50 protein-coding genes, 4 tRNA genes and 1 pseudogene (2 of these 55 running past the window's edge) are annotated in these 56076 nt (G+C 68.3%); 43 read left to right on the forward strand and 12 right to left on the reverse strand.

Annotated elements, in window-relative coordinates:
* From Q5923_RS00245 to Q5923_RS00260, 4 genes are all read left to right on the forward strand, one after another.
* A protein-coding gene (locus tag Q5923_RS00245; RefSeq protein ID WP_072499951.1) for an ABC transporter ATP-binding protein crosses the window boundary here: on the forward strand, window positions 1–78 show its 3' portion. It extends 1767 nt beyond the left edge of the window; the window shows 78 of its 1845 coding nt (coding positions 1768–1845); the start codon falls outside the window, past its left edge; its stop codon occupies window positions 76–78.
* Window positions 79–229: 151 nt separating this feature from the next.
* A complete protein-coding gene (locus tag Q5923_RS00250) occupies window positions 230–1708 on the forward strand; it encodes an NAD(P)/FAD-dependent oxidoreductase (protein WP_072499950.1) in 1479 nt (492 codons plus the stop codon).
* Entirely contained in the window at window positions 1701–2987 is a 1287-nt protein-coding gene (locus Q5923_RS00255; RefSeq protein ID WP_072499949.1) for an NAD(P)/FAD-dependent oxidoreductase, read from the forward strand. Before Q5923_RS00250 ends, Q5923_RS00255 begins: the two co-directional genes overlap by 8 nt.
* A 4-nt stretch (window positions 2988–2991) precedes the next feature.
* Window positions 2992–3351 carry a DUF1667 domain-containing protein gene (locus tag Q5923_RS00260; protein ID WP_072499948.1) on the forward strand — a complete coding sequence of 120 codons (360 nt, stop codon included), beginning with the start codon at window positions 2992–2994 and terminating at the stop codon, window positions 3349–3351.
* Window positions 3352–3374: 23 nt separating this feature from the next.
* Here the strand turns inward: Q5923_RS00260 and Q5923_RS00265 are convergent, their stop codons facing one another.
* Window positions 3375–3692 carry an MGMT family protein gene (locus Q5923_RS00265; RefSeq protein WP_072499947.1) on the reverse strand — a complete coding sequence of 106 codons (318 nt, stop codon included), beginning with the start codon at window positions 3690–3692 and terminating at the stop codon, window positions 3375–3377.
* Window positions 3693–3836: 144 nt separating this feature from the next.
* On the opposite strand from Q5923_RS00265, the gene Q5923_RS00270 reads away from it, so the two are divergent.
* From Q5923_RS00270 to Q5923_RS00285, 4 genes are all read left to right on the forward strand, one after another.
* A complete protein-coding gene (locus Q5923_RS00270) occupies window positions 3837–4001 on the forward strand; it encodes a hypothetical protein (RefSeq protein ID WP_159430798.1) in 165 nt (54 codons plus the stop codon).
* A gap of 262 nt (window positions 4002–4263) precedes the next feature.
* A complete protein-coding gene (locus Q5923_RS00275) occupies window positions 4264–5085 on the forward strand; it encodes a DNA/RNA non-specific endonuclease (RefSeq protein ID WP_072499946.1) in 822 nt (273 codons plus the stop codon).
* A 268-nt stretch (window positions 5086–5353) separates the two neighbouring features.
* Window positions 5354–5866 (forward strand): abortive phage infection protein, encoded by a 513-nt coding sequence (locus Q5923_RS00280; protein WP_072500468.1) that lies wholly within the window; start codon window positions 5354–5356, stop codon window positions 5864–5866.
* Complete coding sequence (locus Q5923_RS00285; protein ID WP_072499945.1) at window positions 5863–6708, forward strand: nucleotidyl transferase AbiEii/AbiGii toxin family protein; 846 nt, start codon at window positions 5863–5865, stop codon at window positions 6706–6708. Before Q5923_RS00280 ends, Q5923_RS00285 begins: the two co-directional genes overlap by 4 nt.
* A gap of 190 nt (window positions 6709–6898) precedes the next feature.
* On the opposite strand, the gene Q5923_RS00290 is transcribed toward Q5923_RS00285, so the two are convergent.
* Window positions 6899–6975, reverse strand: a tRNA-Pro gene (locus tag Q5923_RS00290).
* A 278-nt stretch (window positions 6976–7253) separates the two neighbouring features.
* On the opposite strand from Q5923_RS00290, the gene Q5923_RS00295 reads away from it, so the two are divergent.
* The 6 genes from Q5923_RS00295 (at window position 7254) to Q5923_RS00320 (ending at window position 13162) form a co-directional block, all read left to right on the forward strand.
* Window positions 7254–7328: transfer RNA gene (locus Q5923_RS00295), tRNA-Val, on the forward strand.
* A 42-nt stretch (window positions 7329–7370) separates the two neighbouring features.
* Window positions 7371–7446: transfer RNA gene (locus tag Q5923_RS00300), tRNA-Ile, on the forward strand.
* Between the two features lie 336 nt (window positions 7447–7782).
* Window positions 7783–10092, forward strand: coding sequence for a primosomal protein N' (priA, locus tag Q5923_RS00305; protein ID WP_303131352.1), 2310 nt, complete (start codon window positions 7783–7785; stop codon window positions 10090–10092).
* A 110-nt stretch (window positions 10093–10202) separates the two neighbouring features.
* Complete coding sequence (gene def / locus Q5923_RS00310) at window positions 10203–10748, forward strand: peptide deformylase (protein ID WP_303131354.1); 546 nt, start codon at window positions 10203–10205, stop codon at window positions 10746–10748.
* A gap of 18 nt (window positions 10749–10766) precedes the next feature.
* The gene (fmt, locus tag Q5923_RS00315) at window positions 10767–11681 is read left to right on the forward strand and encodes a methionyl-tRNA formyltransferase (RefSeq protein ID WP_303131356.1); all 915 of its coding nucleotides are present in this window, start codon (window positions 10767–10769) and stop codon (window positions 11679–11681) included.
* Window positions 11682–11683: 2 nt separating this feature from the next.
* A complete protein-coding gene (locus Q5923_RS00320) occupies window positions 11684–13162 on the forward strand; it encodes a transcription antitermination factor NusB (protein WP_303131357.1) in 1479 nt (492 codons plus the stop codon).
* Window positions 13163–13294: 132 nt separating this feature from the next.
* Here Q5923_RS00320 and Q5923_RS00325 read toward each other — a convergent pair whose 3' ends face one another.
* Window positions 13295–13480, reverse strand: a complete 186-nt coding sequence (locus Q5923_RS00325; protein WP_009279328.1) for an FmdB family zinc ribbon protein — start codon at window positions 13478–13480, stop codon at window positions 13295–13297.
* Window positions 13481–13629: 149 nt separating this feature from the next.
* On the opposite strand from Q5923_RS00325, the gene Q5923_RS00330 reads away from it, so the two are divergent.
* Window positions 13630–14973 carry a thiamine diphosphokinase gene (locus Q5923_RS00330; RefSeq protein ID WP_303131359.1) on the forward strand — a complete coding sequence of 448 codons (1344 nt, stop codon included), beginning with the start codon at window positions 13630–13632 and terminating at the stop codon, window positions 14971–14973.
* Window positions 14974–15088: 115 nt separating this feature from the next.
* Here Q5923_RS00330 and rpmB read toward each other — a convergent pair whose 3' ends face one another.
* Complete coding sequence (gene rpmB, locus Q5923_RS00335; protein WP_009279326.1) at window positions 15089–15289, reverse strand: 50S ribosomal protein L28; 201 nt, start codon at window positions 15287–15289, stop codon at window positions 15089–15091.
* 354 nt (window positions 15290–15643) lie between these two features.
* Here rpmB and Q5923_RS00340 point away from each other — a divergent pair, with 354 nt between their 5' ends.
* The 19 genes and pseudogenes from Q5923_RS00340 (at window position 15644) to ffh (ending at window position 34799) form a co-directional block, all read left to right on the forward strand.
* On the forward strand, window positions 15644–15991 hold the full coding sequence (locus Q5923_RS00340) for an Asp23/Gls24 family envelope stress response protein (RefSeq protein ID WP_009279325.1): 348 nt from the start codon (window positions 15644–15646) through the stop codon (window positions 15989–15991).
* Between the two features lie 41 nt (window positions 15992–16032).
* Complete coding sequence (locus tag Q5923_RS00345) at window positions 16033–17706, forward strand: DAK2 domain-containing protein (protein WP_303131362.1); 1674 nt, start codon at window positions 16033–16035, stop codon at window positions 17704–17706.
* 3 nt (window positions 17707–17709) lie between these two features.
* Window positions 17710–19884 carry an ATP-dependent DNA helicase RecG gene (locus tag Q5923_RS00350; protein WP_303131363.1) on the forward strand — a complete coding sequence of 725 codons (2175 nt, stop codon included), beginning with the start codon at window positions 17710–17712 and terminating at the stop codon, window positions 19882–19884.
* The gene (locus Q5923_RS00355; protein ID WP_303131364.1) at window positions 19881–20474 is read left to right on the forward strand and encodes an RsmD family RNA methyltransferase; all 594 of its coding nucleotides are present in this window, start codon (window positions 19881–19883) and stop codon (window positions 20472–20474) included. The genes Q5923_RS00350 and Q5923_RS00355 overlap by 4 nt, the downstream gene beginning before the upstream one ends.
* Window position 20475: 1 nt before the next feature.
* The gene (coaD, locus tag Q5923_RS00360; RefSeq protein WP_009279321.1) at window positions 20476–20985 is read left to right on the forward strand and encodes a pantetheine-phosphate adenylyltransferase; all 510 of its coding nucleotides are present in this window, start codon (window positions 20476–20478) and stop codon (window positions 20983–20985) included.
* A gap of 169 nt (window positions 20986–21154) precedes the next feature.
* A complete protein-coding gene (locus tag Q5923_RS00365; protein ID WP_009279320.1) occupies window positions 21155–21652 on the forward strand; it encodes a hypothetical protein in 498 nt (165 codons plus the stop codon).
* Window positions 21653–21656: 4 nt separating this feature from the next.
* Window positions 21657–22205, forward strand: coding sequence for a DUF177 domain-containing protein (locus Q5923_RS00370; protein ID WP_303131366.1), 549 nt, complete (start codon window positions 21657–21659; stop codon window positions 22203–22205).
* A gap of 173 nt (window positions 22206–22378) precedes the next feature.
* Window positions 22379–23338, forward strand: a pseudogene (locus Q5923_RS00375) (substrate-binding domain-containing protein).
* A 97-nt stretch (window positions 23339–23435) separates the two neighbouring features.
* Window positions 23436–24281, forward strand: a complete 846-nt coding sequence (locus tag Q5923_RS00380) for a PstC family ABC transporter permease (protein ID WP_303131367.1) — start codon at window positions 23436–23438, stop codon at window positions 24279–24281.
* On the forward strand, window positions 24281–25132 hold the full coding sequence (locus Q5923_RS00385; RefSeq protein ID WP_303131369.1) for a PstA family ABC transporter permease: 852 nt from the start codon (window positions 24281–24283) through the stop codon (window positions 25130–25132). Before Q5923_RS00380 ends, Q5923_RS00385 begins: the two co-directional genes overlap by 1 nt.
* A complete protein-coding gene (locus Q5923_RS00390; RefSeq protein ID WP_303131371.1) occupies window positions 25117–25869 on the forward strand; it encodes a phosphate ABC transporter ATP-binding protein in 753 nt (250 codons plus the stop codon). The genes Q5923_RS00385 and Q5923_RS00390 overlap by 16 nt, the downstream gene beginning before the upstream one ends.
* A 10-nt stretch (window positions 25870–25879) precedes the next feature.
* Entirely contained in the window at window positions 25880–26347 is a 468-nt protein-coding gene (locus Q5923_RS00395; protein ID WP_303131373.1) for an ATPase P, read from the forward strand.
* Between the two features lie 229 nt (window positions 26348–26576).
* The gene (gene rpmF, locus Q5923_RS00400; RefSeq protein WP_009279317.1) at window positions 26577–26756 is read left to right on the forward strand and encodes a 50S ribosomal protein L32; all 180 of its coding nucleotides are present in this window, start codon (window positions 26577–26579) and stop codon (window positions 26754–26756) included.
* A gap of 98 nt (window positions 26757–26854) precedes the next feature.
* The gene (gene plsX, locus Q5923_RS00405) at window positions 26855–27847 is read left to right on the forward strand and encodes a phosphate acyltransferase PlsX (protein ID WP_009279316.1); all 993 of its coding nucleotides are present in this window, start codon (window positions 26855–26857) and stop codon (window positions 27845–27847) included.
* A gap of 62 nt (window positions 27848–27909) precedes the next feature.
* The gene (locus tag Q5923_RS00410) at window positions 27910–28152 is read left to right on the forward strand and encodes a phosphopantetheine-binding protein (protein ID WP_303131377.1); all 243 of its coding nucleotides are present in this window, start codon (window positions 27910–27912) and stop codon (window positions 28150–28152) included.
* A 14-nt stretch (window positions 28153–28166) separates the two neighbouring features.
* A complete protein-coding gene (rnc, locus tag Q5923_RS00415) occupies window positions 28167–28883 on the forward strand; it encodes a ribonuclease III (RefSeq protein ID WP_009279314.1) in 717 nt (238 codons plus the stop codon).
* A 31-nt stretch (window positions 28884–28914) separates the two neighbouring features.
* Window positions 28915–32454 carry a chromosome segregation protein SMC gene (gene smc / locus Q5923_RS00420; RefSeq protein WP_303131378.1) on the forward strand — a complete coding sequence of 1180 codons (3540 nt, stop codon included), beginning with the start codon at window positions 28915–28917 and terminating at the stop codon, window positions 32452–32454.
* Entirely contained in the window at window positions 32454–33359 is a 906-nt protein-coding gene (ftsY, locus tag Q5923_RS00425; RefSeq protein WP_009279312.1) for a signal recognition particle-docking protein FtsY, read from the forward strand. Before smc ends, ftsY begins: the two co-directional genes overlap by 1 nt.
* 3 nt (window positions 33360–33362) lie before the next feature.
* Window positions 33363–34799: a signal recognition particle protein gene (gene ffh, locus Q5923_RS00430; RefSeq protein WP_303131381.1), complete on the forward strand. Its 1437-nt coding sequence runs from the start codon at window positions 33363–33365 to the stop codon at window positions 34797–34799.
* A 125-nt stretch (window positions 34800–34924) separates the two neighbouring features.
* Here the strand turns inward: ffh and Q5923_RS00435 are convergent, their stop codons facing one another.
* Entirely contained in the window at window positions 34925–36475 is a 1551-nt protein-coding gene (locus tag Q5923_RS00435; protein ID WP_303131382.1) for a L,D-transpeptidase family protein, read from the reverse strand.
* A gap of 95 nt (window positions 36476–36570) precedes the next feature.
* Here Q5923_RS00435 and Q5923_RS00440 point away from each other — a divergent pair, with 95 nt between their 5' ends.
* Window positions 36571–37392, forward strand: coding sequence for an RNA methyltransferase (locus Q5923_RS00440; RefSeq protein ID WP_303131384.1), 822 nt, complete (start codon window positions 36571–36573; stop codon window positions 37390–37392).
* A gap of 164 nt (window positions 37393–37556) precedes the next feature.
* Here Q5923_RS00440 and ftsH read toward each other — a convergent pair whose 3' ends face one another.
* The 3 genes from ftsH to Q5923_RS00455 all read right to left on the reverse strand — a co-directional run bounded on the left by ftsH (window position 37557) and on the right by Q5923_RS00455 (window position 43054).
* On the reverse strand, window positions 37557–39452 hold the full coding sequence (ftsH, locus tag Q5923_RS00445) for an ATP-dependent zinc metalloprotease FtsH (RefSeq protein WP_303131386.1): 1896 nt from the start codon (window positions 39450–39452) through the stop codon (window positions 37557–37559).
* Window positions 39453–39677: 225 nt separating this feature from the next.
* Window positions 39678–41621 carry a fructose-1,6-bisphosphatase gene (locus Q5923_RS00450; RefSeq protein ID WP_303131387.1) on the reverse strand — a complete coding sequence of 648 codons (1944 nt, stop codon included), beginning with the start codon at window positions 41619–41621 and terminating at the stop codon, window positions 39678–39680.
* Window positions 41622–41959: 338 nt separating this feature from the next.
* Window positions 41960–43054 (reverse strand): hypothetical protein, encoded by a 1095-nt coding sequence (locus Q5923_RS00455; RefSeq protein WP_303131389.1) that lies wholly within the window; start codon window positions 43052–43054, stop codon window positions 41960–41962.
* Window positions 43055–43804: 750 nt separating this feature from the next.
* On the opposite strand from Q5923_RS00455, the gene ileS reads away from it, so the two are divergent.
* Window positions 43805–46615: an isoleucine--tRNA ligase gene (ileS, locus tag Q5923_RS00460; protein ID WP_303131392.1), complete on the forward strand. Its 2811-nt coding sequence runs from the start codon at window positions 43805–43807 to the stop codon at window positions 46613–46615.
* A gap of 10 nt (window positions 46616–46625) precedes the next feature.
* Window positions 46626–47132 (forward strand): signal peptidase II, encoded by a 507-nt coding sequence (gene lspA, locus Q5923_RS00465; RefSeq protein WP_009279304.1) that lies wholly within the window; start codon window positions 46626–46628, stop codon window positions 47130–47132.
* A 109-nt stretch (window positions 47133–47241) separates the two neighbouring features.
* On the opposite strand, the gene Q5923_RS00470 is transcribed toward lspA, so the two are convergent.
* The 4 genes from Q5923_RS00470 to Q5923_RS00485 all read right to left on the reverse strand — a co-directional run bounded on the left by Q5923_RS00470 (window position 47242) and on the right by Q5923_RS00485 (window position 50725).
* On the reverse strand, window positions 47242–48396 hold the full coding sequence (locus Q5923_RS00470) for a glycosyltransferase (RefSeq protein ID WP_009279303.1): 1155 nt from the start codon (window positions 48394–48396) through the stop codon (window positions 47242–47244).
* A 99-nt stretch (window positions 48397–48495) separates the two neighbouring features.
* Window positions 48496–49623, reverse strand: coding sequence for an ABC transporter ATP-binding protein (locus Q5923_RS00475; protein ID WP_009279302.1), 1128 nt, complete (start codon window positions 49621–49623; stop codon window positions 48496–48498).
* Window positions 49624–49632: 9 nt separating this feature from the next.
* Entirely contained in the window at window positions 49633–50469 is an 837-nt protein-coding gene (locus Q5923_RS00480) for an ABC transporter permease (RefSeq protein ID WP_009279301.1), read from the reverse strand.
* Window positions 50470–50650: 181 nt separating this feature from the next.
* A tRNA-Asn gene (locus tag Q5923_RS00485) sits at window positions 50651–50725 on the reverse strand.
* A 280-nt stretch (window positions 50726–51005) separates the two neighbouring features.
* Here Q5923_RS00485 and pyrR point away from each other — a divergent pair.
* The 6 genes from pyrR to pyrF form a co-directional block, all read left to right on the forward strand.
* The gene (gene pyrR, locus Q5923_RS00490) at window positions 51006–51578 is read left to right on the forward strand and encodes a bifunctional pyr operon transcriptional regulator/uracil phosphoribosyltransferase PyrR (RefSeq protein ID WP_009279300.1); all 573 of its coding nucleotides are present in this window, start codon (window positions 51006–51008) and stop codon (window positions 51576–51578) included.
* The gene (locus Q5923_RS00495) at window positions 51579–52514 is read left to right on the forward strand and encodes an aspartate carbamoyltransferase catalytic subunit (protein ID WP_009279299.1); all 936 of its coding nucleotides are present in this window, start codon (window positions 51579–51581) and stop codon (window positions 52512–52514) included.
* Entirely contained in the window at window positions 52498–53790 is a 1293-nt protein-coding gene (locus tag Q5923_RS00500; protein WP_009279298.1) for a dihydroorotase, read from the forward strand. The genes Q5923_RS00495 and Q5923_RS00500 overlap by 17 nt, the downstream gene beginning before the upstream one ends.
* Window positions 53791–53855: 65 nt before the next feature.
* Complete coding sequence (locus Q5923_RS00505) at window positions 53856–54653, forward strand: dihydroorotate dehydrogenase electron transfer subunit (protein ID WP_303131399.1); 798 nt, start codon at window positions 53856–53858, stop codon at window positions 54651–54653.
* Window positions 54647–55573 carry a dihydroorotate dehydrogenase gene (locus Q5923_RS00510; protein WP_062531005.1) on the forward strand — a complete coding sequence of 309 codons (927 nt, stop codon included), beginning with the start codon at window positions 54647–54649 and terminating at the stop codon, window positions 55571–55573. The genes Q5923_RS00505 and Q5923_RS00510 overlap by 7 nt, the downstream gene beginning before the upstream one ends.
* Window positions 55567–56076, forward strand: partial view of an orotidine-5'-phosphate decarboxylase gene (gene pyrF, locus Q5923_RS00515; protein ID WP_009279295.1) — the 5' portion only. 216 nt of this gene lie beyond the right edge of the window; only the first 510 of its 726 coding nucleotides appear in the window; it begins with the start codon at window positions 55567–55569; its stop codon lies off the right edge, out of view. Before Q5923_RS00510 ends, pyrF begins: the two co-directional genes overlap by 7 nt.

Here is a 56076-nt window from a genome sequence, read left to right on the forward strand (position 1 = left end):
ATGGGCACCCACGACGAGCTCCTCGCCCGCGGCGGATTCTACGCCCGCCTCTACCAGAGCCAGTTCGCGCTCTCGTAGGCCTGCGCCCAGCTGCGGACGCGACGGGAGGGGACCCTCTCGCCTGGGGCCGTCCCTCCCACGGCCGCTACCGCTGGCGGCACGCCGCCTCCCCCGCATGCCACCAGCGACATAAGATGTCAACGCATGTGCCGCGTCAGGAGGGGGAAGCATGGAGAAGCGCTGGTATGACGTCGCCGTGGTCGGCGCGGGGGTGAGCGGTTGCGCCACGGCCCGGGAGCTCTCGCGCTACGATGCGAGCGTGCTGGTCCTGGAGGCGCTGGACGACGTGTGCTGCGGCACCTCCAAGGCCAACTCCGCCATCGTGCACGCGGGCTTCGACGCCGCCGAGGGCACGCTCATGGCGCGCCTCAACGTCGAAGGCAACGCGATGTTTCCCCAGCTCTCGCGCGACCTCGACTTCCCCTTCGAGCAGGTCGGGTCTCTGGTGGTCTGCCTGGACGAGGGGGCACGGCCCGACCTCGAGGCGCTCCTCGACCGAGGTGCCGCGAACGGCGTCCCGGGACTGCGGATAGTCGAGCGTGACGAGCTGCGCCAGATGGAGCCCAACGTCTCTGACGAGGCGGTCTGCGCGCTCTGGGCCCCGACGGGCGGCATCTGCGACCCCTGGGGCCTCTGCTGCGCGCTGGCGGAGAACGCCGCCGCGAACGGCGTCGAGTTCCGCTTCGACGCCAGGGTCGCCGCCATCGACCGCGACGAGGAGGGGCTCTGGCGCCTGCGGCTCGAGGATGGCGGGGAGGTCGTTACGCGCACGGTGGTCAACGCCGCGGGCGTGCACGCCGACGAGCTGCACAACATGGTCTCGCCACGGCGCATGACCATCGTGGCGCGCCGCGGCGAGTACGAGCTCCTGGACACCACGGCAGGCGCGCACGTGCACCACACCGTGTTCGCCCTTCCCACCAAGATGGGCAAGGGCGTGCTCGTCACCCCCACCACCCACGGCAACCTCCTGGTGGGGCCTACCGCCGACGACATCGACGACAAGGACGACACGTCCACGACCCCCAGGGGAATGCGCTCGGTGGTCGAGAAGAGCGCCCTCACGGTGAAAGACGTCCCCTTCCGCGAGACCATCACCTCCTTCTCGGGCCTGAGGGCGCACCGTCCCGAGCACGAGTTCGCCATCGGGGAGGTTCATGGCGCCCCCGGCTTCGTCGACTGCGCGGGCATAGAGAGCCCGGGCCTCACGGCGAGCCCCGCCATCGGCGTCATGGTCGCCGGCATCGTCCGGGACATCCTGGGCCTCGAGCCCAAGGAGGGCTTCGTGGCGACGCGCAGGGGCTTCGTCGACCTGGACAAGGTCTCGCCGGACGAGTGGAACGCCCTCGTCGAGGGGGATTCCAGCTACGGGACCATAGTCTGCCGCTGCAGGAGGGTGAGCGAGGGGCAGATCCGCGACGCCTGCCGCCGCGTTCCGGGCGCGCGCTCCGTCGACGGGGTCAAGCGTCGCGTGACGGCCACGATGGGCCGCTGCCAGGGCGGCTTCTGCTCGCCCCGCGTCATGCAGATCATCTGCGAGGAGGTCGAGGGGATGGACATGCTGCACGTGAGCAAGTCCGGTCCCGGCTCGGAGTACGTAGTGGGGCTCGCGAAGCAGCCCGTCGAGGGAGGCGAGGCTCGTGGCTAGCGCGGAGCGCCATGACGTGGTGGTGATCGGAGGTGGCTCCGCCGGCCTCGCCGCGGCGGTCGCGGCGCACGACGCGGGAGCGGGGGACGTCCTCGTGCTCGAGCGCGAGGGGCAGCTCGGCGGCATCCTCAACCAGTGCATCCACAACGGCTTCGGCCTCCACACCTTCAAGGAGGAGCTCACTGGGCCCGAGTACGCGGCGCGCTACGTGGCGCAGGCGACCGAGCGCAAGATTACCCACCTGCTCAGGACCACCGTCCTGGACGTCTCGGCCGACAGGGTGGTGACGGCCGTCAACGCCGAGCGTGGCGTCTTCCGCATCGAGGCCGGCGCCGTCGTGCTCGCCATGGGCTGCCGCGAGAGGCCGCGCGGCGCGCTCGGCATCGCGGGGACGCGCCCTGCCGGCGTCTACACCGCCGGCTGCGCCCAGAGGCTCGTCAACATCGACGGCTACCTGCCCGGGCGCGAGGTCGTGGTGCTGGGCTCGGGCGACATCGGGCTCATCATGGCGCGCCGCCTCACCCTCGAGGGGGCGCACGTCGCCTGCGTGGCGGAGCTCATGCCCTACTCGGGAGGCCTCAAGCGCAACATCGTGCAGTGCCTGGACGACTTCGGGATCCCCCTCTACCTCTCGCACACCGTCGTGGGCGTCGAGGGAAGGGGACGCGTCAAGGCGGTGACCATAGCTCGGGTGGACGAGGCCCTTCGTCCCATCCCAGGGACCGAGAGGCGCTATGAGTGCGACACCCTGCTCCTCTCGGTTGGGCTCCTGCCCGAGAACGAGCTCAGCCGCCAGGCGGGGGTCGAGCTGAGCCCCGTGACCCGCGGGCCTGTGGTGGACGAGTCCCTCCAGACCAGCGTCCCGGGCATCTTCGCCTGCGGCAACGTCCTGCACGTCCACGACCTCGTGGACTACGTGAGCGAGGAGGCTGCCGTCGCGGGGAGGTCCGCCGCGGCGTGGGCTCTGGGAGGGGGACGGGCGGCTGCCTCAGATGCCATGCCGACCGAGCACGAGCTCGTCTGCGGGGAGGGTGTCCGCTACACCGTCCCCGCGCACCTCTCGCCCCAGAGGATGGGGGAGAGGCTCACCTTGCGCTTCCGCGTGTCCGGCGTGTACCAGGACTGCCACCTGAGCGTCTATGCCGGCGAGCGGCGCATCGTGCACCGGCGCAAGCAGGTCGTCGCCCCCGGCGAGATGCAGGAGGTCGTGCTGCGGCGCGACCAACTCCAGGGGCTGCACGGGGGAGAGAAGATCCGTGTCCTGCTCGAGGAGGCATAGGTCCATGGAGACCAGGGAACTTACCTGCATACGTTGCCCGAGGGGCTGCCAGGTTGAGGTGACGCTCGACGGCGACGAGGTCGTGGGGGTCAGGGGCAACGCCTGCCCCCGCGGTGACGAGTACGCGCGCAAGGAGGTCTGCGACCCCACCCGCGTCGTGACCACGACGGTGCCCGTGGAGGGGTCGGCAGTCGCCGCGGTGGTCTCGGTCAAGACGGCGGGCGACGTTCCCAAGGCGCGGGTGTTGGACGTCGTGCGCGCCCTCGCGGACGTGAGGCTCACGTCCCCCGTCCGCATCGGGGACGTGGTGCTGGCAGACGTCTGCGGCACGGGCGTGGACGTCGTGGCCACCAAGGACGTGTAGGCGGCGGGCGGCGGGAGCTCCCGTCACGCCTCCCAGCGGAAATGCGCGAGGTCGACCCTCCCGTCGGGGAGGAAGCCCACGCCCTCTCCCTCGAGGAGGTCCCTCTGCGCGTCCGGACCCCCGAAGGCGAAGCCCGGCGCGAGCCTGCCGTCCGCGAACACGACGCGGTGGCAGGGCACGCCTCCGGCCATACCGGGGCTCTGGTGCATGGCAAAGCCCACGTAGCGAGCGCGACGCGGCTCGCCCGTCATCGCCGCGACCTGGCCGTAGGTGGCCACGCGCCCGCGCGGCACCTGTCGCACCACGTCATAGACGCGCCCGAAGAAGCCCTTGTCCGCCATGTCCGTCCCCCTGCCTCGCGCTGGAGCCGCCATCGTGCCCGTCGTCCCGGCGGTGGAGTCCGCATGGTGTTGGAAAAGCGACAGACATCGCGCGCGCCGGGAAATAGCATGCGTCCCAGTATCGTCTATCGAAGGGAGGGGCGCATGTACAACGTGGCGCTCGTGGAGGCCCAGAGCCTCAAGGACTATCTGAACGGCAAGCTCCAGAACGGCGATGCCGGCTTCGTGGGAGACCCCTTCGCGGGGGAGTTCGTCTCCTTCGTCATCAACCCCCACTCCGGCGAGTACACCGTCGTCTCCAAGGCGTAGCTCCCGCACGGCCCCTTGCCAGCGGCCGCATGCGGCGCCTCGGGCCCGCTGCCATCCCTGCGGTGGCGGCGGGCCCCTTGCGTCGGGGAGCGTCGTCCGTGGAGCATCGTCTTCCGTGCAGACTGCCGGCAGTCTGCACGGAAGGTCGGGGCAGTCTGGCGTCAGTCTGCGGCGAGCCCATTTTGGAACGTGGTCCCTCGTGCCCCTCATGTCGCGGCCCGTCCCCTAGCCTCTTCCCAAGGAGGACGAAGGGAGGGGCGTCTTGGGAGCGCGCGTCAGGAGGGGGAGGAGAAGGGCGAGGGCCCTGAGGCTGCGTGGCGGGGCGGTCTGTCTCGCCTGCGTGCTTGCGTCGTTCTGGCTGGGGAGGTCCCTCTCGCCCGGCGGGGTCCTTTCCGGCGTCGATGCAGTCGCTCTGTTTCGGGCGATCGTCCCTGGCTACGGGTTGAGGCGCCCGCACGCGAGGGTGCGGAGCGAGTGGGACGAACGGGCGAGTCCCGACTACTATCGCGTGGTCGGTCTCGCGCTCGTGGACGTGGAGCTCGCGGACGGGGAGGTCAGCTACGCGGAGCTGGATGACCTCGGGAGGTCCGGGCAAGCTGCCGCGAGGGTGAGTTGGGACATGGTCCGGGAGGGCACCTCTCGTCCAAGGGGGGACATGCAGGCCCTCAGCCCCTCGGGATGGGGGCACAACGAGAAGGTGGACATACCGCTGGCGCGCGGGAAGGCATACCACGGCTACTTCTGGAACCGCTCCCATCTCGTCGCGAAGTCGCTGGGCGGGGCCGAGGTCGTCCAGAACATGGTGTGCGGCACGCGCATGCAGAACGTGGGGTCAAACGACGAGACGGGCGGCATGGCCTTCTGCGAGACGCTCGTGCGCGACTGGCTCGAGGCTCACCAGGAGAGGAGTGTCACCTACGTCGTCACCCCGCTCTACGAGGGCGAGGAGCTCGTTCCCCGCAGCGTGATCGTCGACCTGATGTCCAGTGACGGCTCGCTGGACCTCGAGGTGGAGGTGTACAACGCGGCGCGGGGATACCTGATCGACTACGCCACAGGCGAGTTCGAACGGGTGGGGGAGTAGGGTCCTGGCCCACAAGAGCCTGCGCGGACGCGGTCTCATGGAGGAAGGTAGGTCGTAGGATCGAATTGCTCGGTTATGTCACGCCTGATTGTGGAACACTTTTTTCCTAACGCCTAAAATGGTAAGATGTACCAAATTTATTAATATATTTTGGTATATCTTACCATAGGAGGAAGCTACGAAGAAGGATGAGCTCATATCCCTCATGCAAGGTTGCGCAGGCCGAATCACCACGAAGCAGGCCCGGGAGGCGGGCTTCTCTTCGAGTATGCTCCAGCTGCTCGTCTCGCAGGGGGTCGCGGTGCTCGAGAGTCGTGGGGTGTATGCCCTTACGGAGACGCCGCCGGATGACTTCGCCGTAATCGCGCTGAGGTGGCCGAGGGCGGTGTTTCGCTGCAGCAGCTCGCTCTACCTGCACGGTCTGGTGGACTTCGTCCCCGGTGTGTACGAGGTTGCACTCCCGCGGGGCTACAAGGAGGGACACATAACGGAGGAGTTTCCCAACTGCCTCGTCACGCACGAGAACGAGGCGCTTTACGGCCTTGGGGTGTCCTCCGGGCATTCTCCCACCGGAACTCCGCTCGCCCTCCACGACTGCGAGCGTAGCATCTGCGACCTGGTGCTCTCCCGCAGACGTGATGAGGCCGACGCGCAGCTTCTGGGCCAAGCGATGGGCTCGTACTTCTCCTTGCCAAACAAGGATCTTCCCCGGCTTGCGCGATACGCCAACGCCATGGGCATCTCGCCTGAGCTTCAGACCTACCTGGAGGTGCTCTCGTGACCATCAAGAGCGACGCGAGCCTGCGTGGCAAGGCGAAGGCACTCGCCAAGGAGCATGGACTGTCAGCCCAGGAGCTGATGCAGCGCTACTTCTTCGAGCACTTCCTGATGAGGCTCGAGAGGACTAGGTATCGCGAGCACTTCGTCATAAAGGGTGGTCTTCTGCTTTCTGCCATGTTGGGCGTGGCCCAGCGAACGACCATGGATCTCGATGCAACGGTGCGGGCAATGAAGCTTGACGCGGAGAACCTCTCAATAGCAACAGAGGAAATCTGCGCTGAAGATCTGGACGACGATGTGACCTGCAAGCTCGAGCGCGTAGAGCCCATTCGCGAGGATGACGACTACGGTGGATTGCGAGCCCACCTCATCGCCTCCTTCGGACGCATGAGGACGCCACTCAAAATAGACGTCACGACGGGTGACGTTATTACCCCGCATGAGGTTGAGTATGAGTTCCCGACTCTTTTCGAGGAGGGCACGATTCATGTGATGTCGTATCCCCTCGAGACGTGCATCGCAGAGAAGTTCGAGTCGATTGTCAAGCGTGGTGCCGCGACGACCCGCGCCCGCGATTTGTACGACCTTGCGACCCTCACGAGACTGTACGAACGGGAAATCAGGTGGGACGTCCTCGCGAACGCACTGCGTCGTACGTCCGAGCACCGAGGGACCTGGCACATGATGAGAGACTACGAGCGCGTGAGTCGCGAAATAGAGAATTCGACAGAGATTGCACGAATTTGGAAGGCATACGTGAGGCTTAACCCCTACGCCGCGGTCGTGACGGCGGAGGACTCAATGCGGTGTGTCCGTGAGATCGGCAGGATTCTGGAGCTGTAGGGACAGATTCGACAGCAAGTGGTGTTCCCCGATGCGCTCATGCATGGCGCATAAATCAGTGGACGCTCGCCGATTCGAAAATAGGTGAAAAGGGGCAGCAGATTTTGGCGCACGCCCGACGTAGAGCCACATTCCCCTTGGTACATACAAAAACAGGTCAAAGGCTTTTGACCTCTGACCTGCTATTTTCTGGTCGGGTGGACTGGATTCGAACCAGCGACCCCTTGACCCCCAGTCAAGTGCGCTACCAAGCTGCGCCACCACCCGCTATGTCTGCCACGCGGTGACCCGCGCAGCGCTTGTGCATAGTAGCACTATCCCGCGAAGCAGTTCAAGCGAGAATTTCGAATCTCCTCTCGCCTGCGGACCGATGCGGGAAGGGGTGCCTAGATTCCCAGCAGCTCCCGCTTCTTGAGGTCGAACTCCTCCTCCTTGTGCCCATCCATTGCGGTCGCAGACGCGCTGCCCGTTTGGGGAGGGGACGGACTCTGACAAATTTTTTGCTGACATCCGTCGGGGCATCTGATAAGATGCTAACGCGCTAAGGGCGATTGGCTCAGGGGTAGAGCACTTCCTTCACACGGAAGGGGTCGCTGGTTCGAATCCAGCATCGCCCACCACGAGAAACGTGGCGGCGGCTTCGGTCGCCGCCTTTTTCATAGGGGCCCATGGCGCAACGGTTAGCGCAGGGGACTCATAATCCCTGGGTTGCAGGTTCGAATCCTGCTGGGCCCACCACAAGAGCAGCAGGCCAGCGACGCATTTGCCGTTGGCCTGCTTTTTCGACCCTCCGCCTGCCCATGGATGACGCCAGCATCTCTCGCGAAGACAGCATTCTGTGCAGAATGCTGTCGATTTTGGCGTTTGGCCTGTTGAGGGGCGAGAAAGACAGCAAATCTCACAGAATGCTGTCTTCGGCGCCGCCTTCCGCGCTGTCACCGTGCTGTCTTCAGCGCCACCCTTCGCGCCCGCCGCCAGGCCCCCGCCCCCATCCGCGTTGCGGCTACAATCGACTTCCAACGCAGGCCTCGCCTGCAAGGCAACAACGACACGGCAACGGGAGGGAGGGGCGACATGCCATACGCCTACGCCTCGGTCGCGCTGGACATCCCCACGCGCGCGATAGACGGCTGCTACAGCTACGTCATCCCTCCCGAGCTCTCGACGTCCTGCGCGGTGGGCGCCACCGTCCTCGTGCCCTTCTCACATCGCGACGTGGTGGGTTACGTCATGTCGGTGTCGGACGAGCCTCCCGCGGGCGTCGCCGCGCACAAGCTCCTCGGCGTCGCGCGCGTGCTGGCAGACTCCGCCTTCGACGAGGTCTCGGCCCGACTTGCCGCCTGGATGGCACACGAGTACGGCTGCACCCTCTGCGACGCCGTCCGTCCCTTCCTCGCCCCCGGCCAGACGGTCCGCGTGCGTCGCAGGGGCTCGGACGACCCCTGGGAGCTCGTATGCGAGAAGAGCGGGCCCGTCGACGAGCGCTGGGCGTCCCTCACCCCCAAGGCCGAGGGCTGGCGCCCTCGCGCCAACGCCTCGCGCCAGCGCCAGGTCATGGAGGCCCTCGCCTCCGGTCCGCTTCGTCTGGCGGAGCTCTCGGCCACGATGCCGGGGAGCGTCGCCGCGGCGCAGGCCCTCGCCCGCCATGGCGTCGTCCAGATAGAGGAGAGGCGCCGCGTGCGCGGGACGACGGGAACCACGCTCTCGAGCGCCGTCGCCCGCCGGCCCGAGCGCCTGACCCAGGGCCAGCGGGACGCCCTCGCAGAGATTGCCCGTGCCACCGAGGCCGGCGCCGGCGACGTCGTCCTGGTGGACGGCGTGACGGGTTCCGGCAAGACCGAGGTCTACCTCGCCGCCATCGAGCGCTGCGTGGGGCAGGGGAGGGGCGCCATCGTCCTCGTGCCCGAGATCTCGCTTACCGCCCAGACCGTGGGCCGCTTCCGCTCGCGCTTCGGCGATGACGTCGCGATCCTGCACTCGAGGCTCTCTGCCGGGGAGCGCTTCGACCAATGGGACCTGGTGCGCCAGGGCAGCGTGCACGTCGTGGTGGGCGCCCGTTCCGCGCTCTTCGCGCCCGTGTCGGACCTGGGGCTCGTGATCATCGACGAGGAGCACGAGCTGTCCTACAAGCAGGAGTCGGCCCCCCGCTACCATGCCCGCGAGGTCGCGGCCCGCCTCGCCCGCCTGCGCGGCTGCCCGCTCGTCCTGGGGTCGGCCACCCCCTCGCTCGAGAGCCTCCTGCGCTGCCGCCAGGGCTCGCACGCCGGGGTGTCGTGGACGCGCGTCCCGATGCCGGAGCGTCCGGGCTCGGCTGTGCTTCCCCGCGTCCGCGTGGTGGACATGACGCAGCAGTTCGCCGGGGGCAACAAGTCGATCTTCTCGGCACCCCTGAGGGACGCCCTGGAGGGCGTGGTCCAGCGAGGGGAGAAGGCCGTCCTCCTCCTCAACCGCCGAGGCTTCGCCAACTTCCTCATGTGCCGCGACTGCGGCTGCGTGCCCGAGTGCCCGCACTGCTCCACCTCGCTCACCTACCACGAGCGCACGCACTCGCTGATGTGCCACAGCTGCGGCAGGAGCTGGCCGGTCGTCGCCTGGCCCAACCCGGCCACGACCTGCCCCAACTGCGGCAGCCGCTACCTGGCGGCCTTCGGGGTGGGCACCCAGCGCGTCGAGGACGAGCTCTCGCTGCTCCTGGGCGGGCGGGTCCAGGTGATTCGCATGGACGCGGACACCACGCGCGGGAAGGGGGACCACCAGCGGCTGCTCGAGGAGTTCGACGCCGCGGAGTGCGCGGTGCTCGTGGGCACCCAGATGATCGCGAAGGGGCTGGACTTCCCCGAGGTCACGCTGGTCGGCGTCATCAACGCGGACACCACGCTCAAGCTGCCCGACTTCCGTGCGGGCGAGCGTACCTACGACCTGCTCGAGCAGGTGAGCGGGCGCGCCGGCAGGGGGAAGGTCCCGGGGGAGGTCATCATCCAGACCTACTGGGCGAGCCATCCCGCCATCCGGGCCGTGGCGGACCACGACAGGTCCCTCTTCCTCGAGCCCGAGCTCAGGGACCGCGAGGAGGGCAACTACCCGCCCTACTCGCGGCTGGCCAACGTCGTCGTCTGGGGGAGAAGCGCCCCCGCCGTGACGGGGGCGATTGCCTCCCTGGCCCACGCCGTCCGCCAGAGGGTGGAGGGGAGGCGGGGATGGGAGGTGCTGGGTCCCACCGACTGCCTCAAGGCCCACGTGAAGGACCGCATCCGCCGGCACCTGCTCGTGAAGGCCCCCCTGGGCTCCGAGCCAGGGGAGCTCCTGCAGTCCTGCGTGCGGGGGCTGGACGTCCCCCGCGGCGTGAGCGTCGCCATCGACGTGGACGCGTACGACCTGATGTAGGGTCCCTGGCCCATGCGACGGCGGTTTGGGAGGCATGTCGCTGGGGTAGTAACATAGCCTGGACAAAGCGTGGCGCCCCCGGCGCCCCCCACATAGCAAGGAGCCATGCAATGAGTGCACTGGAAGACATCGTCCGCGCCCCCGACGGGCGGCTCAAGACAGAGTGCGCGCCCATCGAGGCCATCGACGAGCGCATCAAGAGGCTCGCGCGCCGCATGCTGGACGACATGTACGCCGCCGACGGCTGCGGCCTGGCGGCCCCTCAGCTCGGCGAGCTCGTCCAGATGGTCGTCATAGACGTCGACTACTCCGGCCCCAGCGGCAAGAACCCCTACGTGCTCATCAACCCCAAGATCGTCGTCGCCGACGGCGAGGAGCGCGAGACGGGCGAGGGCTGCCTGTCGTTCCCCGGCATCACGGTTCCCGTCAGGCGACCCAGCCACGTGGTGGTCCAGGCCCTCAACCTGGACGGGGACCTCATGCAGTACGAAGCCCGCGACAACCTCATGGCCGTCTGCCTCCAGCACGAGATCGACCACATCCACGGCGTGACCATGGTCGACCACCTGAGCGCCGGCCAGCGCATCGCCGCCATGAGGGCCTATCAGGAGGCCACGGCCGCGGGCGCCCGTCCCGGCGACGTCTCCGTAGACTAGTCGGAAGGGGAGCCGCAGATGCGCCTGGCATTCATGGGCACGCCAGACTTCGCCGTGCCCTCCCTCAGGAAGCTCGCCGCCGTCCATGAGGTCGCGCTCGTCGTGACGCGGCCCGATGCCGTGCGCGGCCGCGGGAGGGCCCTCGTGCCCTCCGCGGTGAAGTCGGCGGCCCTCGAGCTCGGGCTCGAGGTGGCCGAGGCGAGGCGCGTGACGCTGGAGCTCCTCGATCGCCTGCGCGACCTCGACCTGGACGCCGTGGCCGTCGCGGCCTTCGGCTGCATCCTGCCCGACGAGCTCCTGGGCATCGCGCGAATGGGCTGCGTCAACGTGCACGGCTCGCTCCTGCCCCGCTGGCGCGGCGCCGCGCCCATCCAGAGGGCGGTGCTCGAGGGCGACGAGCGCGCGGGCATATCCATCATGCGCATTGTCCACGAGCTCGATGCCGGCGCCTACTGCAGGCAGGCGTCGGTCGAGGTGGGCGAGAAGCCCTGCGCGACGGTCATGTCCGAGCTTGCCGAGCTGGGGGCAGACGAGCTGCTCCTGGCCCTCGCGCAGATGGAGGACGGGACGGCCCGCTGGGTCGACCAGGACGAGTCGCAGGTGAGCTATGCCCGCAAGATCGACAAGCGAGAGATGCTCCTCGACCCTGCGGACGGCCGTCTGGCAAACCGCAGGCGCGTCCAGGCGTCCCTCGACGCCGCGCCGGCCCGCATGGCGCTCCAGGGCAAGGGGGTCCGCGTGCTCGACGCGCGCGTCTCTGGCGAGGCGCTATCCCAGGGCGGCGTGCTGGTCCGCAAGGGACGCGTGTTCCTGGGCTGCTCCGACGGGGCCATCGAGCTCCTGCGGGTCAAGCCCGACGGCAAGCGCGAGATGGACGTCTCTGCCTGGGCGGCGGGACTCCAGAAGAGGGACCTTGGCTGGGAGCGCGCATAGGCATGGCGAGGGCGACCGCCGCCAGGAGGGCGGCCCTGCGCCTGCTGGGCGAATGCCGGCGTCGCTCTGCCCGCGCACGCGACCTCATGAGGGCCTCGGAGGGGCTTGACGCCCTCGAGCCCCGCGACCGGTTTCTCGCCACCCGCCTGGTGCTGGGCGTGACACGCTGCTCCGGCGGCCTTGACGGGGTCATCGACGGGCATCTCCGTCGTGGCATGAGGCTCGAGCCCCGGCTGCGTGACGCCCTGAGAGTCGCTGCCTTCGAGCTCCTCTTCCTCTCCGCCCCCGCGCAGGCGGCCGTGAGCCAGGGGGTCGAGCTGGCCCGCGAGGCGAGCCCCCGCGCCGCCGGCCTCGCCAATGCCGTCCTGCGCCGCATCGCGGAGGAGGACCGGCCCCGCCTGGCCGAGGCGCGCGACCGCCTCCACGCGGCCGCGGCCCCCGGAGGACGGCCTGTCGACGAGGGCTCCACCCCCGATTCCCTGGCAGGCGACATCTCGCTCGGTTGCTGCCTTCCCGGCTGGCTCTCCCGCGAGCTCGTCTCCTCCCTCGGCGCCTCCCGCGCCGCCGCCGTCGCGCTCGGCTCCCTCGAGCCCTCCACGCCCTGCGTGGCTGGCAACCTCGTAGTGCAGGGCGAGGGCCCCTCTCGCCTGGCCCTCGAGGCGGCAGGACTCGCCCCGGAGCCGCTCCCGTGGCCGGCCGCCTTCAGGCTCGGCCGCCCGTCAGCCCTCGCTGGCTCCGGTCTGGTGCGCACGTCCGACGTCCTTCCCGCCGACCTCGCGGCGCAGGTCGTCGCCTGGCTCGCCTGCCCCCGGGGAGGAAGGCTCCTCGAGGTCGGCCAGGGCAGGGGCACCAAGAGCCTGCTCCTGCAGTCCGCCGCCAGGGCGCTCGACGTGGGCCTTCGCATGGCCTGCGTGGAGAGCGACCCGCACAAGAGCGCCTCGTCCGCACGACGCCTGGGGTCCGTGGGGCTTGCCGGGCGTGCGAGCTGCCACGCCCTGGACGGCAGGACCCTCTCGGGAGCCGACGAGTCGCTTCCCGAAGGGCTCAGGGGAGAGTTCCGCCTTGCCTTCCTGGATGCCCCCTGCTCGGGCAGCGGCACCCTGCGCCGCCATCCCGAGGTCGCCTGGTCGCTGGGGGAGGAGGCGGCCCTGCGCGAGCTCCCGAAGCTCCAGCTCGAACTCCTTGGGGCCGTGGCCCGTCGCGTCGAGGTCGGGGGATGTCTGGTCTATTCGACCTGCTCGGAGCTGAGACAGGAGGATGAGGACGTCGTCGCGGCGTTTCTCGCCTCGGACGTCGGGCGAGAATTCAGCCTCGCTGGTCCGCTGGACGCACCCGCCACGGGCGTCCTCGCCCCCGAGCAGCTCGCCCTGGCGCGCTCCATGCTCACCCCCGAGGGCTTCCTGAGGACCTCGCGCGCGAACCGGCTCGGCTCCCCGCTCTGTGACGGTCACTTCATGGCGCGCCTGTGCAGGTTGGGATAGCGGCTTCGGTTGACGGACGCACGAGAGGAGGCCCGTCCGGACAGCTGCCAGACGGGCCTCCTCCCCGCTCTTGCTATGGTGACGCGGCCGCTACTCCGATTTTCCGTGGGAGTCGGGTGGCGACCAGGCGCGCTACTTCTTGCCCCTCTGGTCGGTGTTGTAGAAGCCGGATCCCGAGAAGACGATTCCCGAGCTGGAGAAGACCTTCTGGGCCTTGCTGCCGCACTTGGGGCAGCTGACGCTGGGGTGGGCGCTCATGGGATGCTCCACCTCGAAGCGGGTCCCGCACGAGGGACACTTGTAGTCATAGCGAGCCATGTGAATCCTCCGGAAGAGTGCGTGCACAAAAAGCGGCCTCACGGCCACGTGGGCTACTGTACCCAAGTGTGGCCGGCTCTTGCGCCGGGGCCGCCGCCGAGCGGCTGCTACCATGAATCCTGCAACCAGCGGCTGGGAGGGCTGACGCCATGCGCATAGACGGGGCGATCTTCGACCTGGACGGGACCATCCTCGACTCCGCGCCCATGTGGAGAGAGGCCGTCCTCGAGCTCCTCGAGGACGGGGGAGCGCCAGACCCAGGGCAAGTCTACGCGCAGGTCGAGTCGGTGCCCCTGGTCCAGATGTGTCGCCTTCTGCACGAGCGCTACGGAATGCGGGAGGAGCCGGAATGCATCCTTCGCGACCTGCGACGCAGGGCGCTCGAGGGGTATCGGCAGCGCGTGCGGCCCGTCGAGGGCGCGCGCGAGCTCCTGCTCGAGCTGCATGATGCGGGCATCCACCTCGCCGTGGCGAGCTCCACGAGCGCCGACCTCGTGCGCGAGGCGCTCGAGGTCCAAGGGTTGCTCGGGCTCTTCGAGCTCGTCGTCTCCGCAGAGGGGTGCGGCAAGGGCAAGGGCCATCCCGACGTGTACCTCGAGGCGGCGCAGCGCCTGGGCTGCGACGTCAGTGCCACCTGGGTCTTTGAGGACGATCCCCTCGGTCTGGGCTCCGCGCGCCGGGCGGGCTTCCCCACGGTCTGCGTCTACAGCGAGGGGGGCGGGCGCGACCGCGCGCTCTGCGAGGACGCATCCACGATCTTCTCGCATGGGTACGTGGACGTCTCGCTGGCGTTGATCCGCGACCTCGAGCCCGTGCCCCCGCGCACGCGGGGCACCCTCAGGGCGCTCGTGGTGGACGGCTCCCCCGAACCGAGCTCGCCCGGCCTCGTGGCACGTCTCGCACGGGATGCCGACTACGTGGTCGCGGCGGACAGGGGTGCCGAGGCCCTCCGTGCCGCCGGCGTCGTGCCCGACGCCTTCTGCGGCGACTTCGACTCCGTGGGGGGCTCGGCCCGGGCCTGGGCGGAGGGGGTGGCGCGGACCAGGATCGCTTTCCCCTCGCAGAAGTACTCGACCGACCTCGCCATCGCCATAGCCTGTGCCCGCAACGAGGCGGCTCGCAGGCGGGAGGCGCTCGAGCTCACGCTCTGCTGCGCGTCGGGGGGCAGGAGCGACCACGCCTTGGCCGTCGTCGGCCAGCTCGCCTCCGCCGCCGACGCGCGGCCTCGCCTCGTGGAGGACGGCTTCGAGTGCCGCGTCCTCTCGCCGACGGGCCGGCCCAGCTGGGAGCTGGGTCCTGAGGCGCAGGGGCGCACGCTCTCTGCCATCGCCCTCTCCCCGGGCTGCGTGCTGAGCGAGCGGGGGCTCAGGTGGGAGCTCGACCATCGCGCGCTTCCCCTGCTTGGGGACGAGGGGGTGTCCAACGTCGTGTGCGTGCCTGACGCGAGCGTGACCTGCCACGAGGGGGTGCTGGCCGTCTTTCTCGTCATCTAGGTCCGCGGCGGCCGTGGGGAGGGGTGCGCGACGCCCCGCGGGCAGCCGCCTGTGACGCACAAGAAAGGAGGCCCCGAGGGGCCTCCGAGGAATCGCCGGTATGTCGCGCGCCGCGCTACGCCTGGGCGACGGAGCGAGCCAGGTTGCCCTTCTTCAGGCAGCGGGTGCAGACGTTCTTCTTCTGCGGACGCCCGTCGACGACGACGGTGACGCGCTGGATGTTGGGCTTGAACTTGCGGGCGACTGTGCGGTGGGAGTGGCTGATGGAGCGACCAGCAACGGCGTGCTTACCGCAGATATCACATACCTTCGACATGTTTACGACCTCCATAGGGTGGCGCAAGGCGCCAGCAATTACCAAAAGCTGTCCAAATATAGCACAGGACCAGCGGCATGCAAGAACAAAGCGCGACAGCTTGTGTGCGTTTTGTAGCCAGACCACAAGACCTTTGGTGGCAGAGCATTCCGGGGGAGTCCGCCCCGTGTCACCGACGAAAGATACTAGCAGACGGGAGACGGGCTGCGGTGGCGTTCGCGTGGACTTTCCACGGCAGCGGCGTCGGGCTGTGGGCCGGGCGTACGGGTTGTCCTCCTGCGCCGCATGCCTCGCGTGCTAGACTTCTATGAATGAATGCGCCGGTCGAACATCGACCAAGCGAGAGGAGAAGCTATGGCAATGGTCGTCCCCGGAACCCTGAAGGTGTCCAACGACTGCATCGCCGACCTCGCGGGCTATGCCGCCCTCGAGTGCTACGGCGTGGTGGGCATGGCGGTCACCGACGAGCAGGAGGGTCCTGCCCACCTCCTTCCGACCTACCGCCTGCGCAAGGGCGTCGGCGTCTCCGCAGAGGGGGAGATCGTCAAGGTGGACCTCCACGTGGTCGTTGAGCAGGGCGTGAACATGGCGTCCGTGTCAGAAAACCTCGTGAGCGCCGTCAAGTTCATCCTCAGGCAGATTGCCGAGCTTGACAACGTCGAGGTACGCGTCCACGTCGAGGGGATGCGCACCGCCCGCTAGGCGTGCCCCACGATACGAGAGGAACCGAGGTTCTCCAGATCATGATTGCCAACACCATTCGCAGCTGCTTCCCCGTCGCCGCCAAGGTCGTCGCCGACAAGGCGGACGAGATCAACAAGCTCAACGTCTTCCCGGTCCCTGACGGCGACACGGGCACCAACATGTCCCTCACCCTGGGCACGGTGGTGAAGGAGGTCGAGTCGCTCCCCGCCAACGCCTCGGTGAACGACATCGCCAAGGCCATCACCCATGGCTCGCTCATGGGCGCCCGTGGCAACTCGGGCGTCATCACCAGCCAGATCCTGCGCGGCGTGGCCGAGGGCCTCACCGGCGCCAAGGGCCCGGACGCCACCACGGCGGACATCGCCTCGGCGCTGCGCAACGGCGTCAAGGTGGCCTTCAAGGCCGTGCGCAAGCCCGTTGAGGGCACCATCCTCACCGTGCTCAAGGACGTCTCGGCCAGGGCGGACCAGATGGAGAGGGCCAAGGCCACGCCCCAGGAGGCCCTCGACGCCATCGTGGTGGAGGCCTACGAGTCCGTCGCCCGCACCCCCGACCTCCTGCCCGTCCTCAAGGAGAACGGCGTCGTCGACTCTGGCGCCTTCGGCCTCGCGACCTTCATCGAGGCCTTCGTCAACGCCTACGAGGGCAAGGCGGGCGAGGTCTCGGACTTCGACACCAGCGTCACCCCCACGAGCGCCAAGGCGCAGGTCGCCAACGTCGTCGACATAGAGATCAACGACGACTGGGAGGGATCCGAGTTCCGCTACTGCACCGAGTTCCTCTTCCATGCCGACAGCCAGGACTTCGACGAGGAGGCCAACCTCAAGTACCTGAGCTCCATGGGCGACTGCGAGCTCCTCGTGGGCACCAACCCCGACTACAAGATCCACGTGCACACCAACAGGCCCGACCGCGTCCTGCGCCACATGCTGCACCGCGGCCAGATCTTCAACGTGTTCGTCCACAACATGGACCTCGAGGCACAGGAGCGCACCGAGGGCATCCGCGAGGACAAGGAGTCCTCGCCGCGTCACGCCGCCCCCAAGAAGGGCCTGGGCTTCGTGGCCGTCGCCGCAGGGTCCGGGCAGGCCGAGATCTTGCGCTCGCTGGGCGTCGACGTCATCGTGTCCGGCGGGCAGACCATGAACCCCTCCACGGCAGACATCCTCGAGGCCATCGAGGCCTGCAACGCCACGAGCGTCATCGTGCTTCCCAACAACGGCAACATCCGCATGGCCGCCGAGGCCGCCGTCAGCGCCTGCACGGACGTCGAGGCGGCGGTTGTCCCGACCAAGACCGTCCTCCAGGCCTTTGCCGCCATGTTCGCGGCGGACGCCGAAGAGGGACTCGAGGCCAACGTCGAGCAGATGGGAGAGGCCATCGGCACCATCCGTGACGGCGAGGTGACCACCGCGGTGCGCGACTCCGCCGCAGCGGACGGCACCCCCATCCACGCGGGCGACGTCATGGGCATCGAGGGGGGCGCCATCGAGGTCGTGGGCAGCGACGTGCGACAGGTCACCCTCGACGTCATCGCCCGCATGCAGGAAGAGGAGGAGGGGGACACCCTCACCATCCTCGCAGGCTCCGACCTCGGCGACGAGGCCTTCGAAGAGCTCGTGGCCGCCATCGAGGAGGCCCAGCCTGACCTCGAGGTCGACGCGCACCGCGGCGAGCAGCCCCTCTACCCGGTGGTCTTCTCGATAGAGTAAGCCTTGGCAGGAAGAGCAAGCGTTCCCACCTGTGCAGAGGTGGGCGAGCGCCTCTCGAGGACCTGTTCGCTCACGGACGACGCGTCGCGCCTGAGGTTCGTCTCGGGCGCGCGCCATGAGGCCCTGGCTCGCCTGGGCCTCGTCCGCGTCCGCGACGTCCTCCTACACCTGCCCCACCGCTACCTCGACTTCAGCAGGCTGACCAACATAGCCCTCGCGGACGTGGGGGATGACGCCACGGTCATCGCCACGGTGGACCGCGTTACGCTCAAACGCCCTCGGCCGCGCATGCAGGTGGTCGAGGTCTACGTGCTCGACCAGACCGGCGTCATGCGGGTCAGCTTCTTCCGCGCGCCTTGGGTGGCGGACCAGCTCAAGCCTGGCATGCAGGTGGCCCTCTCGGGCAAGGTGGTCTTCGCCTACGGATTCAAGCAGATGCGCTCCCCCTTCTTCGAGGTCATCGAGGGCCAGGGGGACGTCTCGTCCTACGCCCGCATCCTCCCCGTGCATCCGGTGGGGGAGGGCGTCTCCACCTCCTGGATGCGCAGGATCGTCTCGTCCGCGCTCGCCAGCTCGGGCGACGTGGCGGACTTCCTTCCCGTCCGATTCCGGCTCGGGCGATCCCTCATGGGCCTGGGTCGTGCATTGAGGGCCGTCCACTTCCCCCTCAGCCTCGCCGAGGCCGCCGCGGCCAGGGAGCGCCTCGCCTACGACGAGCTCCTCTGCCTGCAGCTCGCCCTCCACTCCAGACGGCAGATGGAGCTTGGGGGCGTCACTCCCTTCAGGCACGTCACGGACGGACCGAGGCTCTCGCGGCTTGTGGCCTCCCTTCCCTTCGAGCTCAGCGACGAGCAGCGCATGGCCGCCCGCCAGATACTCGACGACATGGCGGCCGGCGAGGTCATGAACCGCATCCTCCTGGGAGACGTGGGCACGGGAAAGACCGCTGTGGCGGCGCTCGCCCTCGCCGCGGCGGCAGACTCCGGCAACCAGTCCGCCGTCATGGCGCCGACCTCCGTGCTCGCGCGCCAGTACGCCCGCAAGCTCGGCCCGCTGATCGACGCGGCGGGCGTGCCTTGGGCCCTGGTCACGGGCGCCACCCCGGCAGACGAGCGGGCGCGTGCCGCCGCGCTCCTCTCGTCGGGCGAGCCCTGCGCGCTCTTCGGCACGACCGCGCTCCTCTCGGACGACCTCGAGTTCCGCCGCCTCTCGCTCGCCGTCATCGACGAGCAGCACCGCTTTGGCGTGGACCAGCGCGCCGCCCTCAGGCGCAAGGGCCCGGGCGCAGACCTCCTGGCCATGACGGCGACGCCCATACCTCGCACGCTGGCCCTCTCGCTCTATGGCGACCTCTCGATATCGCGCATCCGTCACAGGCCGGTGCCCGGGGCGGGCGTGACCACAAGGGTCATCCCGCCCGAGAGTATGGACCTCGCATACGCAGGCCTGCGCGAGGCCTGCGAGGCGGGACACCAGGCATACGTGGTCTGCCCGCTCGTGGACGACTCCGACGAGGGCGGCGAGCTCGAGGACGTCCCGGAGTCCGTGCGCTCCAACGCCAAGAGGCTCCATTCGGCCACGTCGACCCAACAGGAGCTCCAGAGGCGCGTGCTACCCGGGCTCAGGGTGGGCCTGCTCACGGGACGCCTTCCCGCGGCGGAGAAGGACCGCGTCATGGAGGAGTTCGCTGACGGGGGGATCGACGTCCTGGTCTCCACCACGGTCATCGAGGTGGGCGTCGACGTCCCCAATGCCACGGCGATGCTCGTTCTGGACGCCGACCGCTTTGGCCTGGCAACCCTCCACCAGCTCCGTGGGCGCGTGGGCAGGGGTTCCGTGGCGGGTTCCGTCTGGCTGTCCTGCGCTGCCAAGAGGGGCACGCCCGCCCGCAAGCGCCTCGCCGCCCTGGAGTCGACGGACGACGGCTTCGAGCTCGCCGAGCTCGACCTCGAGCTCAGGCACGAGGGAGAGGTGCTGGGATACCGGCAGCATGGCAGCAACGTGTCGTTGCGCGTCGCCGACCTCGCGACCGACGCCACCCTCGCAGAGTGGGCCCACGAGGACGCCCTCGCCCTCCTGGATGCGGACCCCTCGCTCTCGGGCGACGACGACAGGCCCCTCGCCCTCGAGGTGAGGGACCGATTCCCAAGCTACTTCGAGGAGATGGAGCGGGCATGAGCCGCATTCGCATAGTGGGAGGGGACTGGAGGGGCCGCTCCATCGAGGCTCCTGACGGCCGGGACGTGACGCGACCGACGACCGACCGGACCCGGGAGTCCATGGCGTCGATGCTGATGTCGGCCTGCGGGCTGGAGCTCGCGGGCCAGAGGGTGCTCGACGCCTTCGCGGGGTCGGGGGCCATCGGGCTCGAGCTCCTCTCGCGCGGGGCGCAGTCCTGCTGCTTCGTGGAACGTGACCGGCCCAGCGCCGCGCGCGTGCGTCGCAACGTCCAGTCGCTCGCAGGCGACCGCGCGGACTCTGTCGCGCGCGTGGTCTGCGGCGACGCGCTCAAGCTGGCCCGTCGCGGCGGCATCTGGGGCTCGCCCTTCTCCATCGTGGTGCTTGACCCACCCTATGCCCTGCCCGCCTCCACGGTCTCGGACATGGTGGTCGATTTGGGCTCCGGGGGCCTGCTTGTCCCGGGCTGCCTCGTGCTCTACGAGCGCTCGACGGACGCCGACGAGCTTGCGCTCCCGGGCGCTCGCCTGGTTCGCAGCAAGTCCCACGGAATCACCACGGTGACCCTCTTCCAGACGCAGGAGGCCTAGGATGGCAGACGACAGGATCCAGCACGTGGTGGTGCCCGGCACCTTCGACCCGGTGACCTACGGGCACCTTGACGTGATCCAGCGCACGTGCAGGCTCTTCCCCCAGGTGACGGTCGCCGTAGCCGCCTCTGTCAACAAGCGCGGCACGGGTCCTGCGTTCTCGCTCGACGAGCGCGTGGACATGCTGCGCTCGTCCCTGCGCGAGGTGGGCATACACGGCGTGGAGGTCAGGCCCTTCTCGGGGCTCCTCATGTCCTTCTGCCGAGAGGTCGGTGCCGGCGGCGTGGTCAAGGGCCTCAGGGCCATGACTGACTTCGAGTACGAGCTCCAGCAGGCCGACCTCAACAGCCACATGGCGCCCGACGTCGAGTCGGTCTTCGTCATGTCCAACCCTCAGTACGGCTACGTCTCCTCCTCCATCGTGCGCGAACTTGCCTCCCTGGGCTCGGACGTGAGCTTCCTCGTGCCCCCGGGGGTGGCGGAGCGCCTGAGGCTCCACTACAGGACCTAGGCGAGAGGCGCGCGGCCACCGCATGTCGTCCGCCCATGCCTTCACGCTGCCCGCAAATGGCCTTCCGGCAAACGGGCAGCTCATCCAATCTGCTAACATGTGAGCGATGCGGCCTGAATCCAAACCGAGGGGCGCACGTCAGGTCGCCAGCATGACGAAAGGAGCCCGTATGCAGCCGGGTGAGGAGATCGAGAGCCTGGTCGGCGAACTCGAGCAGATTGTGAGCGAGGGCAAGACGCCCTTCGCCGCGGGCGCCAACAAGAAGATCGTCGACGCCAACGAGGTCTACGAGATACTGGACGAGATCCGCCGCGTCTTCCCGCAGGAGTTCTCTGACGCCCGCCGCATCGTCAAGGAGGAGGCGGAGACCCTGGAGCGCGCCCAGCTGCAGGCCGACTCCATCATCGCCGACGCCCAGCAGCAGGCGATGATCCTCGCGGGCGACCAGGAGGTCGTGCGCCTCGCCCAGCAGCAGGCCGACGACATCCGCGACAAGGCGGCCCAGTACGAGCGCGACACCCGCTACAACGCGGAGGAGTACGCCGACACCGTCCTGGCCCACCTCGAGGACAACCTCAAGTCCCTCACCAACTCCGTCACGCGCGTCCGCCAGACGCTGGACGAGAACTCCGGCCCGCGCAACCAGACCAACGACGTCGCCTGGTAGCGCCATGGCAGAGATCAAGCAGATCCTGGACGAGCGCCTGGCCGAGGCGGGGGACACTCTTCCCCTCTCGGGCCACGTCGACCAGGAGGGCTACAGCCTGGGCGAGCACGAGTTCTCGCTCCCCGAGGGCATGGACTACGACCTCGTCCTCACCAACGTGGGCGAGGGAATCCTCGCCACGGGCATGGTGCACGCGCACGTGGTGGGCACCTGCGACCGCTGCCTCGACCCCGCCGAGTTCGACGTGGACGGCGAGGTGGACGAGTACTACCTCTTCAAGGACCCCGGCACCCTCCCCGAGGGCGATGACGAAGACGAGGTCGACTACTCGCTCGTCCTGCCCGACCACAGCATCGACCTGGGCGAGGCGATCAACTCCGCCCTGCTCATGGAGACCCCCTACGTCGTCCTCTGCCGCGAGGACTGCGCGGGGCTCTGCCCTGTCTGCGGGGCGAACCTCAACCACGAGGACTGCGGTCATGCCGCCCAGCTGGAGGCCTCTCGCATGGAGTCGAATCCCTTCTCCGTGCTCAAGGGTCTCGACCTTTCGTAGAATTCCCTCCCCAAGGCCCGTCGCGGAGGGTTGGCCTGTACATGAGCCCGGTCCATCCGGTTGCCCGACTGCTCGGGTGGCCGGATTCTCTTATGTGCCGCTCCGGAAACGTCGTCCTTCTGGGGTCGAGCCGGGAAACGCCCCGTTCGTCGTACGTTTTTTGGAGGTTTCACATGCAAGTGCTCAAGAAACTCGTGGCCTGCGCGCTCGCCGGCGCCCTGGTCGCAGGCGGCCTCGCGGGCTGCTCGCAGCCGGCGGGCAGCACTGCCCCCGCAGGGTCCTCGCAGGCGGGCAGCCAGGGCGAGGACTTCAAGTCCTCGATCATGTTCTGCGGTTCCACCTCGCTCTATCCCATCATGTCCTCGCTCGCCTCCTCCTTCACCGACGAGTATCCCAGCTGGGACAAGGTGAGCCCCGACTTCCCCGACCAGAACGTCTCCATCTACGTCGCGCCTGGCGGTTCGGGCGTGGGCGTCGGCGCGGTCGTCGACCACACGGCGGACTTCGGCATGGTCGCCCGCGAGGTCAAGGACTCGGAGAAGGAGAAGATCGGATCCGGCTACCAGGCGTTCGTCATCGCACGCGACGCGCTCACCGTCTCCGTGAACGCGCAGAATCCCCTCGTCTCGAAGGTTGACAGCCTGGACAGCTAGACCATCGCAAAGATCTTCTCCGGAGAGCTCTCCAGCTGGGACCAGGTCGACCCGACGCTTCCCAAGCAGGCGATCAACGTCTACATCCGCGACCTCTCGGGCGGTGCCTACGAGGTCTTCCAGAAGTCGATCATGGGCGACACCCAGATATCCTCCTCTGCCGTCCAGTCCGCCTCGATGACCGAGCTCGCGACGAACGTCGCAAATGACCCCTGGGGCATCGGCTATGTCGGCTTCGGGGCCTACAACAAGGCCGACGCAGGCGGACAGGTGGAGGTCGCGCTCAAGGTCGACGGCGTGGAGGCGAACGAGGCCAACATACTCGACGGCTCCTACAAGGTCCAGCGTCCCGTGCAGATCGTGACGGGAAGCGAGCTCACCGCCTCCGAGCAGGCGTTCGTTGACTACATCTTCTCCCAGAAGGGGTATGACGCAGTCGTGAAGAACGGCTACATCCCCGCCTTCACTCCGAAGGCATAGGCTCGGCTTGGTATCCCGGACGACACCGGGCGCCATCCTTTCGGGATGGCGCCCCCAAGCGGGTGGCCACGCCCGCCCGAGCCGCCTTCTGGACGCGATGCTGGTCCTCTTCCTGCGCGTGCTGAGCCTTGCGAGCCTGCTGCTCCTCGGCTTCGTCGTCCTCTTCCTCGTCAGGGAGGGCCTGCCGGCGCTGGGCGAGGTCGGGGTCATCCCCTTCCTGCGGGGCACGGTCTGGATGCCTGTCGACTACACGGGCAGCCAGTCCTTCGGCATCGCCAACTTCGTCGCCTCGACGGCGCTGGTCTCGCTCCTCGCCGTCGCCATGGCGGCAGTGGTCGGGATGGGTGCCGCGCTCTGCCTGGCGTTAGGTGTGACGGAGCGCGTCCGCGTGGCCATCATGCCCCTCATCGAGCTCCTGGCGGGGGTGCCTTCCGTCGTCTATGGCTTCGTGTGGCTCGTCACCCTGGTCAAGGCGCTCATCGGGCTTGGCGTGAGCGGTGGGCCTTGCGTGCTCGCCGCGTCAGTGGTGCTGGCAGTGATGCTCCTTCCCTACGTGATCCCCTCTCTCTGCGAGTCCGTGCTCGCGGTCAGCGAGGGCTCCCGGGCCGCCTCCGACGCGCTCGGCGTGTCCGTGTGGCACTTTGCGGCGACGGTCGCGCTTCCGGCGTCGTGGAGGGGGCTTCTCGCCTCGCTCACGCTCGCCCTGGGAAGGGCCATGGGGGAGACCATGGCCGTCATGATGGTGATCGGCAACGCCAACGTGGCGCCCACCCTCCTTGGCAGGGGGGAGACGATCGCGTCCCTCGTCGCGCTCGAGATGGGGACGGCCGTCCCGGGGAGCACCCACTATCACGCGCTGTATGCGGCGGGCCTTGTCCTGCTCGGCCTCCTCCTCGTGGTCGACGCCCTCGTGTGGCTCCTGCGCCGAAGGTGGAGGGGCTGATGGCACGCCGTCGTCACCTCATGGGGCGCCTCGTGCACGCCTGGGCGCTCTGCTCCCTGCTGCTCGTGCTGTCGCTCGTCGCCTTCCTCTTTGGCTTCGTGCTGTTCGAGGGGCTTCCGCACGTCAGCTGGGAGTTCCTCACGACGGCCCCGTCCGGGGCGGTGCTGGGGGAGGAGGGGGGAATCCTCCCCGCGATCGTGGGAAGCCTCTGGTTCACCGGGGTCGCGGTCGTTCTGGGGGGCACGTTCGCCGTCGCCGTCGCCCTCTTCGTCACCTATCTGTGCCCCGTCCGGCTCGCCCGTGTGACTCGGGCCGTCCTGGGGGTCGCCTCTGGGATTCCCTCGATCGTGCTCGGGCTCTTCGCGTACAGCCTGTTCGTCCGCGACCTCGACTGGGGTCGCTGCATCCTCTCCTCTGGGGTCGCCCTCGCCATCATGATCCTCCCCTTCGTGGAGGTCAGGGTGGAGAAGGCCCTGCGGGAGCTTCCCGCCCCGCTCGTATCCTCGTCGCTCGCGCTCGGGTGCTCGCTGCCCTACACGATCAGGAGGGTGGTGCTGCCCGCGGTGCGCGGCCAGGTGGTGGGCGCGCTCGTGCTCGGGGCCTGCTACGCCATGGGCGCCACGGCACCGCTCATGTTCACCGGCGCCGTGGCCTTCGCCCGGCTCCCGCACTCGGTCATGGACCCCGCGATGGCCCTGCCGATGCACCTCTACCTGCTGGTCGCACAGGGAACCACGTCCCTGGGCCTGGCATATGGGACTGCCTTGGTCATGATGGCGATCATACTCGTGGGGAACGTCGCCGTCACCGCCTACGCGAGAAGGAGCGTCAGAAGATGGAAGTCGTCCTAGTCACCCGGGGCCTCTCGGTGGCCTATGGCAGCCGCCGCGCGCTCGAGGACGTCTCGCTCGAGTTTCTCGACCGCAGCGTCACCGCCGTGGTCGGTCCGTCGGGCGGCGGCAAGACGACCCTGCTCCACACCCTTGACGGCCTGCTCCTCCAGGAGTCGCCCGAGGCGCGCGTCGAGGGGAAGGTGCTCCTGGACGGGAGGGACGTCACGACGCTCCCCACCGAGGAGCTCCGACGCCAGGTGGGGCTCGTCTTCCAGGCGCCGACGCCCTTTCCCTTCTCGATCTGGCGAAACCTCTGCTACGTCCCGCGCTACCACGGCGTGGGGGACAAGGCCCGGCTCGCGCGCATCTGCGAGGAGAAGCTTCGCCTGGTGGGGCTCTGGGACGAGGTCTCCGACGACCTCGGGCGCAGCGCCCTCTCCCTCTCGGGCGGGCAGCAGCAGAGGCTCTGCATCGCACGGGCGTTGACGGCGGAGCCCAGGGTGCTCCTCCTGGACGAGCCCTGCTCCGCCCTCGACCCCCATGCGACCGAGCAGGTGGAGATGGCCATCTCCAGTTTGGCGGAGCGCTATGCCATCGTCTTGGTCACGCACAACCTCGCCCAGGCGCGCAGGCTTGCCCAGCGCGTCGTGGTCATCTGCGGGGGAAGGGTCGCAGACGCCGGCGAGGCGGGCCGCGTGTTCCGGCGCCCAGCCACGGGTGCTGCGGCGGATTTCCTGAGCAGCGAACGAGCCTAGGAGGACGGACGTGATCTGCATTGACATTCCGGGAAGGGAAGAGCTCAGGATTGATCGCCTGGCTCTCGACTTCAACGGCACCATCGCCGCAGACGGCGTGCTCGTCGAGGGCGTGGCCGAGCGCATCGCGCTCCTCAGCGACCTCGTCGACGTCATCGTGCTGACGGCCGACACCTACGGGAGCGCCGCCGCTGCCTGCGAGGGCCTGCCGCTCAGACTCCTGACCTTCCCCTCGGATTCCGCCGGCCTCAGCAAGGAGGAGATCGTACGCTCCCTCGGCGGCGGGGTCTGCTGCGTTGGCAACGGCTACAACGACATCGGGATGTTCGACCTAGCCGCGCTCCGAATCGCCGTGGTGGGGGAGGAGGGCACGTGCGTCGCCCTGCTCGGGCATGCGGACGTGCTGGTGCCCGGGCCCTGCGAGGCGCTTGACCTCCTTCTGCGTCCCAGCCGGCTGAGGGCGACGCTCAGGGCATAGCCTGTCGTCCCCCCTGATGGGTGTTGGGTGGGGCGCGGTCATCCCCAATGCACTCCGGCTTTTGCTACCATGTCGGACGCACCGTGGCGTCTAGAGGCAATTTGCCGTGGAAATGGTGCGCTCTCCTTCACAAGGGGGCGTCTGGTGCTATATTTGTCCTTGTGTGTTTGCAGGTCAGACCGCTCCGGGCAACCGCGCGGGCATGATGTGAGTCTAAGAGAGGTTCAAGATGGCAGTTCCCAAGCAGAAAAAGGGTCGTGGCGCCACGCACACTCGTCGTTCGGCCAACAGCAAGCTCGCCGCTCCGGCACGCTCCGTTTGCCCCCAGTGCGGCGCTCCTAAGCTTCCGCATCACGTGTGCCCCAACTGTGGCTACTATAAGGACCGCGAGGTCGTCGTCACCGAGTAGCCCTCCTGACAGACGAGGCCTGGGGAGGCCGGCCCCAACCGGGGTCGGCCTCCCTCTTTAGACGTACACGCCGCGCAGCGGCACGGGGGAGGCAGGACATGACCACCATCTGCGTTGACGCCATGGGGGGAGACGAGGAGCCCAGGGTCGTCCTCGAGGGCATAGGGAAGGCGCTTGAGGCCGACGGGGACCTGAGCGTCCTCGTCGTGGGCGACGAGGACGTGGTGGTTCCCTTCGCTGCGTCCCACGAGCGGGTGCGCGCGCTCGTCTCGACCGAGGTCATAGGCATGGACGAGCATCCCGCGGACGCGGTGCGCGCCAAGAGGGACTCGAGCATCGTGCGGGGCTGCGCCAGCGTGAGGGCAGGGGAGGCGGACGGCTTCTTCTCCGCCGGGTCCACCGGCGCCATCTTCGCCGCGGCGACGCTCCACATCGGACGCGTCAAGGGCATCAAGCGGCCGTCCATCGCCAGCTCGCTTCCAGGCATGACGGGACGCGAGACCGTCCTCACTGACATGGGCGCCAACGCCGACGCGCGCCCCGACATGCTGGTGCAGTTCGCCCAGATGGGGCGCGCCTACGCGCGCGTCGCGCTGGGCGTGGCGGAGCCCACGGTCGCGCTCCTCTCCAACGGCTCCGAGGACACCAAGGGGTCCGAGGCGGTCCTGGCGGCGCACAAGGCCCTCGCCGAGGCCGGCCCGGACTGGTTCCGTGGCAACTGCGAGGGCACCGACGTGCTCGCCGGCCGCTACGACGTGATCGTCACCGACGGCTTCACCGGCAACGTGGCACTCAAGAGCCTCGAGGGCACCGCCAAGTTCATACTCTCGGAGGTCAAGCGCTCGGTGGCGAGCTCGGGCCGCTCCAAGCTCGGGGCGCTCCTGCTCAAGCCCGCGCTGAAGGCCGTGGCGGCGAGCCTCTCGGGAGACGAGAAGGGCGGCGCGGTCCTGCTGGGGGTCAAGGCGCCGGTGCTCATCGGCCACGGCGCCACCTCCGCCGACGCCGTGATGAACGGCACCCTGGCCTGCGCGCGGGCCGTGCGGGCAGGGCTTGTGGACAATGTCGCCCGCCTGGTCCAGCAGGGCCAGTAGCAGGGTACAATCGACGGAGATGCAGCCGGTGGCGATGGCGCCACCTTGGTCGAGGAGGATCCATGGAGCGTTCCGACATACTGGCGAAGGTCGTCTCCCTCGCGGCGGACGAGCTCGAGGCGGACGCCGCGGGCCTGGACGAGTCAACCGAGTTCAAGAGCCTGGGGGCGGATTCCTTCGACCTGCTCGAGCTCGTCACCGCCTTCGAGGACGAGTTCGGCTCCACCCTCGACGACGACTCCCTGCAGAAGATCCAGACCCTGGGCGACGCCGTCGACGCCATCGCCAGCGCCCTGGGCGCCTAGGGAGGCACGCTCACTTGAAGTCCCACAAGCAGGTGGCCCGCCTCGAGGAGATAGTGGGCCACCACTTCGCTGACCAGAACCTCGCCACCTCGGCGATCACGCATCCCTCCGCGGTGGAGAACAAGCCCGTGTCGGCCTCGTACGAGCGGCTCGAGTTCCTGGGTGACTCCATACTCGGCGCCATCGTCGCCACCGACCTCTTCGAGCGCTTCCCCCGTATGGACGAGGGTGAGCTCACGCGCCTCAAGATCTCGCTCGTGTCGGGCAAGATGCTGAGCGCCGTCGCCGACGAGCTCGGCATAGGGGAGGTCATCGTCTTCGGCGAGTCCGAGCGCGGGACCGGCGCCCGGGGGCTGCACTCCGCCCTCGAGAACGTCTACGAGTCCATAGTCGGGGCCCTCTACCTCGACGCCGGCTACGACGCGACGCACGAGTTCGTCTCCCGCACGCTGGCTCCGCACATGTCGCCGGAGCTTGCGGAGAGGCCCCTCTCGCCCAAGTCGAGGCTCCAGGAGGTGACCCAGCGCGACCTCCGCTGCGCCCCCGAGTACAAGCTCGCCGGAGAGCGCGGTCCCGCGCACAGCCCCACCTTCACCTCGGTCGTCCTCGTGGACGGCGTGCGCATGGGCAGGGGAGAGGGAAGCTCCAAGAAGGAGTCCGAGTCGGCCGCGGCGCTGGATGCCCTCCAGCGCATGGGGCAGCTGCCCGCCTCGGGCGGCGAGAAGAACTAGCGGCCCTGCGCCTGGAAGGGATTCTTTCGACGTGTATCTGAAGTCGCTCACGCTCAAGGGGTTCAAGTCCTTCGCGGACCGCACCAACATGGTCTTCGACCCCGGCCTCACCGTCGTGGTGGGCCCCAACGGCAGCGGCAAGTCAAACATCTCCGACGCCATCCTCTGGGTCCTGGGCGAGCAGAGCGCCAAGATGCTCCGCGGCCAGGCCATGGAGGACGTCATCTTCTCGGGCTCCTCGGGCAGGGCCGCGGTGGGCCTTGCCGAGGTGACGCTCGTCCTCGACAACGTGGACCACACCCTTCCGATCGACTTCTCCGAGGTCGCCGTCACGCGCCGCATGTACCGCTCGGGCGAGTCCGAGTACCTCATCAACGGCGCGCCCTCGCGCCTGCGCGACATCACGGACATCCTGCACGACTCCGGCCTGGGCAAGGACACCCACTCCATCATCAGCCAGGGCAAGCTCGACTCGATCCTGGCGAGCCGGCCCGAGGAGCGGCGCGAGCTGGTCGAGGAGGCGGCGGGCATCAGCAAGCATCGCCGCCGCAAGGACCGCTCGGAGCGCAAGCTCCAGGCGATGCAGGACAACCTGACCCGTGCCAAGGACATACAGCGCGAGATCGGCCGCCAGCTCAAGCCCCTCGAGCGACAGGTCGACAAGGCGCAGAGGCACCGCAGCATCACGGGCGAGCTCTCCACCCTCACGACCACGCTCGCCGTGGACGACCTCCGCCAGCTCCAGCAGCGCTACCAGGCCCTCGCCGACCGCGGGCGCGAGGCCGACGCCGCGGTCGAGCTTGCTCAGTACCGCCTGGACGAGAGGAACGCGGAGCTCGAGCGATACCAGTCCCTCCTGGAGCAGAAGGGCATCTTCGTGGGGGACCTGGGCGAGCAGCGCCGGCGCATGCAGGACCTCCTGGGCCGTATGGACTCTGACATGCGCCTCTTGGAGGAGAAGGGCCGCAACATGGTCTCGCGCCTCTCCGAGACGCGCCGTGGCCTCTCCGCCCTGGAGCGCCAGCGCGTTGATGCGGCGGCCGAGCTGGAGCGCGTCACGGGGGAGCTCCTCGAGGCCCGCGCCCTCGCGGACGACCTGCGCGGCAAGGTGGCGGAGCTCGGCCCCGCAGCAAAGGAGGCGAAGGAGCTCCGTCGCTCCCTCGGGTCCAGGCAGGCCCAGCTGACCGCGGACCAGAGGGCCGCCCAGCGCGAGGCGGACCAGGAGACGCTCGCCTACGCGAAGCTGAGCGACCAGATCTCGAACGCGCAGGTGGAGGACCAGATGTTCGAGAGCCGCCTCGCCCAGATCGAGGATGGGGTCGCCACCGCCACAGAGTCCCTCTCCGAGCGCAGGGGCCGCAGGGAGGAGCTCGAGGGCGCGCTCGCCTCCGCCCGCGAGGAGGACGCCGCGCTCGCAACGCGCATCAATGGCTGCAAGGACGAGCAACGCGACGCCCGCAAGGCGGAGAACGACGCCCGCCACGCGCTCTCGGACGCGCGCGCCCGCCTCTCCGCCCTCGAGTCCGTGGACCGCCAGGCGCAGAACTCGAGCGCCCTCGTCGGCTCCCTCTCGGCCGGAAGGCTGTCTTCCACCATCAGGTACCGCGTGGCAGACCTGGTCGAGGCCCCCTCCGAGCTCGAGGGCCTCGTCGAGTCCCTTCTGGGGGACGACCTGGGAGGCCTCGTCGTGAGCACGGGGGAGGAGCTCGTCGCCCTCGCCCGCGAGGCCGCCTCCAGCAAGGCGAAGGGGCGGGCGTCCCTGCTCTCGCTCGAGGGTCGCGGGCGGGAGCTCCCCGGCGACGGCCTTCCCGGCCGCTCGCTCCTCGCCGAGCTCGTGCCCCTGGCCGGCGCGGAGGCGCTCGTGGCGGGGCTCCTGGGAGACGTGCGGCTCGTGGACGACGTCGCGTCCGCCATCGAGGCGCATGCCAGCCATCCCGAGGCCTGCTATGTGACGGCGGAGGGGGCGATGGCGCTTCCCGACGGACGCGTGGTAGTGGGCAACGCCTCCACGGCCGAGCAGGGCGCCCTCGAGCGCAAGCGCCGCATCAGGCAGCTCCGGGGCGACCTGCCCCGGCTCGAGGGGGCGCTGGGGGAGGCCAGCCAGGCCGCCCAGGACAGCGAGCTGCGGCTCCAGGAGGCACGCGAGGCGAGCGCCAGGGCAAAGGGCGAGGTCGCGCGCCTCGCGGGTGAGCTCTCGTCCGTCACGGGCGAGCTCGGACGCCTGGAGGCGCAGCTGCGACAGGCCGAGTCCGAGCGCGCGCAGGTGACCAAGGGCCGCGAGGCCGCCGCCCAGAGGGCGAGCCGGGCCCGCGAGGAGGTCGAGCGCCACAGGGCCGCGGCCGACGAGGCGACGGCCCGGGCCGCCAGCCTCGGCGAGGAGCTCGAGGAGGTCTCCGCCCAGCGGCAGCGCGCCTCGCGCGAGGAGTCCGACGCCGATGGCAGGCTGTCTGACGCCCGCCTCAAGCTGGCGACCGTCTCCGAGCGGCGCAACCACCTCGCCGTGCGCGAGGAGGAGCTCTCGCGCCAGCTCGCCGACCTCGACCGGAGGCGGGGGACCATGGAGCGCAGCGCCCGCGCACTTGACGTCCTCCAGCTGAGGGTGGAGCCCCTGCACGGGCGCTACGAGGCCGTCCGCGAGCGGGCACTCGCCTGGGCGGCTCGCCTCAAGGACCGCGCGTCGCTCGCCGAGGCGGATTCCGACTCCCTCAAGAAGACCATCTCGGACGCACGCGAGGCGGTGGCACAGGCGAGTCGCGAGCTCGACGCCGCACGGGAGTCCTCGGGCGAGGTGAAGGTCGAGTCAGGCAAGATCGAGGTGCAGGTCCAGAACGCCATCCAGTCCATAGAGGGCAGCGGCTGGGGCCTCGACGACGCCCTCCGGCTCCCCGAGCCCGACGACCGCGCCCAGATGGAGCGCGACGTCGCCCGGCTCAAGGGTGACCTCGCCCACATCGGCCCCGTCAACGAGGTCGCCATGGACGAGTACGAGAGGCTCAAGGAGCGCGCGGACTACATCGGCGAGCAGGTCGAGGACCTCGAGAGCGCCCGCAAGTCCCTGCAGAAGATCACCGCGGCGATCGAGCGCAAGATGCGCCGCCAGTTCCTGGTGGTCTTCGACCAGGTGAACGCGAACTTCTCCGAGATCTTCTCCCTGCTCTTCCCGGGCGGCCACGCCCACCTCGAGATGTGCGACCCCGACCACCTGGACGAGACGGGCATAGAGATCGTGGCCCAGCCGCGCGGCAAGCGCATCCAGAAGATGACGCTCATGAGCGGCGGCGAGAAGTCCCTCACCGCGCTCGCCCTCCTCTTTGCCGTCTACAAGACCAGGACGGTGCCCTTCTACGTGTTCGACGAGGTTGAGGCCGCCCTCGACGACTCCAACCTCTCCAAGTTGCTCGACGCCATCGAGCGGCTCAAGGACTCCACCCAGCTCATCGTCATCTCGCACCAGCGCAGGACGATGGAGCAGGCGGACGTCCTCTACGGCGTGTCAATGCAGGCCGACGGCGTGAGCCACGTGGTGAGCCAGCGCCTCGACCGTGCCAGCGGAAAGGTGGTGGAGGCCTGATGGGTCTTCGCGACAGGCTGCGCGAGGGTCTCACCCGCTCGCGCGAGGCGATATCCGAGATCTTCTACATGGGCGGCGAGGTGGACGAGGAGTTCTGGGAGGAGCTCGAGGATCGCCTCGTGATGGGCGACATGGGGGCGGAGGTGGCCATGCAGGTCACCGACGACCTGCGCGAACAGGCCGCGCGCGAGGGCCTCAGGACCTCCCGACAGCTGAAGGAGGCCCTCGCCCAGCGCATAGCGGGGGAGTTCGCGCATGCCGAGCGCGACCCCTTCCGGGACCTCCCGTCCTGCGTCCTCTTCGTGGGCATCAACGGGGCGGGGAAGACCACCACGGTGGGCAAGCTCGCCGGCGTCGCCCGCTCGGAGGGGCGCTCCTGCCTCGTGGGAGGCGCCGACACCTTCCGTGCCGCCGCGATCGAGCAGCTCCAGGTCTGGGGCGAGCGCGCGGGGGTCGAGGTCGTCACGCGGGAGCGCGGCGCCGACCCGGCGAGCGTCTGCTATGACGTGATCGAGAGGGCCGAGCGCGAGGGCTGCGACCTCGTGCTCATCGACACCGCAGGCCGCCTGCACACCTCCCCCGAGCTCATGCGCGAGCTCCAGAAGGTGGTCAAGGTGACGCGCAGGCGCGCGGGCATGCCCGTCTCGGTCGTGCTCGTCATAGACGCCACCACCGGGCAGAACGGCCTCGCCCAGGCCAAGGAGTTCAACGAGGCCCTCGAGCTCGACGGCCTCGTGGTGACCAAGCTCGACGGCACCGCCAAGGGCGGCATCGCCGTCGCCATATCGCATGACCTTGCCCTTCCCATCCTGCGCATAGGCGTGGGCGAGGGAATCGACGACCTCCAGAGCTTCGACGCGCTCGAGTTCTCGCGCGCGCTCGTGGGCGAGGGAGAGGGGGAGTAGACGATGTTCAACAGCCTTTCCGACCGCCTCCAGGGAACCTTCGACAAGCTGCGCGGCAAGGGCCGCCTCACGGAGGACGACATCAACGTCGCCATGCGAGAGATCCGCATGGCCCTGCTCGAGGCGGACGTCAACTACCGCGTCGTCAAGGGCTTTGTGGCGGCGTGCAAGGAGAAGTGTCTGACCTCCGAGGTCATGGAGTCCCTCACGCCCTCGCAGAACGTGGTGCGCATCGTCCTCGACCAGCTCACGCAGCTCCTGGGCTCGACCGAGTCCAAGCTCGTCCTGGCGCAGAACCGCATGCCCAACGTGATCATGCTCGTGGGCCTGCAGGGCTCGGGCAAGACAACGGCCGCGGCGAAGCTCGCCTACCTGCTCAAGAGGCAGGGTCACAGCCCCCTGCTCGCTGCCTGCGACACCCACCGGCCGGCCGCCGCCGACCAGCTGGCGACCCTGGCGGGAGAGATCGGCGTTGGCGTCTGGCGCGGCGACGGCAAGGATGCCGTCCAGGTGGCCTCGGGAGCCATCCGGCAGGCCGTCGACCACCTCAACGACATCGTGATCGTGGACACGGCCGGCCGCCTGCAGATCGACGAGGAGATGATGCAGGAGGCCGTCGACATCAAGGCGGCCGTCAAGCCCGACCAGATCCTCATGGTGGTCGACGCCATGGCCGGCCAGGACGTGGTCAACGTCGTCTCGACCTTCGCCGAGCGCGTCGACTTCGACGGCGTGATCATGTCCAAGCTCGACGGCGACGCCCGTGGCGGCGGCGCGCTCTCGGTCCGCGAGGTCACCGGCAAGCCCATCAAGTTCGTCTCGATGGGGGAGAAGCCCGACTCCCTCGAGGTCTTCCACCCCGACCGCATGGCCAAGCGCATCCTGGGCATGGGCGACGTCGTGGGCATCATCGAGCAGGCCCAGCAGGTCGCCGACCAGCAGCAGGTCGAGGACGCCGAGCGCATGCTCCGCGAGGGCTTCACCATGGACGACTACCTCTCGCAGCTGCAGCAGATCCGCAAGATGGGCGGTCTCAAGAAGATGATCGGCATGCTGCCCGGAGGAGAGCGCATGCTGCAGCAGGCGGGCGGCCAGATGGGCGACGAGCAGATCGTGCGCATCGAGTCGATCATCCGTTCCATGAGCAAGGAGGAGCGCCTCAAGCCCAAGAAGATCAACGGCCAGCGCCGCAAGCGCATCGCCGCAGGGTCGGGCCGCAGCGTCCAGGAGGTCAACCAGGTCCTCAAGCAATGGGGCGAGATGAACAAGATGATGGGCAAGATGCGGCAGATGACGGGGGCTGCCGGCATGGGCTCCAAGAAGTCCATGCGCCAGATGCGCGGGATGATGCGTAACATGGGCATGGGCGGCGGCGTGGGAGGCATGGACCTCTCGGCGCTCCAGAAGATGTACGGTGGCAAGGGCGGTCAGAAGTTCTAGCGCCATTCGCCGCAGACAACCCGGTCAAGGAGGGCCGCGCTTCGGACCGTTGGGTTCCGGGGTGCGGCCTTTTGCTCGTCTAGGTTAGCTGTGCGAGAGGTACTAGCGCCCCTCTCGCCAGGCGACTAGTAATGCACCACCACGACGTCTCCGACCTTGGCCAGGTCGTACAACTCCTCTGCCTTCGCGCTGGGGAGGTTGATGCAGCCGTGGCTGCCGTCGGTCTGGTAGATGCTCCCGCCGAACCGCGAGCGCCAGCTCGCGTCGTGGAAGGCGTAGAGGTTGTCGATGAAGGGCACCCAGTAGCTCACGTGGCTGACGTAGTCCGGCTCCCCGTCGTGGTCCTCGTCGATGCCCTTGAGGGTCTGGTTGGTACCCATGTGGGAGTTGACAGAATAGACGCCCTCCGGGGTGCCGTGGTCCTGGCTCGTGTTGCCGGAGACGAAGTCCGACTCCCAGACGAGGCTGCCGCCGTCGTACATGCGGGCGTGCTGGTTCGTGAGGTCGACGTCGATGTAGCGGTCCCCCCAGTCGGCGGCGCCACGCTTCCCGTACTGCGCGGCGGTGCTCGACCAGGGGAGCTCGACGGAGGTGGCGCTGCCGGCCCTCACGTTCTGTGCGAGGGTTTCCGCGAGCTCGGTGCCGTTGAGGTTCCAGCCGTAGCGTCCGCCACTCACCTTGATGGTGACCCCGTCGGGACGCGTGTACGTGCGCGTGGTGCCCACCGTGTCGAGCTGGCGCGAGAGCTCGCCCGTGGTCCAGGCCTTGATGGCCTCATCGTCCAGGGTGACGGAGAGGTCATCCTGGACGTGGACCCACTCGGCGATCCTGCCGGTGTCGACCGTTGCGACGGCATTGCCGTCGACCGTGAGGGTCTGGGTCGCGGCGAGGTAGGAGTTGGCAGTCTTGGCGGCCTCTGCGAGCCGCCCGTCGCCCGAGAGGATGCTGGGCTGCACGAGCGCCGACTCGTCGAGTGCGAGCGATGTAGCGCCCTCCTTGAGCGCGGAGCCGACGGCCTTGGTCACGCTCGCGGCGTCGAGGGCCGTTCCCGCCTTCTCGGGGCTCACCACGAAGCCGGAGCTCGTCGGGTCATAGCCGACCGAGGCGTTCACGGGCTGGGTGGCATGGGCGTTAACGGCGTCCACGGCCTTTCCCACCAGCCCGTCGAGCTTGGACGCGTCGAAGGAGGCCTGGGGCCGCACGTCCACCTTGCTGCCCCTGATCGCGGCGACGGGCCAGGCCCAGGCGTTGGTCTGCGCGAGCGCGTCGCGGGCGAAGGCATCGACGTCGCAGCTGAGGTCCACGTCCGACGCCGAGACCTTGAGGTCGAGTCCCTCGCCCGACACGGCGAGCGCGTAGCTGCTGGTGGCGACGGTCTGCTGTCGGGCCACGGAGGCCGGCGTCTCGAGCGAGACGTCGACGCCGTTGACCGAGGTGTTGGGCATGAAGACGTTGGACCAGACTGCGACGCCGCCCAGGTAGACCGCGGCGAGACCAGCCACCACGGCGGCCGCGACCTTGGGGGCGCGGCCGGAGCCACCCCTGCCGGGGGTCTCGTCCTGGCGCGTCGGCCCGTCGGCGGGGGAGAAGTGCGAGCCGATCCTCGAGCGGCTGAGGGAACTCAGCGCCGGGTCGGGCACGAAGGGTGTCGTCTTGGGGTCCTCTTGCAGGCTCATGGCCTCATCCCTTGGTACGTCGTCATTTCCTGCTGCATGGGTAGGGAGTAATAGTACCCTTCGGCTAGGGCATTCTTCCAATGGAGGGCGCAACGATGGCAATTCTTCGCATGGCGACGGAGGGCGACCCGCGCCTCGACCCCTACCTACGACTCACCGATCGCCAGCTCAGGAGCCTTCGCGACGAGTTGGAGGCAAGGTGCGTCCTCGAGTCTCTCAACGTCATCGAGCTGGCCGTGGGAGAGGGCCTGGAGCTCGAGTCCGTCCTCGTGGACGAGAGGCACCTGGGCACCCTGCTCGGGCGCGTCCCGCAGCTCGAGGAAGCCGGACTGCCCATCTACTGCTGCGACCGGGAGCTGCTCCAGGACGTGACGGGCATCAGCAAGTCGAGGGGATATCTCGCGGTCGCCCGCAGGCCCCGGCCCCTCTCCGCCGCCGAGGCGCTCCGCGGGGCGTGTCGCGTCGCCGTGCTCGAGAGCCTGGTCGACATCACCAACGTCGGCGCCCTCTTCCGCTCCGCGGCTGCCTTGGGGGTCGACGCGATGCTCCTCTCGCCCAGCTGTGCCGACCCGCTCAACCGACGCGCCATCAGGGTGTCCATGGGAACGGTGTTCAAGCTTCCCTGGGCCGTCGCCGAGGGCGACTGGCCCGGAGACGCCTTCGACGTGCTCCGCTCCGAGGGCTTCCACGTCACGGGCATGGCGCTCGTGGAGGGCGCCCTGCGGCTCGACGACACGTCGCTCAAGGAGCACTCGCGCCTCGCGCTCGCCTTTGGCAGCGAGGGCTGGGGGCTCAGCCGCGAGGCGCTCGCCGCCTGCGACGACTGCGCCATCATCCCGATGTCCGCGGGCGTGGACTCCCTCAACGTGGCTGCCAGCAGCGCCGTCGCCTTCTGGGAGCTCTGCGCGAGGCGCTAGGCTCGTCCCCTCCCCACGCTCCTCCATCCGCACGCCGCCCTCGCGCCGGACCTGGAGGAGCGTGCCGACAGAAAGGGCCCCGCCCTCTCCGAATAGGAAAGCGTAGGCTTGATGCTCTTCGCTTGCCGATCGGAGAGGGCGGGGCCTGGGATTGGAGCGTTGCGCTAGTCCTGCTGGTACTTGGGCGCGAAGCCGTCGTCGCGGTTGAGGATGTTCATGAACTCCTCGCCGGTGATGGTCTCCTTCTTCTGCAGGTAGTGCGAAATCTCGTGCAGCTTGAAGCGATTCTCGCGCAGGGTCCTGAGGGCGGTCTGGTGGCCCTCCTCCACGAGCGCGCGCACCTCCTCGTCCACCTCGCGGGCGGTGCCCTCCGAGCAGGTGAGCTGGGAGCCGCCACCCAGGTAGCGGTTGGTCGTCTCGCCCAGGGCGGTCATGCCGAACTTGTCCGACATACCCAGCTGGGTCACCATCGCCCGGGCGATCTTGGTGGCCTTCTCGATGTCGTTCGCGGCACCTGAGGTCATGTGGCCGAAGATCAGCTCCTCCGCCGCGCGCCCGCCGCAGAGCACGGCGATGCGCTGCTTGTACTCCTCGCGGGTGGTGAGGTAGTGCTCGTCCTCCTCCGCCTGCATGGTGAAGCCCAGGGCGCCCGAGGTGCGGGGCACGATGGTGATCTTCGAGACGGGGGCCTTGCCGTCCTGCACGGCGGCGACGATGGCATGGCCGGTCTCGTGGTAGGCGACGACCTCCTTCTCGTGCTCCGAGAGGACCGTCGACTTCTTCTTCTCGCCGGCGATGACGGTGTCCACGGACTCCTCGATGTCGGTCTGGGTGACCTTCTTGCGTCCCATGCGCACCGCGCGCAGCGCCGCCTCGTTGATCATGTTGGCGAGGTCGGCCCCCGAGGCGCCGGGGGTCTGGCGCGCCACGGCGCCGAAGTCGACGCCGCCCTCCATCTTCACGTCGTTGGCGTGGAGCTTGAGGATGGACTCGCGGCCCGCGAGGTCGGGGAGCTCGACGGGGATGCGGCGGTCGAAGCGGCCGGGGCGCAGGAGCGCCGGGTCGAGGGAGTCGGGACGGTTGGTGGCGGCGAGCACCACGATGCCCTTGTGGTTGTCGAAGCCGTCCATCTCGGCCAGGAGCTGGTTCAGGGTCTGCTCGCGCTCGTCGTTGGTGCTCAGGCCCGCGTCACGCCTCTTGCCCACGGTGTCGATCTCGTCGATGAAGATGATGCAGGGCGCCTTCTCCTTGGCCTGCTTGAAGAGGTCACGTACCTTGGCGGCGCCGCGGCCGACGAACATCTCGACGAACTCGGAGCCGCTGATGGAGAAGAAGGGCACCTTGGCCTCGCCGGCGACGGCCTTGGCGAGCAGGGTCTTGCCGGTGCCAGGAGGGCCCACGAGCAGGGCGCCCCTGGGGCAGCGCGCGCCGATCTGGTTGTACTTCTCGGGGCTCTCGAGGAAGCTCACTATCTCCTCCAAGGACTCCTTGGCCTCGTCCTGGCCGGCGACGTCCTGGAAGGTTATGCCGGTCTCCTCCCCCTTGACCTCCTTGGCGCCGGAGCGTCCGAGCCCTGCGCCTCCCAGGCCAAAGCCGCCGCCGAAGTTCATCGAGGGTCCGTCCTCGCCCATGGACTTCTTGAGCCTGCGGTTGAGCAGCCAGCCGCCGCCGAAGATGAAGAGCAGAGGGAGGCCATACGAGAGCAGCAGGTAGAGCCACACGCTGGAGCTCTGGTCGGGGATGTTTGCCGATATGTCGACGTTGTGCTGTCGAAGCTTGTCAACCAGCGTCGAGTCGCCGGGGAACTGCGTGGTCTCGTATATCTTCTCGCTGTCGCCCTCCCCGGTGGTGAAGCGGATCTTGCCGTTCGAGGTGTCGAGCTGGAGCTGCCTCACCTCGTCCGAGTCCACCATCCCGAGGAACTGGCTGTAGCTGACGCTGGTCACCTGGCTGCTCACGATGCTGGGGTAGAGCGTCGTCCGAACAGCGATGGCCAGGGCGATGGCGATGACCATGTAGAGGATCATCGACTGTCGCTTCTTCCTGTTGTCCATCTCCATCTGGCATTTCTCCTTCTGCCGTGCCTCTGGGCGCGTGCTGGTGTTCGAGCCGTGATTCCCCCGTCCCCTCGCGAGGGGGCGGTTCTGCTTTAGATACCCAAGTTGGGGCGCTTCACTCCCGCTCCACAGGAAGTGGGGCGGGGGAGAGGCGCCTTCCCCCTGCCGCGGAAGCAGGTCGCATGCGAGGCGCATTCGTGCCGGGATGCGGGCCCTCTCGCCTTCGCCCTAGGGGCGCTTGCCCTCGCCCATGCGGCCGGAGCGGTAGGCGTCGAGGAGGCGAGAGAGGTCCTGGATCTGCGCGCGAATGCTGCGCCCGGTGTCGGTGTCGGCGATTTTGAGGGGACGGTCGGCCTGCTCGATGACGGTGACGTCGCTCTCTATGTCCGCGTTCTGGTCGAGTGCCGCGTCCACGCCCTGGAAGGGCTCGTGCGCCTTGATGCGCATGCCGCCCGCGCCGAAGATGAGCGTGTAGCCCGCGATGCCGGTCTTCTTGTGGTAGGCATGGCAGAAGCCGCCGTCTATCACGAGGAGCCTCCCCCCGGCGCGGCAGGGGCTCTCGCCCGCGCGCGCCCTCACGGGGGTGTGGCCGTTGATGATGTGCGAGTGCCTCCCGGTGAGTCCGAACTCCGCGAGCACGCGCTCGCAGACCTCAGGGGAGTTGGTCAGACGGTAGTAGGGGTCCTCCGGCTCCTCCCACGTCGCGCGGTCGGCCACGAAGGTGCGCTCGAAGGTCTTGACGACGCGGCCCGAGAGCGGGGAGTGCCGGCCGCACCAGAGGTACCACATCCAGTCCAGCGCGGGCTGGTCCCCCCGCGTCCACGCGCGACGCGCGATGCGGTCGCAGAAGTCCATGTACCCGCGGCCCGCGTACTTGACGCCCTCGCCCGTGACGGTGCTGGGGCGCCCGTCCTCGTCGAGCGGTAGGCAGCCATGGAAGAGCAGGTTGCCGTTGCGCACGAGGTAGAGGCTGCCGTGCTCGTAGAGGAAGGCGACGTGGCGACGCAGGCGGTCGCTCGCGCGGAAGGACTTGACCAGGCCGCGCACGACCTTGGCCTCCTCGGGGTCGAGCTCGTAGGGGTGGGCCGTGTTGATGGTGGGGAAGTCGCAGGTCCTGAGCTCGTGCTCCTGTCCGCCGATGGCCACCGTGCCGTCCACCACGTCGATCTTGTCCAGGAGCAGGCGGTCCTGCATGCCGAAGTCGGGGTGCCTCTGGATGAGCTGGCCCTCGAGCTTGAAGAGGATCACGCTGATGGCCTTCTCCATGGGGGAGATGACGTCATAGTCCACATAGGTCTTCTCGGCGAAGAGGGCAAGCTGGCGCAGGCTGATGCCATAGGCGCTCTCGAGCACCTCGAGGGTGCGATAGCGCACGTTGGCGCGGACGACGGCGGCCACGCAGGCCTCGGAGCCGGCCGCCGCGCCCATCCAGCAGATGTCGTGGTTGCCCCACTGGATGTCGAGCGAATGGTAGGCCATCAGGCGCTCGATGATCTTGTCGGCGTGCGCGCCCCGGTCGAAGAGGTCGCCTACCACGTGCAGGTGGTCGACGGCGAGTCGCTTGATGAGCGAGCTCAACGACACGAGGAAGTCATCGGTGGAACCTGTGCCCACGATCGACGAGATGATCTGCTCGTGATACTCGTGGCGGCTCGTCTCTCCCTGGCCGGAGGCGTGCAGCAGCTCGTCGATGATGTAGGCGTACTCGACGGGCATCGCCTTGCGCACCTTGGAGCGGGTGTAGAAGCCTGAGAGGTAGCGGGCAAGGCGCACCAGGCGGAAGAGCGTCGCCGCATACCACTCGTCGGTGTTGGCGCCCGCCGCGCGCACGCGGGCGAGCTTCTGCTTGGGATAGTAGATAAGGGTGCAGAGGTCGGCGCGCTGGCCGCTCCCGAGCTCGGTCGCGAAGATGCGGTCCACCTGCTCGCGGATGACGCCGGAGCAGTTGTTGAGGATGTGCTCGAAGGCTTCGTCCTCGCCGTGGACGTCGCTCATGAAGTGCTCGGTGCCCTTGGGCAGGTTGAGGATGGCCTCGAGGTTGATGATCTCGGTGAAGGCCGAGCGCATGGTGGGGAAGTTCTGCGAGAGGAGCCTGAGGTAGCGGAGGTCGTCAGGGCCTCCGTGAGCCTCGTCCGCCGTCGTGCCCGTCGGTTTCAGAGCCTCGCCTGCCAAGGTGTCCCGCCCTTCTCCCCGTCGCGGCCGCGCCAGCTGGGACGAGGTCGCGGAACTCTTGTGCCATGTGTCCATCGTTGGGGACGGCGGCGTCTCTTTCAATGCGCAAGCTGTGGATTTCCGTGCGTGGTAGCCTACGGGCGGCATGGGCGCCGCTTGGCTGCGTGGTCGTGGCGCTTGTGTGGCGTCGGGCTCCGGTGGCGTCAGGCCATCCGTCTTGCCTTTCGACACGGAATTCGCGCGATTCTCGTCAAAAAGCGTGGCAAAAGACAAGATGGATGGCTGGACCCGCCCATCGACCGCCTTGCCGTCGCGTACGGAGCGGCTCTTCGACCATGTCAGCGGCCACCTTCCGGCTCGCGCGCCAGCCGGCTCCTCGGCCAGACCCGCTTGCAGCGCAGCCTCCAGCCGCCAAGCTCCATGGGACGCCACTCTTCCCTGAAGGGGCTTCGCAGGCGAGAGGGGCGTCCCGGCCGCGGGATGCCGTAGCGTTCCAGGAGCGACTCGAAGAAGCCCAGCCTGCAGACGTCCGCAAACGAGAAGCGCATGACGCGCACGCCCGCGGCGCTCAGCCTCGACTCGCGCAACCGTTCCTCCGCCAGTACCTCGACGGCGCTGCGACCCTTGGTCATCTGCGGGTTCACGTACTTCTCGCGCCCGTCCAGCTCGCCGGCGACCCGGTTCCCGTCCGGCAGCGTCCAGAGGAAGTCGACCCGGTAGCTGCGTCCGGGGGCGAACGGGTCCGGCACCTCGACCTGGAGCTCCGGAAGCTCGAAGCCCAGCTCGAGCATCGCTGCGCGGGCGATGGACTCCCCGCCGCTCTCGGCGCGGGGGTCGGCGTGCCGCAGGATGCCAAGCGCCCGGCGGAGTCCCGGCTCGCCGTGATGGAGGGCGATCAGGCGGTCGGCGAGGGTCTCCCAGTCGTCCAGTCCCATGGCCGCCATGCCCGAGTCCGCCACCGCGAGGCCGTCCCTGAAGCCAAGCCTCCTCAGGCAGTCGTAGACGCTCTGCGCAAGGTCGGTGACGTGGACGCCATCTTTCCAGCACGCCCCTCGTGCCGACGTCGCGTGCCGAACGATTGCTCCGGTGCTTCTCGTGGGCGAGCCAGGGCTGCTCAGGACGTGGAGGGTCCCGACCTCCCGGAGGGGCACCGACAGCCCATGGGCCAGCGCCGCGGACACGTCGCAGAACACCCAGCCGGGATGCCTGGCGCAGAGCGCCCTCATCTTCCAGAGGGCCCTTTCCGGCTCTGTCAGCGCGGCCCAGGCGCTCGTGCGGACGTAGAGGCCATGATGAGGGGAGACCAGCGCGCCCTTGGCTCGCAGCCTCTGCAGCTTTGCCGCGTCCGCCCTCGTGTCGGCATGGACGAGTCTGCGCTCGCGCTCTCCGGCGTCGAGCAGCTTGCCAATCCTCTGGTCCGCGTCGCGCGACATCTCCGCTCCCCCTCCTCGTGCCCTGTGCTTGCTTGGGAGGCAAAGATACCTGTGGGAGGCGTCGTGCGCCTGCGTGAAGCTGCACGATGCCCGCAGGCGAGAGCCGCAGCCTCCTCTCAGGCGCCATTGCCAGGAGCCGCCCGACGCACCATCTTGTCTTTCGCCACAGAATGTGAGCGATTCTCGCCAAAAAGCGTGGCAATAGACAAGATGGACGACCGGGCGTCCGAAAGGCGGCGGGTCTGGCAGGCGACGGCCGGCCGGGCAGCCGAAAGATGGCGGCCTCGGCAGGCGACGGCCGGCCGCATGTGGTGAGCCTGGCGGACCTTGGACGACCGCCCCGCGTACCGCCGGCGTGGAGGGTCCGTTCGCCCGCGCATTGCTACCGCCTGCGTGCTATCATCTCTCCCATCAAAAGCTGTGAAGGGGAAGAGTACCCGGGGCAGCGTGGCCAACAGAGAGCGACGAGGCTGAGAAGTCGCGACCACGTCCCGGAGAACATCACCCCGGAGCCGCGGCCCCAAAGCGGGCGCGACCGGCAACGGGTCGCACGCTCGCGAGTAGGCGCCGTCGGAGTGGCCGCCGTCACAGGCCAGCCGAGTTTGGCGGATTTCCGCTCGCTGGGTGGTCACAAGCGAAGTGTCGTGCGAGCGCTTCGTCCCAGCAGGAGGGACGGGCGCTTTTTTCATGCGTCCGGAGGGGACGCACCCGCGACGCGGGGGCGAACGGCACGAGAGGAAGGGCGCGAGCGTGGCAAACGAGTACAAGAAGACGATGAACCTCCCCAAGACGGGGTTCCCCATGAGGGCGGGCCTGGCCCAGAACGAGCCGAAGCGCCTGGCCGAGTGGGAGGCCAACGACGTCTACGGGCAGATGCTCAAGAAGAACGAGGGCCACGACAAGTTCGTGCTCCACGACGGCCCTCCCTACGCCAACGGCCCCATCCACCTGGGACATGCGCAGAACAAGATCTCGAAGGACATCATCAACCGCTACTGGTCCATGCGGGGCTACCAGACCCCCTACGTGCCCGGTTGGGACTGTCACGGCCAGCCCATCGAGCACAAGGTCGAGGAGATGCTGGGCACCGAGAAGTTCAACCAGCTTCCCACGGAGAAGATCCGCGAGCTCTGCCGCAAGATGGCCGTCGAGCAGGTCGACACCCAGCGCCAGGGCTTCAAGCGCCTGGGCGTCCTCGCCGAGTGGGACAACCCCTACCTAACCTACGTCAACGACTATGACGCCACCGACGTGGAAATCTTCAAGGCGATCTTCGACAAGGGCGCCATCTACCGCGGCCGCAAGCCCGTGCACTGGTGCACCCACTGCCACACGGCGCTCGCCGAGGCGGAGATCGAGTACTCCGACGAGGTCTCGCCTGCCATCTTCGTCCGCTTCCGGATGACCACCGCGCCAGCCGGCCTCGAGCCCTATGCCGACTCGCTCTTCGTCGACATCTGGACCACGACGCCCTGGACGCTTCCTGCCGACGACGCCGTCATCCTCCATCCCGAGGCGAGCTACGTCGCCGTGCGGGTCGACGGCAGGGTCGAGCTCATGGCAGAGGCCCTGCAGGAGAGGTGCTGCGCCAAGTTTGGCTACGAGGGCGTCGAGCTCGTGCGCGACGCCGACGGCGAGCCCTGGCACGCGACGGGCACCGAGCTCCAGGGCAACCGCTACAGGCAGCCGATCTTCGGCGACCAGGGCGAGGAGGGCGTGTTCATCTTTGCCGACTACGTCACCCTGGACGACGGCACTGGCATCGTGCACAGCGCCCCCGGTCACGGCGTGGACGACTACAACGCCGGCATGCGCTTCGGCGTGCCCGTGGTCATGCCCGTCGACGACGACGGCCGCTTCTACGTGGGAGACGGCATGGGGACCGGCGGCCCCTGGGGCGGCATGGAGGTCAACGAGGCCAACCCCAAGATCATCGAGTGGCTCGACGAGCGCGGCGCGCTGATCCTCCACGAGGACATCAACCACAGCTACCCCCACTGCTGGCGCTGCAAGAACCCGGTCATCTTCCGTGCCACCAGCCAGTGGTTCGTCTCCATGGACAAGACCGGCCTCAGGAGGCAGGCGCTCGAGGAGCTCTCGCACGTCGACTTCTATCCCGCGCACTCCGTCAAGCGCATCGGCTCCATGGTCGAGGGCCGTCCGGACTGGTGCATCAGCCGCCAGCGCAACTGGGGCGTGCCCATCCCCGCCTACACCTGCCAGGACTGCGGCGAGACCGTGATGAACGACCAGACCCTCGATGCCGTGATCGAGCTCTTCCGCGAGCGGGGCTCCGACTGCTGGTTCACCGAGGACCCCGCCAGCTACCTGGGCGACGCCTGCGTCTGCCCCAAGTGCGGAGGGCACCATCTCAAGACCAACAAGGACATCCTGGACGTCTGGTGGGACTCCGGCGTGAGCCACACCGCCGTCTGCCGTCACCGCGACAACCTGCAGTTCCCCGCGGACATGTACCTCGAGGGCTCCGACCAGCACCGCGGTTGGTTCATGAGCTCGCTCATGACCTCCGTCGGCGCGTATGGCGTGGCCCCCTACAAGTCCGTGGTGAGCCAGGGCTTCACCCTGGACGGCAAGGGCCGCAAGATGTCCAAGTCCCTGGGCAACGTGATCGACCCCAACGCCGAGTGCGACACCCGTGGCGCCGACATCCTGCGCCTCTGGGTCTCGTCCGTCGACACCTCGACCGACGTCCCCTGCGACGACAGCATCCTCGAGCACGTGGGCGACGCCTACCGCAAGATCCGCAACACCCTCCGCTTCCTCCTGGGGGAGCTCGAGGGCCAGTTCGACCTCGCGGCCGACGGCCTGCCCGTCGAGGGGCTCCTGCCGTACGACCGCCTCGCCCTCGCCCGCATGTGCCAGGTGCACGATGAGGTCTCGCGCGCCTACGAGGGCTACCGGTTCAACGTGGTCTACCGCACCCTGTACGACTACATCATCACCGAGCTCTCCAACGACTACCTCAACGCGACGAAGGACCGCAGCTACTGCGGCGCCTCCGGCAGCGTCGAGCGTCGGAGCGCCCAGACCGTCTGGTCGTATGTCCTCTCCATGCTGGTCCACGACTTCCAGCCCATCCTCGCCTACACCACTGACGAGGCCATGGCGTTCTTGCCCGAGTCCCTGCGCGACGGCCAGCGCTACGCCGCGCTCCTCGACTGGTTCCAGGCACCGATGCAGGCGTCGGAGTACGAGCCGCTCCTCGCCACGTACCAGGCGATGGTCGACGCCCGCGGCGCCTTCACCAAGGCCTATGACGAGGCGCTCGCCTCCGGCGTGGTGAGCGAGAAGACCACCCAGGCCACGCGCGCCGAGCTCACCCTGACCAAGGACGCCTTCGCGCTCCTCGCAGGCGATAGCGCCCCCGACCTCGCCGAGGCCTTCGTGTGCTCCGAGGTCTGCGTCCACGAGGGAGAGGCGCTCTCCTGCGAGGTCCTTCCCGCCAACGGGGAGAAGTGCCCCCGCTGCTGGAACTGGCGCGAGCTGGGCGAGGATGGACTCTGCGCGCGCTGCTCCTCCGTCGTCGGCGCAACAGAGTAGGGGGGCTGACGTGGACGCCACGAGGCCCCTGTCCCGTCGCGGAATGCGCTCCGTGGCCCTCCTCCTTGCTGTGTGCCTCGTCGTGGTGGTCGACCAGGCGGTCAAGGCCGCGGTGCGCGCCCTCTATCCGGTGGGGGAGGGGGAGACGCTGATTCCCGGCGTGCTCGACCTCCTGCACGTGGAGAACACGGGCGCCGCCTTCAGCATGGCGCGCGGCATGGGCCCGCTGCTGGTGGTCATAGCCATCGCGGTCCTCGCCGGCTGCGTGGCCCTGGTTTGGAGGGAGGACATCCCACTGCCCCTTGCCGTTGCCATCGGCTGCGTCGCCGGTGGGGGAGTGGGCAACATGATCGACCGCCTCTTCCAGGGCTCGGTGACCGACTTCCTCGCCACGCGCTTCGTGGACTTCCCGGTGTTCAACGTCGCGGACGTCTTCGTGACCTGCGGAGTGGCCGTCTCCGTCGTGGGCTACTACCTCTGGGACCTGAGGGGGGAGAGGGGCCCCTCTGCGACGTAGGCCGTCGAACAGTCATGCCAGCGAAGCGCAGGGCCCGCAGCCATGTGGCTGCGGGCCCTGCGCTTCACATGGTCTTGCGACCTGGGCGGCACGTCCCTCTCCCCGCATCCTAGATCGAGGCGGAGTGCGTGGACGTCGGCTTGACGAGGCCCTTCTCCGCCGCGCGCCTGCGGGCGAAGATGCCCAGGCGCGAGAGGGCGAAGGCAGGTCCGTTGGTGCACCAGCTGTAGAAGAACTCGCCCACGAGGCTCCTGAGGTAGGGGAGGTCGCTGAAGGGGACCGGCTCGTAGCCGGAAAGCCTGAAGTAGGTGCGCTTGAAGGAGCCCGAGAGCGTGACTATCGATGCCACGACCTTGGGGTCCATGCGCCTGAACATCTGGCTGATCCACTCCCTGACCTCGGGGACCTCGAGCCCGAACTCGTCGATGGCGGCACCCGCGTAGCGGAAGCCGATCACATAGAAGGACCTCAGGATGCCCTCGTCGGTGACGCCGCAGCGCTCGATGACGTCGGCCATGTCGTTCCAGCGCTCGAACGAGAGCCCCGCCTTCCTGAGCACCGACGAGGAGCCGGGAAGGTCCTCTCGGTAGCAGTAGAAGGGCTCGTTTATGTAGACGATGGACTTGGCCAGGACGCAGGTCTGGATCAGGAAGGGGTTGTCCACCCAGCCGGCGCCGGGCACCTCCATGAAGCGTATGTCGTTCTGCGTCAGGAAGTCGCGCCGGTAGATGGCGGACCAGATCGAGGGGTGGTGCTGGATGAGGCGGGGGCAGTCCGCGAGCGTGAAGGGCTCGTCCTCGGGCTTGATGCGACCGTAGTAGGAGCACATGTAGAGGTGCTCCTGCGGGGTCGTGGGCATCCAGACACGTATGTAGGGCGTCTTGACCATGTCGGGCAGGCCGTGGCGCTCGGCGCACTCGAACATGACGTCGAACATGTGGGGGCGCAGGTAGTCGTCGGGCTCCAGGATGCCGACGTAGGTCCCGCGCGCCTCGGAGATCCCGCGGTTCATGTTGGCGCCGTAGCCCGAGTTCTCCTTGTCGATGACGCGCACGCGGGGGTCGCGCGCCTCGTGCTCGCGCATGATGGCCAGCGAGCCGTCGGTGGAGCCGTCGTTCACGACGATGACCTCGAGCGAGCAGCGGTCATTTGCCTCGAGCGAGCTCAGCGCCTGGTCCAGGAAGGCCTCGGTGTTGTAGCAGGGGACGATGACGCTGACGTCGATGCCGTCCTGCGCCGTCCTCGTCGGGGCCACGTCTGTCATGCTCTCTTCCGTTTCTGGGCGAAGGCGCCGCCCGGTCGCGTCCAAAGGGGTTCGAAGGCGAGAACGTCCGCGCCCTCGCCTGGTGCGCGCGGCCAGCCCCTAGCCGGCCAGCCGCTTGTAGGCGTCGCAGACCTCGTCGGTGGGGCCCACCATCCGCATCTTGCCCTTCTCGATCCAGCAGACGCGGTCGCAGATGCGCTCCACCAGGTCGATGGAGTGGCTCACGAGCAGCACGGTGACGCCGTCCGACTGGACGAGCTCCTTGATGCGGCGCTCGCACTTCTTCTGGAAGAGGAAGTCGCCCACGGAGAGCGTCTCGTCGACGATCAGGATGTCGGGCTCGGTGATGGTCGCGATGGAGAAGGCGATGCGCGCCACCATGCCGCTGGAGTAGTTCTTGAGCGGCATGTCCATGAAGTTCTGGAGCTCGGCGAACTCGACGATGTCCTGGAAGTGGGCGTCGATGAACTCCTTGCGGTACCCCAGGAGCGCGCCGTTGAGGTAGATGTTCTCCTTGGCCGTGAGGTCCATGTCGAAGCCCGCGCCGAGCTCGATGAGGGGCGCGATGGTGCCCGTGACCTTGCAGCTGCCCTCGCTGGCGTCCAGCACGCCCGCGATGATCTTGAGCATGGTGGACTTGCCGGAGCCGTTGGTCCCCACGAGGCCGAAGGCCTCGCCGCGCTTGACCTCGAAGTCGATGTGGTCGAGCGCGCGGAACTCCTTGAACTTGAGCTCGTGTCGGGCGAGGGCGAGGAAGTACTCCTTGAGTGAGTTGAACTGCTCGGACGCGATGTTGAAGATCATCGAGACGTCTTTGACCTCGACCACGCTGGGCGCGTCCGCCGAGGGCAGGGGAGGCCTCCTGAAGCTCTCGTCCTCCTGGACGGTGACCCAGCGCGACGCCTCCATCACGACACCCGTGTGCTTGTGCCGCACGCTGACGCAGAGCCAGAACGAGCCGGTCTGCGGCGGGATGAAGCCCCATTGGGACTGGTCGTCGTAGACGCCGGAGCTGCCGTGGAGCGGCCCGTCCTCCTCCACGTCGAGCGACCAGCGATAGCGGAACTCGAGGTCCGTCCACTCCACGGCTCCCTCCACGTGGGCTGTCGCGAAGATGGGGGTCGCGTCGTCGACCGTGTCGGCCGAGAGCTTGAGGGTCACGCCCCAGCCGGGCCCCTCGGGGCTCGCTGGCGTCGCGCCGGAAACGTTGCTGCTGGTCTCGGACACGAGCTGCTCCTAGATGTAGAGGATGAACTTGCGCTCGTTCTTGCGGAAGACGAGCGCGCCGACCGCGAGCGAGACGACGGCGCAGCCCGCGCAGGCGAGGTTGAGCTTGAGGGAGGGCATGCGCCCGTAGAGGACGAGCTCCCTGATGTAGCGCACGTAGTGGTACATGGGGTTGAAGACCTCGAGGGAGCGGAGCCAGCCGGGAAGGATCTCCTCCGCGTAGAAGAGCGGCGTGGCATAGGTCCAGGCGGTGAGCACGACGCCCCAGAGGTGCATCACGTCGCGGAAGAAGACCGAGGCGGCGGAGAGGAGCAGCGAGAGGCCGGCGCAGAAGGTCCCCAGGTAGAGGACAAGGAGGGGCAGCATCAGGACGTAGACGGTGGGGGAGATGCCCACGAAGCCCATGACGAGCGCGACGGCGATGAGCGAGAAGACGAAGTTCACGACGGCGAAGAGGACCTTCTCGATGGGGAAGACCCAGCGGTCGATCTTGACCTTCTTGAGGAGCGACGCAGCCCCTATGATTGACGACATGCCCTGGCTCGTGGACTCGCTCATGAGCGAGAAGGTCACGTTGCCCAGGATGATGTAGAGCGGGAAGCTCGGGATGCCCTCCGCGGAGCGGCCGGCCAGGGCGGAGAACACCACCGCCATGACCGCCATCATCATGAGCGGGTTGAGGACGCTCCATGCGACGCCCAGGGCGCTGCGGCGATACTTGAGCTTGAAGTCCTTCGACACGAGCTGGCGCAGGATCGAGGCGTTGCGCTCGCCGGCGGGATACCACGCGTCCTCTCGGGATGTCCTCTGGGCCTTGGGCACGCCTGTGCTCGGAGCTTCTTCCAAGGTTCCTCCTGGGTATGAAATGCCTGCCCACATGCAGGTAGATGCCATGTTTGCACTAATCCTTTTAATGCTATCACACCAATGGCGGCCTCATGCAAACGCCAGACAGCACCAGGCGACGGGCATGCGGCCCGCCCATGGAAAAGGCCCGCGGGAACGAGTCCCACGGGCCTGATGCGTCTGGCTCCCCGGGCAGGATTCGAACCTGCGACACGCTGATTAACAGTCAGCTGCGCTACCACTGCGCCACCGGGGAATTCGTCGTGCGCTGTGCACGGGTGACTAGTATAGCCAAGAGAGACGGTCCTGCAAGCATGAATTTCTGGATTTTTTTCGCCCGAGGAGCAGGTCTGGCAAGGGTGGCGAATCGCCCTTGCCAGCCGACGGAATTCGTGTATCGTTCTCCTTGACCTTTAAGCGCGGTACGAGATACCGGTAAGGTGCGGGACCGATGCGTCCCTACATAGCCTCATCCCAGGTGTCTTGTACCGTCGACAGACGGTCAGGGCATTTTTTCTAGTTCTGGGAGGAGAGCAATGGAACAGTCCAGACCCAAGGCGACCATCATGGACGGCCAGGCGATGGAGCGGGCGGTGACCCGCATAGCCCACGAGATAATCGAGCACAACGAGGGGGCCCAGCACATCGCGCTGGTCGGCATCATCCGTCGCGGAGAGACCCTGGCCAACAGGCTCGCCGAGGCCATCGAGAGGATCGAGGGCTCGCGTCCCCAGATCGGGTCGTTGGACATCAGCTTCTACCGTGACGACGTCATGCGCAACATCGCGCCCGTGCTGCACGCCACCAACATCCCCTTCTCGGTCGATGGCAAGGACATCGTCCTCGTGGACGACGTCCTCTACACCGGTCGCACGGTGCGCTCTGCCCTCAACGCGCTCATGGACTACGGCCGCCCCAAGACCGTCCAGCTGGCGGTCATGGTCGACCGCGGGCACCGCGAGCTGCCCATCCGAGCCGACTACGTGGGCAAGAACGTGCCCTCCTCCCACGAGGAGGACGTGCGCGTCTGCGTGGAGGCCCTCGACGGCCGCGACAGCGTCGAGATCTGGGACGTCAACAGCGAGAAGAACTCCGGAGGTGCCAGGTAAATGCTCTCGGTCAAGCATCTCATCGACACGTACAGCCTCACTGCCGATGACATAACGCAGATCCTCGACACGGCCGCCTCCTTCGAGTCGGTCAACAACCGCGCCATCAAGAAGGTCCCCGCCCTGCGCGGCCGCACCATCGTCAACCTCTTCCTCGAGCCCTCCACCCGCACCAAGAGCTCCTTCGAGCTGGCCGAGAAGCGCCTCTCGGCGGACAGCCTGAGCATGGGGGGCTCCACCTCGTCGGTCGTCAAGGGAGAGAGCCTGGCGGACACCATCCAGACCATCGACGCCATGAACGTCGACATGTTCATCTGCCGCGCCAAGCTGGCGGGCACCCCGCAGAAGATCACCGAGAACACCGACGCCGTGGTGATCAACGCCGGCGACGGGAAGCACCAGCATCCGACGCAGGCGATGCTCGACCTCTACACCATCCGCAAGAACTTCGGGCACCTGGACGGGCTGAAGGTCGCCATCGTGGGCGACCTCGCGCACAGCCGCGTCTGCGGGTCGCTGGCGCCCGCGCTCAAGACCATGGGCGCCGACGTCACGCTGGTCGGCCCCCCGACCTTCCAGGTGGACGACCCCGACTGGTTTGGCTGCCCCCAGACCGCGAGCCTCGACGAGGTCATCGAGGACATGGACGTCGTCTACATGCTCCGCGTGCAGCTGGAGCGCATGGAGGGCGCGGCGATTCCCTCCCGCCGCGAGTACAACCGCCTCTACGGCCTTGACATGAAGCGCGTGAGCCGCATGAAGGACGATGCGATCATCTGCCACCCCGGCCCCATGAACCGCGGCATGGAGATCAACGCCGACGTGGCCGACTGCGCGCGCTCGAGGATCCTCGACCAGGTCAATGCCGGTGTCCTCACCCGCATGGCCGAGATGTACCTGCTTCTGGGAGGAGAGAACAATGCCGTTTCTGCTTAAGGCTGCCCACGTCGTCGACCCTCAGCTTGGCCTGGACGACGTCCGTGACGTGCTCGTGGACGACAAGGAGGTCGTCGCGGTCAAGGAGTCGCTCGAGGCCCCCGAGGGCTGCGAGGTCATCGACTGCTCCGGCAAGTACCTCCTTCCCGGTCTGGTGGACATGCACGTCCACTTCCGCGACCCCGGCTTCGAGTACAAGGAGACCCTCGAGACCGGCGCCCGCGCGGCCACGCACGGCGGCTTCACCGACGTCGCCACGATGCCCAACACCGACCCCGTGATCGACACCGGCACCGGCGTGCGCTACCAGATCGACCGCGCGCACGCCGCGGGGCTCTGCCACGTGCGTCCCATCGGGGCCCTGACCCGCGGACAGAGGGGCGAGGCCCTGGCCGAGATCGGCGACATGGTGATGGAGGGCGCCTGCGCCTTCTCCGACGACGGGCACGGAGTCCAGAGTGCCGGCATCATGCGCACCTGCATGGACTACGTCTCCCAGTTCGACCGCGTGGCCATCGCGCACTGCGAGGACGAGTCGCTCACGGCACACGGCGTCATCAACGAGGGCAGGGCCTCCACGAGGCTCGGCATGTTCGGCTGGCCCGCGCTGGGCGAGGAGATGGAGATCTATCGCGACATCGAGCTCTGCCGACTCACCGGCTGCCCGCTGCACATCGCGCACATCTCGACGAAGAAGGGGCTCGACCTTGTCAAGGCCGCCAAGGCTGAGGGCCTGCCCGTCACCTGCGAGGTGACCCCGCACCACCTCTTCCTCAACGAGGACGACATCACCGACGCCTACGACACCAACCTCAAGATGAACCCACCCCTGCGCCTTCCCTCCGACATGGAGGCGCTGGTCGAGGGCATCCTGGACGGGTCGATCGACTGCGTCGTGACCGACCATGCCCCCCACGCCCAGCACGAGAAGGACTGCGAGTGGGAGATAGCCTTCTTTGGCACCGTCGGGCTCGAGACCTCGCTTCCCCTCATGCTTACTCACCTCGTGCGCACGGGCCGCATGAGCTGGGATCGCCTGGTCGAGGTCATGGCGGTCAACCCGCGCCGCATCCTCAGGCTGCGCCCCGTCCGCGTCGAGGCGGGGTCGCGCGCGGACCTCACGCTGGTCGACCCCGAGCTCGAGGTCAAGGTGGACGAGGACTACCTCCAGGGGCTCTCGAAGAACTCCGCCTTCCTGGGGCAGACCCTCGTCGGTGCCGCCACGGACGTCTTCGTGGACGGTCGCCGCACCCTGGTCGATGGCGTCGTCGCCTAGCCTGGACCTCTGTCGGACAGGAGGCGTCCCTCGGGGCGCCTCCCCTCGTAGCGGGGAGTAGCGAGTTGATTCCTAGCTCTGGCGTGGGGCTGCACGAGTTCGAGGTCGTCTCGAACGAGGAGGTCGCTACCTCCACCTGGCGGCTCGTCCTGCGCGCGCCCGCCCTGGCGGGCTCCATTCGGCCCGGCCAGTTCATGAACCTCGAGGTTCCGGGGGACCCCAGCCACCCCCTGAGGATCCCCCTCTCGTTCGCTTCGGCCGACGCCGTCGCAGGGACGGTCGATCTGGTCTATGCGGTGGTGGGCGAGGGGACGGAGCGCCTTTCGCACATGGCTCCCGGGCAGCGCTCGACGGCCGTGGGGCCAAGCGGCCATGGCTGGAGGCTGCCGGAGCCCGTGCCCGTCCGCGTCCTCCTCGTCGCGGGCGGCGTGGGCGCCCCTCCCATAGTCGCCGCCGCGGGCATGCTCGCCGGGGCAGGGGTCCCCTTCGACGCCGTCCTGGGCGCGCAGACCGCCTCCAGGCTCTGGGGAGAGGAGCGGCTCTCGTCCCTTGGCGCCGGGACGGTGCTCGTCACCACTGACGACGGGAGCCGGGGCATCAAGGGCTTCACGACCGACGCCATGTCCCGCCTTCTGGGGGAGAGGGACTACGGCCTCGTCATGAGCTGCGGGCCACAGCCCATGATGGCCGGCGTGGCAAGGCTCGCGCGCGCGGCGGGCATCGCCTGCCAGGTCTCGACGGAGCGGATGATGGGCTGCGGGTTCGGCGCCTGCAACAGCTGCAACGTGACCATGGCGGCAGGGGGCTACCGCTCCTGCTGCAGCGACGGGCCCGTCTTCGACGCGGAGGAGCTGGCATGGTGAGCGAACCCAGGATGGCCGTCGACCTTGGCGGGATCAGGATGAAGAACCCCGTCAACACCGCCTCGGGGACCTTTGGCTACGGCTGGCAGTTCGAGGGATTCTTTGACGTGTCACTGCTCGGCGCCATAACGACGAAGGGCTGCTCCGCCGTCCCCTGGGACGGCAACCCCGCGCCGCGCCTGGCGGAGGTCGACTCGGGCATCCTGAACTCGGTGGGGCTCCAGAACCCGGGCATCCCCGCCTTCGTCGAACAGGCCGGGGAGTACCTCCAGGGCCTGCGCGACCGCGGCTGCCAGGTCATCTGTCAGGTCGCTGGCCACTCGCTCGGCGAGTACGCCCGCGCCGTGGAGCTCTATGACGAGCTGGCTCCCTTCGCCTCAGGGCTCGAGATAAACATCAGCTGCCCCAACGTGAGCCAGGGGGGTGCGGCCATGGGCGCCACGCCACAGGCCGCCGCCGAGGTCATGAGGGCCGTACGCGACCGCACGAAGCTTCCCCTGGTGGTGAAGATGGCCCCCCATGACGTGTCCGAGATCGCCCGCGCGCTCGAGGCGGAGGGCGCGGACGCGCTCTCGCTCATCAACACGATCCCCGCGATGGCGATAGACGTCCGCAGCCGCAGGAGCCGCCTCTCGCGGCCCACGGCAGGCATGTCCGGCGCCGCCATACACCCCATAGCCGTGCGCATGGTGTGGGAGGCCCACAAGGCCGTGGGCCTCCCCCTCGTGGGCATCGGGGGCGTGCGAACGGGCGAGGATGCCGCGGAGCTCATCCTGGCGGGTGCCACGAGCGTCGCCGTGGGGACCGCAAACCTCACCGACCCAAGCTCTGCGCCCAGGATCCTGGCGGAGCTGACCGACTGGGTCCGCGACCAGGGGGTCGCGGACGTCAACGACCTGATTGGAGCCGTGGAATGCTAAGCGAGTCAGAGGCGCGCGAGAGCGTCATCGTCGCACTGGACTGCGACCGCAAGGAGGCCCTGCGGCTTGCCGGCCAGCTCGAGGGCAGGGCCCGCTGGGTCAAGGTGGGCATGACGCTCTTCTATGCCGAGGGGCCCTCCATCGTCCGCGAGATGGGGGAGAGGGGGCTCAGGGTCTTCCTGGACCTCAAGCTGCATGACATCCCCTTCCAGGTCTTCGGGGCCGCGCGCTCCGCCTCGCTCAGTGGGGCCGACATGCTCTCGATCCACGCGCTGGGGTCCGCGCAGATGGTGAGCCAGGCCAGGGCGGGCGTGGAGAGGGCCGCCGAGGAGTGCGGGAGAGACAGGACCCGCCTCGTCGCCATCTCGGTCCTCACCAGCATGGACGAGGAGGCGCTGAGCTCGGTCGGCATCGACCGCGATCTTTCGGACGAGGTCTCCCGGCTCGCCTCGCTCGCCGTCGGCGCGGGGTCGGACGGCATCGTCTGCTCTCCCCAGGAGGCG

The organism is uncultured Olsenella sp. (assembly GCF_959602185.1).
GTDB lineage: Bacteria > Actinomycetota > Coriobacteriia > Coriobacteriales > Atopobiaceae > Olsenella_I > Olsenella_I phocaeensis.

What these genes read in the sequence shown, in the direction of transcription:
- Q5923_RS00250 (WP_072499950.1), top strand. Translation starts at nt 230, where the DNA reads ATGGAGAAGCGCTGGTATGACGTCGCCGTGGTCGGCGCGGGGGTGAGC.
- Q5923_RS00260 (WP_072499948.1), top strand. Translation starts at nt 2,992, where the DNA reads ATGGAGACCAGGGAACTTACCTGCATACGTTGCCCGAGGGGCTGCCAG.
- Q5923_RS00265 (WP_072499947.1), bottom strand. Translation starts at nt 3,692, where the DNA reads ATGGCGGACAAGGGCTTCTTCGGGCGCGTCTATGACGTGGTGCGACAG.
- Q5923_RS00270 (WP_159430798.1), top strand. Translation starts at nt 3,837, where the DNA reads ATGTACAACGTGGCGCTCGTGGAGGCCCAGAGCCTCAAGGACTATCTG.
- Q5923_RS00280 (WP_072500468.1), top strand. Translation starts at nt 5,354, where the DNA reads ATGCTCCAGCTGCTCGTCTCGCAGGGGGTCGCGGTGCTCGAGAGTCGT.
- priA (WP_303131352.1), top strand. Translation starts at nt 7,783, where the DNA reads ATGCCATACGCCTACGCCTCGGTCGCGCTGGACATCCCCACGCGCGCG.
- def (WP_303131354.1), top strand. Translation starts at nt 10,203, where the DNA reads ATGAGTGCACTGGAAGACATCGTCCGCGCCCCCGACGGGCGGCTCAAG.
- fmt (WP_303131356.1), top strand. Translation starts at nt 10,767, where the DNA reads ATGCGCCTGGCATTCATGGGCACGCCAGACTTCGCCGTGCCCTCCCTC.
- Q5923_RS00320 (WP_303131357.1), top strand. Translation starts at nt 11,684, where the DNA reads ATGGCGAGGGCGACCGCCGCCAGGAGGGCGGCCCTGCGCCTGCTGGGC.
- Q5923_RS00325 (WP_009279328.1), bottom strand. Translation starts at nt 13,480, where the DNA reads ATGGCTCGCTATGACTACAAGTGTCCCTCGTGCGGGACCCGCTTCGAG.
- Q5923_RS00330 (WP_303131359.1), top strand. Translation starts at nt 13,630, where the DNA reads ATGCGCATAGACGGGGCGATCTTCGACCTGGACGGGACCATCCTCGAC.
- rpmB (WP_009279326.1), bottom strand. Translation starts at nt 15,289, where the DNA reads ATGTCGAAGGTATGTGATATCTGCGGTAAGCACGCCGTTGCTGGTCGC.
- Q5923_RS00340 (WP_009279325.1), top strand. Translation starts at nt 15,644, where the DNA reads ATGGCAATGGTCGTCCCCGGAACCCTGAAGGTGTCCAACGACTGCATC.
- Q5923_RS00345 (WP_303131362.1), top strand. Translation starts at nt 16,033, where the DNA reads ATGATTGCCAACACCATTCGCAGCTGCTTCCCCGTCGCCGCCAAGGTC.
- Q5923_RS00355 (WP_303131364.1), top strand. Translation starts at nt 19,881, where the DNA reads ATGAGCCGCATTCGCATAGTGGGAGGGGACTGGAGGGGCCGCTCCATC.
- coaD (WP_009279321.1), top strand. Translation starts at nt 20,476, where the DNA reads ATGGCAGACGACAGGATCCAGCACGTGGTGGTGCCCGGCACCTTCGAC.
- Q5923_RS00365 (WP_009279320.1), top strand. Translation starts at nt 21,155, where the DNA reads ATGCAGCCGGGTGAGGAGATCGAGAGCCTGGTCGGCGAACTCGAGCAG.
- Q5923_RS00370 (WP_303131366.1), top strand. Translation starts at nt 21,657, where the DNA reads ATGGCAGAGATCAAGCAGATCCTGGACGAGCGCCTGGCCGAGGCGGGG.
- Q5923_RS00380 (WP_303131367.1), top strand. Translation starts at nt 23,436, where the DNA reads ATGCTGGTCCTCTTCCTGCGCGTGCTGAGCCTTGCGAGCCTGCTGCTC.
- Q5923_RS00385 (WP_303131369.1), top strand. Translation starts at nt 24,281, where the DNA reads ATGGCACGCCGTCGTCACCTCATGGGGCGCCTCGTGCACGCCTGGGCG.
- Q5923_RS00390 (WP_303131371.1), top strand. Translation starts at nt 25,117, where the DNA reads ATGGAAGTCGTCCTAGTCACCCGGGGCCTCTCGGTGGCCTATGGCAGC.
- rpmF (WP_009279317.1), top strand. Translation starts at nt 26,577, where the DNA reads ATGGCAGTTCCCAAGCAGAAAAAGGGTCGTGGCGCCACGCACACTCGT.
- plsX (WP_009279316.1), top strand. Translation starts at nt 26,855, where the DNA reads ATGACCACCATCTGCGTTGACGCCATGGGGGGAGACGAGGAGCCCAGG.
- Q5923_RS00410 (WP_303131377.1), top strand. Translation starts at nt 27,910, where the DNA reads ATGGAGCGTTCCGACATACTGGCGAAGGTCGTCTCCCTCGCGGCGGAC.
- ftsY (WP_009279312.1), top strand. Translation starts at nt 32,454, where the DNA reads ATGGGTCTTCGCGACAGGCTGCGCGAGGGTCTCACCCGCTCGCGCGAG.
- ffh (WP_303131381.1), top strand. Translation starts at nt 33,363, where the DNA reads ATGTTCAACAGCCTTTCCGACCGCCTCCAGGGAACCTTCGACAAGCTG.
- Q5923_RS00435 (WP_303131382.1), bottom strand. Translation starts at nt 36,475, where the DNA reads ATGAGCCTGCAAGAGGACCCCAAGACGACACCCTTCGTGCCCGACCCG.
- Q5923_RS00440 (WP_303131384.1), top strand. Translation starts at nt 36,571, where the DNA reads ATGGCAATTCTTCGCATGGCGACGGAGGGCGACCCGCGCCTCGACCCC.
- ftsH (WP_303131386.1), bottom strand. Translation starts at nt 39,452, where the DNA reads ATGGAGATGGACAACAGGAAGAAGCGACAGTCGATGATCCTCTACATG.
- Q5923_RS00455 (WP_303131389.1), bottom strand. Translation starts at nt 43,054, where the DNA reads ATGTCGCGCGACGCGGACCAGAGGATTGGCAAGCTGCTCGACGCCGGA.
- Q5923_RS00470 (WP_009279303.1), bottom strand. Translation starts at nt 48,396, where the DNA reads ATGACAGACGTGGCCCCGACGAGGACGGCGCAGGACGGCATCGACGTC.
- pyrR (WP_009279300.1), top strand. Translation starts at nt 51,006, where the DNA reads ATGGAACAGTCCAGACCCAAGGCGACCATCATGGACGGCCAGGCGATG.
- Q5923_RS00495 (WP_009279299.1), top strand. Translation starts at nt 51,579, where the DNA reads ATGCTCTCGGTCAAGCATCTCATCGACACGTACAGCCTCACTGCCGAT.
- Q5923_RS00500 (WP_009279298.1), top strand. Translation starts at nt 52,498, where the DNA reads ATGCCGTTTCTGCTTAAGGCTGCCCACGTCGTCGACCCTCAGCTTGGC.
- Q5923_RS00510 (WP_062531005.1), top strand. Translation starts at nt 54,647, where the DNA reads ATGGTGAGCGAACCCAGGATGGCCGTCGACCTTGGCGGGATCAGGATG.